Source organism: Burkholderia sp. SIMBA_062, from assembly GCF_046534765.1.
In the GTDB taxonomy this organism is placed as follows: Bacteria; Pseudomonadota; Gammaproteobacteria; order Burkholderiales; family Burkholderiaceae; genus Burkholderia; species Burkholderia ambifaria.
In genome coordinates, this window is the sequence record NZ_JAWRYD010000003.1 from 288,358 (window position 1) to 345,777 (window position 57,420).

Genomic DNA, 57,420 nt, shown 5'->3' on the forward strand with positions numbered 1-57,420 from the left:
CAGTTGCCGGTATCGCGCACCACTGATCCCGCCGACCGACCCCACAGTGGTGTAATGGAAAGCGATTCCGGCCAACAGGAAGGGAGTGACGTTGATCGCATACCGTATCTCCGCATTTTGCAATCTCGCGTTACCACCCTGAGTCGGACTACCAGCAACATGGAAGGCCCCGAGATCATCGAAGCGCGTGTACGAATACGAAGCTCCGATCGTACTCGAGCCGATCGTATAGTTCGCGCCCGCGGCAAATGTCTCTTGCCTGTTCGCTGTCGCGAATCCGCTGATCGCCGGGGAGGCGCTCAATCCGTTCGTGAAGCTCGTGGTTGCCCCCGAAATCGCAGAGCCACCGTAGAAGACTGTATTCGGACTATTCACGTTGAAATAGCCCACTCCGATACTCAGTGGCCCTTTCGTGTAGTCCGCGCCGGCGGTCCAAATGCTGCCGCGCGAGAAAGCCCCGGGAGTGCCTCCGAAACTATAGGCAGCGCCGAAAGACAAACCGTTGAACGTAGGGCTCGAGTACTTGATCGAGTTGTCCATTCGGCGGCTGTTACATAAATTATCGATGTCGCCGGGATGACATGCAAACGCACCACCCCAGATTTCAGAAATCATGCCCAAATAGGCGAGGTGATCCACGACCATGTCGTACTGCCGTCCGAAGGTTAGCTTTCCATACGGATTTGCCAAGCCGACATAGGCCATTCGGCCAAACTCGCGCCCTCCCTGCAATGCTGCGCCACTGGATCCGTCGAAGCCGTTCTCGAGAACAAAGATGGCCTGGGTGCCCCCGCCGAGATCTTCTGCTCCACGCATGCCCCATCTCGACCCGGATAACCATCCGCTCGATGACTGGTAGAGATGCCCTCCATGGACGTTCGTCGCGGCCAGCACGCCTTGGTCAAAGACGCCGTACAAGGTCACTGAGCTCTGCGCATGCGCAGCGCCGATAGTTCCCGCAAGGCACATTGCAAGATTCCATTTACGACCATTCTTCATCTCCGCTCCTGTTCGCGTCGACATCGGACGCCGCAGCGACGCCGCCCGTGCCCGCTGTCAATTCTTTTGATTGATTCACAACCGCAGATTCGACAGAGTTACGTTGTCACCTCAAAAGACAAGGCACGACCTCGCTTACGATATGTCGTCCGTGCATCTGTCGTTTCGGCTTTGTCTGCCGTCAGAATTTCCTTGTATAAGTGAACGCGACGAAGTTGTTCTGACCAAATGAGTTGATTCTGGCACTGAGACCGGTCCCGTTCACTTGTACACGCGGCGAAATTGCGTACGCAAACGACAGTTCCGACTGTTTGCTCACGCGGTAACTCGCACCAACCGTGTAGGTACGCTTGAGTGTCACGGGAACAAGGAACGTGAACGCCGTATTGGCCGGTGTCACGGGCTGGTTCGTGATCTCGAAGCCTCCCCGCAGCGTCAACTTGTCGGTCACGTCGTACTGCACGCCAAAGCGGTAAGCGTTGATATTGGTCAGGCCGAATCCCGCGCCGTTCGCAGCACCGAGCGGAGCAGAGAAAGTGACTGGATTGCCGAGCACGTGCGTGCCGCCATAGTTGAAACGGATCCAGTCGAATCCGAGCAGCCACTTCGGCGTCGGACGAAAGACGATGCCGATACCGTACTGTTCCGGTTCTTCGAACCGTCCTCCGTCGGCGAAGATGTGTTCGTATTTGTGCCAGGGTGTGTACCGGATCTTTGACGCGTAGAACGCCCCCATCGACAGCTGAGATGTGATCTGGCTCATCCAGCCGATCTTGAAGCCGTATCCAGGCGTCCAGTTACGACCCTGGTTCGACTGTCCGGTTTGAGCCTCGATCCCCTCGACGTCGATGGTCGACAGTGCCCCGACCACGGACAGCGCAATTGCATGGTTCCTTTGCGCACCGAAGCGATACGCAACGGTCGGTGCCACGTGCATGAAGATGCCCTGTGCAAACGTGTTCGAATTTCCCGGAATGCCGCGGTACGGTGCTCGATAACTCATCGCCGCGCCCGATGCCCAGGACGCCACCCCGAATACAAGCGACGGAGACAATGACTTCACATAACCGAACTCGGGCATCGGCGTGATGCCGGTCCGCGCCTTGTACGTCGTGCCATTGTCTTGTGCGCCTCCGTGGATGACGAACAGACCACCACCGATTTCCAGCCGATCACTGGTAAACGCAATACCAGCCGGGTTCTCTGCCGGCGCCAGCGCCGACTCTCCGGTTGCGATGCCCACCCCTCCCATCCCTTGCTCACGCGTGCCGTATCCGGTCGAATAGATGCCGGTGCTTGCGACACACACGTTCGCCATGCCGGCTGAAATCACCAAGGCTAGCGAAATGACTCTACGCTGTTCCATCATGTCTCCATTACCTTATTCGCGGCTTGATCCACTTCGCGAAATACCGCGCTTCTGGACTACTTTGTTGTTTTACTTTGTCTAATTCGGATCAATCCGACCATGCCTATAACTATGTAATCCTTATTATTTTATCGGCTCCCTCCTCCTTGCTATTAAGCTGACGCGACGATCAACTATGGTCCTTCTGCCATCCTGCGGCGACGCGGGTTAAAGGTTATTGATCACCACGCCGTCATGCCGCCGTCTACCCGGATGTCAGTTCCAGTAATGAAAGAGCTTTCATCCGACGCGAGAAACAAAGCCGCAGCCGCAACGTCTTCCGGCTGCCCCAATCGTCCCAGCATGATCTTCTCGAGCATTGGCTTGGACAGATCCGGCTCCGACAGGAGCATCCGCGTCTAGTTGGTTTCGATCAGACCCGGCGAGATCGAGTTTGCACGGATACCGTTCAAACGCCCCTCCAGCGCGAGCTGACGTGTCAGCGAGACAACGGCGCCCTTTGCTGCCGTGTGAGCCAGTGCCGGGAGTGTCGGATAGGTTTGGTATGCAGCGCACGACGCCGTGTTGATAATCCATTACTGCCGCCCGTACCAGTGATGACACACACCTTCCCTGCCAACCGGCCCTTACCTACTCCCTGACTCATCATTCACTCCTGCAGTGTTGCTGGTGTGTTGGCAGCGCATCAGCATGCGTTACATAGCGAGGAAGCCACCGTCCACGGCCAATTCAGCCCCAGTAACGAACGACGCTCGATCCGAAAGCAGCCACACTGCGGCCTCCGCAACTTCTTCCGGGGAGCCGAGACGTTTCATTGCATGGCGTGCTTCCAGCCGCGGCAGCAAATCGGCGAACGCCGGGTGCGTGGCGAGCGATTCGACCATCGGTGTCCGAGTAACGCCTGGAAGGACTGCATTCACGCGTATCCCGTGCGTTCCGTAGTCCACAGCAGCGCCCTTCGTCATCGCGAGTACCCCTCCTTTCGAGCCGCAATATTCGGCCGCTCGCGGCACGGCAACGCGCCCCAACGAAGAGGAAACGTTCACGATCGCCCCTCCTCCGGACTGCAGCATGGCGCGAATTTCATGCTTCATGCAGAAGAACACGCCGTCGTAGTTGACGCCCTGAATGCGGCGCCACTGGCCCTCCGTCAGTTCGTGCAGAAGAAGGTTTGTCTGGGAGAGGCCGGCGTTGTTGAAAGCACCGTCGAGCCGCCCAAACGCCTCGATCGCCGACAGCACCATCATTTCGACTTGGCTCTCGTCAGCGACATCCGTCTGAATAAATACCGCATTACCGCCACGCTCGGTAATCGCCGAGACCGTGTCTCGCCCTGCCACGATACTAATATCGGCCACCGCAACCGACGCCCCCTCGGACGCACACTTGATCGCCGCAGCGCGTCCTATTCCGGTTCCGCCGCCAGTAACGATGATCGACTTTCCTTCCAGATCCCGTCGCATTTCGAACCTCCCGTGTATCAGCTCGCGAACAGCGGCGAGACGTCAACGTAGATGAGATACTCGGCAACGAGTTGACCGCGCATACGCCAGACCGTCATAGCAGGAACGGTCAGCTTCGTCTGGTCCTTGCGTGTGTAGGTCACGTTCATTCGCGAGACGATCACGTCGTCGCACTGCCACACTTCGACGAGGTTGTGCTTGATACCCGCGATGAGCGCCATGAAGCCTGCCACGTAAGCCGCAGCCTCATTACGCCCGACAACCGGCTCACTGTTGGCGTAAACGAACCGGCAGTCTTCAGTCAGAAAGCTCGCGAACCGTTGCTCGTCCATCGAATCGCACACCTCATACAGGGATGTTGCGAACTCGAATGCCGTCGTTGCCGTATCGGTAACCATGAATGTCTCCTGGGATTAATGAAATACTGTTGTATCGATGCCGCGGGCCGACCACACGATGTCATCCCGCGACGTCCGTGAAGTTAGGCCTTCGCCGGCTTGCCGATCAGCTCCCGATACTCGTTCGCGGTCGCCGGCGTGCGTCCGAGCATGCCCGCGATATCTTTCGCCATCTGGAACATTTCCAGGTTGTCCTTCAGGCGTTCATCGCTGTTCGGGTACTTCCACGGCGTGTCTTCCGTGCCGACCCGGATGTGCAAGCCCAGCATCGTTGCCAGCGTCGTCATGTACAGACTGGCTCGCCCGGCCGCGCATACGGTGATGACGGAGGTCGGATCGATCTGACGGATCTGATCAACCATCAGGAACATGTGGCGCGTCATGTCTTGCGCGTTGCTGACCCAGGTGCCCGATACCAGCGTGCGACCGACATTGAACGGCAGGCCATAAAGAATCAGCCAGTTGTACGGCTTGGTCAGGATGCCGGTATCGATGAATCGACGCTTTGCGAGTTCGATTTCACCCGAGCTGTGTACCGCGAGCTCCGGCTTCACGCCAGCATCTTCGAGCGCCTGCACTGCCGGCACGGCAAACGCTTCCGGATGACCGGGTGCACACGGCGCTACTTCTGCAAGGCCTTCCCGAGCCGGGCTTACGCAGACGTCGAAACTCGTACCGTTCAGCACGTTGAGATTCGAAACGAACGCATTCCCGAAGCGTGCGCGCAGCGGTTCCAGAACCGCCGAGTAAGCTTCGACCGGCGGAAGATCGCGATCGAGACGCCGCCCCTTATCATCGGTCACCCACGTGAAATCGATGTGGATACCGCACGCGCCAGCTTCGATCACTCGCGATGCTTCGTCGACGTAGTTCTGGATCGACGTAGGCTTACCGTCGTCGAATCGCCCAGCGACGGCGACATTGATCGCGATCTTCGGCGACACGTCCCACTTGGGCTGCGTTTCCGCTTCGGCCACAAAGTGATAGTTTTCCATTTCGCGCTTGGCGGCTTCCCACAGCGGAAGTTTCTCGATCATGGTGATTCTCCTTCTCAAGTTTCAATCCAGCATTGAGGAATGCGAAGTTGCCTCTAGCCTTCATCGTTAAGCCGATCTACGGCGGATCCAATCCAATCGGATACTGTCCGGCGGCGACGGCTTGCGTCGCACCACTACTTATTTGTGTACGCTCGGATGCGGACCGTATTCACCCGTTTCCATCAGTTCCGAAGCCGCGATCGCTTCCGGCGTCCATCGCAACGTTGCGCGAGTTTCCAGCAGCCAGGCGAGGTAGCCTTCCGGAACATTCTCGGACGGCCCATGATGGACGACGCCCTTCGGCACCCACGTGAGCGTTCCGGGTTCGGCGCAACCTCCCCAGGCACCGGGTCCGCGCACGTAGCAAACCATTTCGTCGAAGTCGGCGTTGATATGAACAGGTGGCCGATTCGTGACCCGTGCACTGAGAGTGAACATCAACAGCTCACCGTTTTTAGACGAAAGGAATGCACTAGGCGGCCCGCCATCCGGCAAATAGGTGAGAACCTGGATTTTCGCCAGATTCAGCTTCCAGACGGGGACGTTTGCCGACATCCGGCCACTAACCGCAAGCGGATCATGGGGCAGCGTATACACCGTCTGCTCACCATCCGCGGTCTTCAAAACCAAACGCGTCGCCCCACCCAGCGGAATATCGGCGCTGATCTCGGCATGCTTCACGTCGCGAGCGAAGTTGACCATGCCAAACGGCGCGGGTGGTGTGAGATTCAACGCCGAAGGGCTTTCGATGATCAAGCTGCGCATCGCGGCACCGACCGGGGTGAATCGATAGGCAACGGCGCGCGGGATGCAGACAAAATCGCCCTCTTCCGCCGTCAGGGTGCCAACGTCTGTGTCGAACCTGACCGTTCCCGTCTGAATGAAGTGGATTTCGTCGGCCTCGGCATTGCGAACCACGAACGGCATCGCTTCGCGACGCCCAGAGACCAAGATGCGCACACCGAGCTTCGACGTCGCGACGACAGAAGGTAGCGCATCGACATCATCTCGGTCGCGCGGCGCCATGCGATCCAGTACCGAGCGGCGTGGTGCGTGTACCCCTTCAACCGAAATATAGTCAGGTCCGTATGCCGGACGCGCTACGACCGACAGCGGGCCAGCAAACCCTTCACGCGTCCAGAGTTGCGGAGCAGGCTTACCGACTTTCGTCTCGTTTGTCATTTTTTGTCTCCTTGATCTATTAATTCACGAATTGCTCATTCAGTGATTCGTCTCGCCCGATCGATGTATCGATTCCCATTATGAGTATCTGAATGGTGTGTTGAATCGCTGATGGGTCGATAGTCATCCCCAGTCACATCGGAACGGTTTCGTGTATTTATGTGGCAACGGCGATTCGTAGCCGATCGCGCATGCGCAAAGTCAGGGTCCGCTGCATGGCCGGATCGCTCCAGACAAATATCCGAGGCACGTGCTGCCGGGCCGCCGTGATCGATACGGAGCCGCCCCCGTACGAGAGCCAGCCGAATACTTTGGAAGCGGGAGTGGCAATCGCGTCGGATCTCGAGGTTGCCGTGGATCCATGCGGCAGTTCCTCGTCCGACGTAATCGGGTCAGCGGCACCCCGGCGCGGCAACTGCGCGGTTGCGGGACAGCACTCCCCATTTCGAATTCGTTGAACATGGGCTCTCGCGCCAACGCATGGGCTGTCGCGGCACCTTGAATTCGTGTGTCAATTGATGCGGCTGCCGACGAATGCGGTTGGCGGTGCGCCAAGCATCGCCAACTTTGTCTCCTGTCCATCTTCGCCTCCTGATTGGGCGCATTTACTTGTAAGCCAGTGTGCTCCCGCTCTCTGCGTTGAAGTCACACCGTTGCTTTGGGACCCAGCGGTGTTGCTCGCTGCGAATGTCCACATGACAGAAATCATTTTCTGCAAGAAGACATGAAAGGTCAAGAACTTTGAGAAATGATTTCTTCTATGCAGAAAATACGATCTAAGCTGAGAACGACGGCTGAAGGTGAAACCGGGCGTTGCATCAGCAGAGCCCCGATACGACCCCGATTAGACTAAGTCTACATCTCATTGATTTTATTGGTTTTTTTAATGATATTTCCTGCAAGCGCATCGCCTCGTTGACGAACTAGCTGCTCGACGTATATGTTTCCTGCAACGGGGCACAACGCTCTTCGAACTGGATTCTTCCCTATGTCTGATACCGCAAGCGCCACGCGCAAGCCTCGCAAGACCGACAAGGTTTCCGCCTTGCAGAAAGAGTTGCTCGAACAATCTGCCACTAGTGGCGAACTTACCGATGAAGTAACGTCCCCCACGTCGTCTGCGCCTCGATACATGCTCGAGTCCGTCAACAACGTGCTGCGGCTCCTGCTCATGTTTCGGCGCACCAATCAGATTCGCCTTTCTGATGCCAAGGAAGAACTCGGAGTTGGGCACTCGACAGTGCATCGACTATTGGCAATGCTCGTCTACCACGGGTTTGTGACTCAGGACCCCGTGTCGCGGATCTACAAACCCGGCAACGCGCTTGTCGAGGTTGGCCTCGCAGCAGTCCAGCGGATGGATATTCGAACGATTGCCCGTCCGATACTGGAAGAACTGGCGTCCGAAACCGGAGAAACAGTTCAGTTGGCTCTTCTCGAAGACGGCAACGTACGCTACATCGACGCGATAGAAAGCAATCAAGCGCTTCGTGTGTCGGTGCCGGTCGGAAACATCTTCGCTGCGTACGCATCCAGCGCGGGCAAGGCGATGTTAGCGGAACTGCCCATCGAGGCCGTGCGGACGCTGTATCCTCGCGACCCTCTTCAATCCTTCACGGGCAGCACGATCACCCAACGGCTGGCTCTGGAAGAAGAGCTCGACGAAGTGCGTAAGCGGGGCTATGCGACCAACTTCGAGGAAAGCCAGTCGGGCGTGTGCTCAGTGGCTACCGCAATTCGCCACCCTACTCGCGGTCCCGTTGCGGCATTGGGAATCTCGACGCCAGTTACGCGAATGAATCCGAAACAGGTTCGGCGTTTGTCGGAACTTGTGATGGCCGGAGCGGAACGCATCGCACGCAGCGTGGTGAACTGATGCGCATTGTCCGATTGAACGATTGTTGGGCGCGTCTGCTCCAGCCTCACCACGTCGAACTTGTTCTTGTTCGCGTTCGCCTTCAGATGCGTGCTGTCCTGTACAGCCCCCGACCGTCGACCAGCCCGCGCTTCATTGCTTGCCGCACGAACGCGTCGAAGATCTCCTGATACACCGCCGTGTCCGTGAAGCGCCGCCGGCGATTCTGCGAGAACGTCGAGGCATCCGGCACCTTGTCGGTCAGCCGGAACCGGGCGAACCAGGGATGGCGACATTGACCTGGACCCCGCGCATCAGTGGCCGCTCGCTGCGTACTCCGAACAAGTAGCCGATGAACAACAGTTTGAACATCACCACTGGATCGAGCGCTGGCCGCCCGTTGTCCGCACAGACAGATGCGCCACCGTTGGATGAATTCGAAATCCAACGTCGCGTCGATCTGGCGCAGCAAGTGGTTCTTCGGCACGCGTTCCTCCAGCGTCACCCTCTCGAGTTCGTGCTGCGTGGGCGTCGGCGTTTTCGGCATCATGCGATCAAAAAAAACCCTCGCACTTGGCGAGGGTTTGTCAGCAGTCTGGCCCGGCAAAGCCGGGCCAATGAGTTTGAGACACAAGGAGAATCCCGCCCACCCCAGACCGGGCGGTCACGCCGCGCTACACGACGTTCTTTTCGACGATCGGCCGGTTTTCGAGCACGCGCTCCCAGCCGAGCGACGACAGGTCGAGCGATTCATACCGCCCGGCCAGAATCAGTTCACTCACCCCACGCCCGGTCGCGGGCCCCTGTTGCAGCCCGTGCCCGCTATAGCCGTTCGCGAACACGACGTTATCGAGCTCGGGGTGATACCCGATGATCGCATTGTGATCGAACACGTTGTACTCGTAGTACCCGGACCAGCAGTTCTCCACGCGCAGCGCTTCGAACGCCGGCACGCGATTCGCGAGCGTCGGCCAGATCACCTCGTCGAACAAATCGTGATCGACCTCGTCGAGCGGCAGATCGTCGGGATCGCGATCCGGGCTGGGCGACGTCCCGCAGATATACGTGCGCCCTTCCGGCCGGAAATACACGCCCGTCGGATCGATCAGCAGCGGACAACCGGCGAGCTGCGCCGGCGACGACACGTTGAAGATGCTGCGACGCCGCGCATACACGGGAATGTCGATGCCCATCATCGACGACAGCGTGCGCGTCCACGCGCCCGCCGCGTTGACGAGCGTGTCGCATGCGTAGCGCTCGCCGTCGCTCGTCATCACATGCGTGACCTTGCGACCGTCGCGTACGACGCCGGTCACGTCGGCCGGCACGTAGCGCGCACCCAGTGCCTGCGCCTTCTTGCGCAGCGCCTGCACGAGCCCGTAGCCGTCGAACCACCCTTCGCCGCTTGCGCCATAAGCGCCCGACACGAGATCGTCGACGTTCAGCCACGGAAACTTCGCGCGCAGCGCATCGCGATCCATCAAACGGATATCGGCGCCAAGCTTCGTCTGCAGCGCATGGTTCTCGCGCAGCGTCGCATCGCCTGCCGGCGTCGCGAGGAACAGGTAGCCGCCTTCATGCAGATCGATCGACGGCCGCGTGCCGTCGACTTCGAGCCGCTCGCCGATCGTGCGCAGGAAGTCGATCCCGAACAGCGACATCTCGATCGACAGCGGCGTCGAGAACTGCTGGCGAATCGATGCAGCCGACAGCGCCGACGACGACTTCGCATAGGTAGGATCGCGTTCGATGACGGTCACGGACACCGTCGGATCGGTAGCGCGCAGGAAATAGGCGATCGAGCTGCCGATCACACCACCGCCGACGATGACGACTTGAGAACTCACGACTGACTCCAGTTGCACGTGAAAGGCGCGGCCAGCCGGCCGCGCCCGAAGATTGTTCGTGCCGCGTCGCGCGCGGCGCCGTGCGTGCGGACCGCCCGGCGAATCGCCCCGACATGCGCGACGATCGGATCCGATCGCCGTGGGTATTTCAGCACGTCCGGCGTCGCCGCGAAAGTCCGCGCGCGTTCGGGCATTCAGTCCGCCGTTTGCGTGGTGACGGGCTGCCACGCGGCGTTCTTCACTTCGTACAGCGTCGAACTCGGGTTCTTCAGGTCGCCCGTGTTCGTGAACGCGATCGTGCCGGTGATGCCGTCGTAGCGCGTGCCCTTCAGCGCGCCGTTGAAATCGGCCGGCTTCGTCGAGTTCGCCTTCTGCATCGCGTTGATCGCGATCCACGTCGCGTCATACGCGAACGGCGCATACGCGAGCATGTCGACGCCGTACTTCTGCTTGAATTTCGTTTCGAACTGCTTGCCCTTCGCGAGACGCGCCAGCGGCTGACCGTACTCCCACACGGACGCGCCTTCGGCCGCGTTGCCGGCGAGTTTGATGAAGTTCGCGTTCATCACGCCGCCGCCCGCCAGGAACTGCGCGCGGATGCCGAGCTGGCGCATGCGCTTGACCAGCATCGCGGACTGCGCGTCGAGGCCGCCGAAGAACACCAGGTCGGCGTTCGTGCTCTTGATCTTCGTGAGCTGCGCGCTGAAGTCGACGGCCTTGTCGTTCGTGAATTCGCGCGCGACGATCGTGCCGCCATTCGCCTTCGCGGCCTTCTCGAACTCGTCGGCTTCGCCCTGGCCGAACGCGGTGCGGTCATCGATGATCGCGATGCGCTTCGCCTTGGTCACGCTCGCCGCATAGGCGCCGGCGTTGCCGGCGTTCTGCGCGTCGGTGGCGATCACGCGGTAGACGGTGCCGAGGCCGGCACGCGTGATGTCGGGATTGGTCGCCGACGGTGTGATCATCGGAATGCCGGCCTTCGCGTAGATCTTCGACGCGGGCAGCGTCGTGCCCGAATTGAAGTGGCCAATCACGACGGCCACTTGCGCGTCGGTCAGCTGCTGCGCGGCCTGTACGCCGATGCGCGGATCGCTCTGGTCGTCCTGCGACGCGACGACGAACTTCACCGGCTTGCCGCCGATCGTCGTATGCGCGGCGTTCGCCTCGTCGACGGCCATGCGCACGCCGTTCTCGATGTCCTTGCCGTAGGCAGCGCCACCGCCAGTCAATGGCACGGCCACACCGACCTTGACGACCGTTTCCTGCGCGTGGGCCGCGCCGGTCTGGAACGCGAGGATCGCGGCGGTCAGTGCAATGCCGGAAAGCGAACGAATGCGGAACGTCATCGGCCAATCCTTCTTGTGTGGGTCGGGTGCACCGCGCGACCATCGCGCGGCGGCGACCTCCCGCGTGCCGGTGAATTCTGCTGTCGCCGGGGGCTGCGCGAAACGCGCGTCGCTTGCCGGGCGATCACCGCGGTTCCGTCTCCGAAGAACCCGTCAGCGCGAAAGAGGTGAACCGATTGTGGGTAGCCAATACGTGTGCAGCAAACGAAATATCGGAACTATGTTGTGAGCAATTGTCATCAAGTGCCGTGCGGATCGAAGGCGCCGACCCGCGCGATGGCGGGCCGGGAAGGAGAAGATCGGGCGGGATGCGCGCAAGAGCCGCGGGCTCGAGGCGCCTCGGGGTGATGCCGATGAAGAATCATTGCTACGTCACGCGGCGTCGACGCATCGCGCGATGGGTCAACGGCGCTCAGTGCCGGTCGCTGCCCGTATGACGGCGCACGTCGTCGGCCGCTTCGCCGGCCTTCTCCTGGATCTTGCCGGCCTGCTGTTCCGCCACGCCTTCTGCCTCCGTCTTGCGATCGCCCGTCACCTTGCCGAGTGCTTCCTTGACCGAACCCTTCAGTTGTTTGAGCTTGCCTTCGATGCGATTCCTGTCCATGGTCGTCTCCTGCAATGAATTGGGGAGAGAGCCGACGGCGCCGCAGCTCGCGTCGCACCGCCGAGTGGACAGGATCGCAGCCGCGCGCCGCGCGCGGCAGATGCGGATGCACCAGCCTGCATGATGCATTCGCACCGATGGGGAGACGGCCTGCGCCCGGCGTCAGTCCTTGCCGTTCGCGGCGCCCTTGTCGGCGCCCTTGTCGGCGCCCTTCTCGCCGCGCACGTCTGCCGCGCCGACGATCCCGCGCTCGCGCGCCCACACGATCGCCTCGCCGCGGCTATGCACGTCGAGCTTCGCGTAGATCGTCGCGACATGATTGCGGACAGTGTTCGGCGCGAGCCCGAGGCGGCCGGCGATCTCCTTGTCGGCGAGGCCGTGACACAGCAGGTCGAACACGTCGCGCTCGCGCGCGGTGAGATCCGAGAGCTGCGCGCCCGCGTCCGGCGCATTCTCGCGCCGCACGTTCGCCAGTTTCTCGATCAGCGTGCGACTGAACCACGACGCATCCTGCATCGCGGTCTCGATCGCGTAGACGAGTTCCATCTCGGTACGCTTGCGATCGCTGATGTCGAGCAGCGCGATCAGCAGGCAATCCTGCCCGTGAATCGCGACCGGCTCGGCCGACACCACGCAATCGCGCACGTCGCCGTCGCGCGTGCGGATCTGCACGTCCGCGTTGCGCACGTTGCCGTCGCGCGCAAGCGCGCTGTCGATCTGCTGCCGCGCACCGCGCTCGGCCCACAGCCCGATCTCGTCCGCGGACTTGCCGAGCAGTTCGTCGCGCGCATGGCCGGCCATCCCGACGAATGCGTCGTTCACGTCGAGCAGCTCGAAGCGATCGGCCGTGACGATCGCGGTCGCGACCGGCGCCATCCGGAACGCCTTCGCGAAGCACTCCTCGCTCTGCCGTAGCGCGAGCTCGGCCTGCTTGCGCGGCTCGAGATCCATGAAGGTGAACAGCATGCACGCTTCGCCGTTCATGTCGATCGGCTGCCCGGCGACGACGACCGCCTTCGTGCCGCCGTCCGCGCGCTTGAGCACGGCCTCCATCTGCGGGATCGTCGCGCCCTCGCCGAGCCGCTCGATCGCGAGCTCGCGCCGCTCGGCCTGATCGAGCACATCGACTTCGTAGACGGAGCGGCCGAGCACGTCGTCGCGTGCGTGGCCCGTCATGTCGAGGAAGCCTTGATTGACCTTCACGTAGCGCAGGTCGTCGAGCCGGCAGATCACGGCAGGCGCCGGGTTCGCGTTGAACGTGAGCTCGAAGCGCTCCTCGGCGCTCGCCCATTCGGTCGCGTCGTGCAGCACGAGCGCCAGACAGTCGGGCTCGCCGGCGGCGTTCGTCAGCACGAGGCTGCGGATCCGGTGGACCCAGCTCACGTTCTCGTCGGCGGCCGATTCGACTTCGACCGTCACGTCGCTGAACTCCTCGCCCGCGATCACGCGGTCCATCGGATAGTGGCCGTCGCCCACCGGATTGTTGTTCCGATAGCGCAGCCGGAAGCGCTCGCGATACTCGGTCACGTCGGCGCCGAGCGCGTCGAGCTCGGTGACGCCGTGCATCGCGAGCGCGGCCTCGTTCGCCCACACGATGCGCTGGTCGGGTTCGATGAGGATCACGCCTTCGGTGAGCCCCGCGATGATCTGGTACAGCTGACGCCGGTCGGTATGCGACTTGAGCGTCTGTTCGTTTACTCGATCGTCCATTGAAGGGTCGTCCACGTCGTGTGCATGGGTTGCCGGGTCGGCCGCATCCGCGTCAGGAGCCGCCGACATGCGCCGGCCGGGCGCGTGTCGCGATGGTCGCGTGCCGTCGATGCGCGTTGATGCGTTTGGCAGCCGCGGATGCACCATGCGCAATAGTACATTCGCGTGCCGCCCGCCGCCGTGCGCTATCCCGCCAAGCGGCGCGCATGGCGGCACCCGCGCATGCCGTCGCGGCCTCGCACGTCACTCGGCGCATTTCTCGTTCCCGGCCGCCCGTTCCGTCCCGATGCAAACGCACTAGGCAACCCGGTGAATTTGCGCGATGTGTGCGTGCGTTCACGCCGGTACGCTGGTACTGCATCGGCGCTCACGCGCTGACCTACCGCAGAGGAGGACGACCCGATGAAGCTGCATGAGACACCGGATCCGACGCGGCCCGAACCGGCTCCGGACAATCCGCCCGAACCGTCGCCCGGCACCGACCCACCGGTGCCGCAACCACCCGACGTGCCGCGCCCGGACATGCCGCCGCGCGAGCCCGGCTACGACACCCCGATCGCGCGATGACGCGACAACGCGCGGCGCGATCCGCATTCGCATTCACGCATTCGCATGCATTCACTCACGCCAATCGAAGGAGAACATCAATGAACAAGACCTCGCACCTTTCGACGCTGCTCGCCGTCAGCGCGGCTTTCCTGCTCGCTGCCGCGCCGCTCACGAACGCGCACGCACAGGCGTCGTCTGCCGACAAAGGCATGACTGCCGAATCGGACCAGCCCGTGACCGATACGTGGATCACGACCAAGGTGAAGAGCGAGCTCGCGACCACCAAAGGGGTGAAGAGCACGGACATCAACGTGAAGACGGTGGACGGCGTCGTCACGCTGACGGGCGTGCTGCATTCGAAGCTCGCGGTCAAGAAAGCGGTCGCCGTGACACGCTCGGTGAAGGGCGTGAAGCACGTCGACGCATCCGGCCTGAAGGCGAAGGCCTGAGGTGTCACGCGGCCTCGCGCCGCACTTTTCTCTCTTTACGACAGGAGCACACTATGAACGAAGACAAGATCAAGGGTCAATGGAAGCAGTTGTCCGGCAAGCTGAAGGCCAAGTGGGGCAAGCTGACCGACGATGACCTGGCCGTCGCCGAAGGTAACCGCGACTATGTGGTCGGCAAGATCCAGGAGCGTTACGGGATCGCGCGCGACGAAGCCGAGAAGCAAATGAAGGAGTTCGATCGCGATCTGTAACGCATCAGGCTCCTCACACCGCCGCGACGCGTCCCGCGTCGCGGCCACGCGGAGGACCACGACATGGGCAAGTATCTGATTGCATGGCTGTTGGGCATACCGATCGGCGTGCTGGTGCTGTTCTACCTGGTCACGCATCTGTTCTGATGTTCGAGGCATTCATGCAACGCAAACGGGCCGGCGGCTGTCATCAGCCGCCGGCCCGTTTGTCTTGCGTGCGTCGCGCTTACTTCGCCGCGTTCGCCGTCATCTTGAAGATGCCCTGCGCGTTGCCCGCATCGAAACGCAGGTCCGTCACCCAGCGTCGCGCCGCCTGGTCGAACGTGCGACGGCGCGTGATGAATTCATAGAACGAGCCCGGCACGTTGCGCTTCACCGTGCCGCCGTCGCGCGTGCGGAACTCGCGCTCGACGAGGTCCGCCCGATACGCGGTCTGGAACACGCGGCCCGACCGCGAGCGCTCGACCTCCGGCTTCATCGGCCGGCCCTTCGCCTTCTCGTCGTCGGACAGCTTGAACACGTCGGTCACGCGATCGGTCGCATGATTGAACGCGTTGCCTTCGGTCGCGATCCATGCCATCTCGGCCGATTCGAGCAACAGCGTCTCGTAGTCGAGTTCGTTCGGCAGGTCGTGCTGGCGCGCGAACGCGCCGACGATCTCGGGCAGCAGCGCGTGCGCGGCGTCGAGCGGCAGCCAGCCTTCGCGCTCGATTTCCCACAGCAGCGCGACAGCCGCCGGCGACAGCGGATCGCGCGACGAGCTCACGACGTTCGTCACGGCCTGCTGGAATTCCTTCGAGAAACGTTCCGGATGCAGTTCGCTGACGAAGAACTGCGCGATCTCGTCCGGCGCGTCTTCATGCGCGTACGCGCGGCCGGTCATGCCGAGCTTGTCGAGCGGATAACGGCCGTTCAGGCGGAAGCCGAGCGGACGCAGGATCCGCGTGAACGCGGCTTCGCCCGGCGGCAGCGCGCCCGTGTGCGGCCAGCGCACCGTGCGCAGCGCGCCGTGGTCGAAGTAGACCGACCCGCCGCTTTCGATTGCGTCGGCCGTATACGCGCGACCGTTCGCCGAACGTTCGAGCAGCCCTTCGAACAGCGCCATGTTCATCGCCTGCGCGATTTCCGCGCGCGTGACGACGTCGGTTTCCCATTCGTCGAGGATGGCCGGCATGTTCAGGGTCGCGAACAGGGCGTCGGTCTTCGCCTGTCCCAGCAGCTTCGTCAGCAGGCTGTCGATATTCGGATTGCGCATCAGGATTCTCGTGTCGGGGGACCACCGGCAAACGTGCCGGCATCTCGGTTGGCCCGCGGCCCAAGCGGGCGCGTGGCCTTGCGTGGGATGCATTATTCAAAGGGTTGCAGCGGGACGTAAAGCGAGATTAAATTGACACATGATGAGTTTTTGGAATTATTCGTGGTTCCCGCACTCATTGGCCGGCCCGCCTTGGGCGGGCGCGTTCGTCAGACAAAATCATGCGCAAATTCAAGATCCCCAACATGGGTGCGCTCGTGGCTTTCGAAGCCGCGGCGCGCCACGAGAGCTTCACGCACGCGGCGAAGGAACTGTTCCTGACCGAAAGCGCGGTATCGCGGCAGATCGCGACGCTCGAAGCGAGCCTCGGCGTGCGGCTGTTCGCGCGCGTGAAGCAGCGCGTCGTGCTCACGCGCGCCGGCAAGCTGTACGGCACGCAGGTGCGGCGCGCGCTGGAGGCGCTCGATCGCGACACGCTGTCGATCATCGCGCACGGCAGCGGCGGCGGCTACCTGGAGCTCGCCGTGCTGCCCACCTTCGCGTCGCACTGGCTGATCCCGCGCATCAAGAGCTTCTACGACCGCACGCCGGACGTGCGCGTGAACATGGGCAGCCGCACCGACCTGTTCTCGTTCGAGGATACCCACTTCGAAGCCGCGATCCATTACGGCAAACCGACCTGGCCCGGCACGTCGTCCGACTATCTGTTCGGCGAGGAAGTCGTGCCGATCTGCTCGCCCGCGCTGCTCGACGGGCCGGTCGAACGCGTGGAGGATCTGCTCGCGTATCCGCTGCTGCACTCGACGACGCGCCCCGGCGCATGGGCGCAATGGTTCGAGACGCACGGCGTCGAGGACATCCGCACGATGCAGGGCGTGCGCTACGAACTCCACACGATGCTGATCAGCGCGGCCGCGGCCGGGCTCGGCATCGCGCTCGTGCCGAAGTTCTTCGTCGAGGAACAGTTGCAGCAGCTCGGCCTCGTCGTGCCGTGCGACGCGGCGACGGTCGGCGATTCGGCGTACTACCTCGTGTATCCGACAGAGCTGAGCCACAGCAAGCCACTGGAGTCGTTTCGTGCGTGGTTGCTGGAACAGGCGAGCGCGTATGCGGCGCCGGGGCGGGACGGGGAGGAAGACGATCTCGATGCGGAGGATGACGAAGACGTCGAGTGATCGCGGCGCACCGCGACAGGTCCGGTGCGCGCCGGGCGGGCAAGCCCGACCCGGCGCTCCGGGCAGCCGACCTCGCTTCGGCAGCGCGGCGGCACCTTCTCTCATTTCTTCACTGCGTGTGTTTTCTCTCAGGTTCCGGGGGCAATTTGTTCTTTGCCGCGCGTGGCCATTATCCGCCCAAACCAGCCGTCGTGAAACGTTTGCGCACGCACCGAGCGGCTTATTTCCGGCATTCGGAAACAGTCCTACAGAACGCTTACGGATTGAATGATCGCCTTCGGTAAATGTTGCAATCGGCTCGGCGTTCCTTTTTAATGGAACTGGTTCCAATCGGTGTTTCGGCCAGGCCGTCGCGTGACGCCACGTGACGTCGCGTCGTGCGCGCGTCATCATGCCGATTCAGGATCGAGGATCATTCAGCCCAGGATTCCGCATCGCCCGTCCTTTCCGGACACCTGTCAAACGAGACCGTCATGCCCGATTCCGCTTCCTTGCAGCAGCTGTTTCCCGCCTATCAAGACATCCCCGCCGAGTTCCGGCTCGCCGCCCCGATCCACCAGCGCGTGTCGCTGGTCGACGGCGAGTTGCGCCCGTGGGACGGCACGACCAAAACCGTGCTGTCGCCCGTGTGCGTGCGCCAGCCGGACGGCAGCGTCGCGCAGATGGAGATCGGCAGCTATCCGGTGATGGGCGAAACGGAAAGCGACGCGGCGCTCGACGCCGCGGTGCGCGCGTACGACTCGGGCCGCGGCGAGTGGCCGACGATGAAGGTCGAGCAGCGCATCGCGTGCATGCAGGACTTCATCAAGCGGATGGTCGCGCAGCGCGAGCTGGTCGTGAACCTGATCATGTGGGAGATCGGCAAGAGCCTAGCCGATTCGCAGAAGGAGTTCGATCGCACCGTCACGTACATGACGCAGACGATCGACGCGCTGAAGGAGCTCGACAACGCGAACTCGCGCTTCGTGATCGCGGAAGGCACGATCGGCCAGATCCGCCGCACGCCGCTCGGCGTCGTGCTGTGCATGGGGCCGTACAACTATCCGCTGAACGAAACCTTCGCGACGCTGATCCCCGCGCTGCTGATGGGCAACACCGTGGTGTTCAAGCCGCCTCAATACGGCACGCTGCTGTTCGAGCCGCTGCTCGAGGCGTTCCGCGACGCGTTCCCGAAAGGCGTGATCAACACGATCTACGCGCCGGGCGCGGTGGTCGTGCCGCACATGCTCGCGTCGGGCAAGATCAACGTGCTCGCGCTGATCGGGTCGAGCAAGGTCGCCGATCACCTGAAGAAGCAGCATCCGAAGTCGCACCGGCTGCGCGCGATCCTCGGCCTCGACGCGAAGAACGCGGCGATCGTGCTGCCCGACGCCGATCTCGACCTCACCGTGAAGGAGTGCCTGCTCGGCGCGCTATCGTTCAACGGCCAGCGCTGTACCGCGCTGAAGATGCTGCTCGTGCATCGCTCGATCGTCGACGCGTTCCTGGAGCGCTTCACCGCCGCGCTCGAACAGTTGAAGATCGGCATGCCGTGGGAAAAAGGCGTCAGCATCACGCCGCTGCCGGGCATGCATCGCACCGCGTACATGACCGACGCGATCGACGACGCGAAGGCCAAGGGCGCGCAGGTCGTCAACCATTCGGGCGGTGAGTTCAGCAAGACGCTGTTCTATCCGGCCGTCGTGTATCCGGTGTCCGAAGGCATGAAGCTGTATCGCGAAGAGCAATTCGGGCCGATCATTCCGGTCGCGCCGTTCGACGACGTGGAAACCGCGCTCGACTACGTGACGACGTCGGACCACGGCCAGCAGGTCAGCATCTTCGGTTCGGATCCGGCGCAGATCGGCGCGCTCGTCGATCCGCTCGTGAACCAGGTCTGCCGCGTGAACATCAACTGCCAGTGCCAGCGCGGGCCTGACGTGTTCCCGTTCGCGGGTCGCAAGGACTCGGCGGAAGGCACGCTGTCGGTGACCGATGCGCTGCGCGCGTTCTCGATCCGCTCGATGGTCGCGGCCAAGCAGACCGAGGGCAGCAAGCAACTGCTCGATTCGATCGTGTCGGATCACTATTCGAAGTTCATCAACACCGGCTTCATTTTCTGAAGCGCGGTGCCCGGAACAAGCCGCTGCCCGCTCCGGTGCAGCGGCTTTTTTTCGCGTGTGCGCCACGCGCGGACCGGGAACGCCGACGCGTCGCTGCGCGCGCCGCCGTTTCGCGACGCGCCGCCCTATATGTTCGACGCCAGCAAGCGGACGCCCGCCACGCCGAACACCACCGCGAGACATGCGTCCATCGCGCGCCGGCCGCGCACGTATAGCCGGCGTGCGCCGTCCGTCGAGAACACCAGCGCATAGCCGCCGAACACCACGCATCCGATCGCGATGCAGCCCGGCACGACAGCGCCGTGCGACGCGCCCGCGCCGTTCGACGACAGCGCGACGATCGACACCCACACCAGGATCGCTTTCGGATTCGTCAGGTGCAGCATCGCGCCGCGCGCGTAGAGGCGCGACAGCTTCTGTTCGGGCGCCGCCTTCAGCGTATCGGCCGCCCTGGCCGACCACGCGGTGCGGCCCGACTTGAACGCGAGCCACAGCAGATAGACGCCGCCGAACAGCTTGATCGCGACCAGCAGCTTCGACCATGCGAGCAGCGCCGCCGACACGCCCAGCGCGGCCACCGTCGCCCAGCACATCGATCCCGAGATGACGCCCAGCGCGAACGCGAGCGCCGCCTTGCGGCCATGGTTCGCGGCGACCGACATGATCGCGAGATTGCTCGGGCCGGGGCTGGCCGTGCCGATGAAATAAGCCGTGTAGGCCAGCAGCAGGTTGGCCGAGAAGAAGGCGTGCACGCTCATGTCGAACCTTGCGGGGAGGATGCGGAGATTGTTCGCAAACACGGCGCGGCTGCCCATGGACAGTTGTCCGGTTATTCGCTGGGCCAGTTGGATCGCGCGGGCGAGGTCCGTTGCATCCGCATCCGGATCGCCGCGCGCGAAAACGTCTCGGATATGAAACATCCGGCGCAGGCGTCGCGGCATTCGACCGTGCGGCGGACGTGGTCGCGGCGCGCGACACGCAGCCGCCCGAGGCCACGGGGCGCCGCCGACACACAGGCGTCGCTGCATTCCGGCGATCCGTCCACCGAAACACGCAACCGGTTTCATCGCGGCGTTACGTTACATCGCTGAAGCATTTCATTCGTTCGGGCCCTGACACGCGGTCGATCGTGACCGTGCGCGGCGTATGGACTCCTTTGTCGATTTTCCACGCAAGCCAGCACCGGCGGGACGCGATGACCGCGGCCGCGCCCCGCGTCAACATTGCTCGACAATCGGATCGCGCCGCTGGTACGAAACCTGCATTCGCATTGCAGTGACAGCCGCGTCGCCGGTCGACGCGGACATGAACCGGATCGGAATCCGTCCACCGGATACGCCCGAACGATCCACGCAAGCAACGAGGCTCCCCATGGATGCGCTGCCCAACTCATCCGATACGTCGTTCCAGCTCTTTCTCGCGAAATTGCTCGAACAGCCGCAGCCCGAATGGACCGAAAAACAGCAGATGGAACTCGAGATGGCACGCTCGCTGTCGACCCAGATGGTCCACTTCGCCGAAGGCATGCGCGGCGGCAACGCGGACCTCGCGCGCTGTCTCGTGCTGCTGCGTTACGCGAAGGTGCTCGACTTCATGCTGACGTCGCTCGCCGCGCGCCGCGACATTCATCCGCAGACGCTGCGCACGCTGTTCCGGCTCGCGAACCTGAAGGTCGACGACGCGTATCCGGTCTGAGCCGGCATCAGGCCGCACGGCGCATCGCCCTCACGCCTGACGCGCCGCCCGCCCCGCCATCCACTTGCGATAGCGCCGCGTCTGGCACTGCGCGGCCATCTGCTGCGACACCAGCGCGCGCAGCGGCGACACGCCCGGATGCGTGCGTCGCCCGGCGCTCGTCCACAGATCCAGCCGCTGCGCGCGCGGCACGCGAGCGGCCCGTTTATCCTGATCGACGGCGTGGATGAACGACACCAGGCGACGGACGTCCTGCGCTGACCCACGCCGTGCGCGGCGCTTACTTCGCGTTGCGCTCCATCGGCTCGCCGACGACGAACCCGCCGCCCTGGTAGCGCTGCGCGGGATCGTCGTAGTCGGCGGTTGGCGCCGTCAGCGGGAACATCCCCGCGAACTGCACGGAGCTGTCCTGCGGCCGGAAGCCGAGAAAGCCGGCCTTCGTGTTGTCCCACCACTTCACCGGGTTGTCGGACACGCCGTAGACGATCGCGTGTCCGACGCGGTTCGTCAGCAGCGAGCAGCGCACGAGCTCGATGAAGTCGCGATAGCTGAGGAACGTCACGAGCATGCGCGGGTTCTTCGGCGCCTCGAACGACGAGCCGATCCGCAGGCACACCGTCTCGATCCCGAAGCGATCGAAGTAGTAGCGCGACAGCGACTCGCCGAAGCACTTCGTCACGCCATAGAGACTGTCCGGGCGCAGCGGCGAATCGGCATCGAGCACTTCCGTGACCGGATGGAACCCGATCGCATGGTTCGAGCTCGCGAACACGATCCGCTTCACGCCGTGCTTGCGCGCGGCTTCGTACAGGTTGTACGTGCCGGTGATGTTCGCATCGACGAGATCGTCGAACGGCGCGTCGACCGAAATGCCGCCGAGATGGACGATCGCGTCGACGCCGTCGACAAGTTCCATCACCGCCGGCCGGTCGGCCAGGTCGACGACACGGGTTTCTTCGTGCGGGGCCGCGTCGTCCAGCGCGGCGATGTCGCTCACGCGCACGACGTCGGCCCAGTTCGCCAGCGCGCCGCGCACCTGGCGGCCGAGGTTGCCGGCCGCGCCGGTCAGCAGCAGGCGCCCGAACGGCTTGCGTGCGCCGGTGGATGAGGCGTTCATCGAGTCTCCTTGAATCTGTCCTGAAGGGTGTCCGGGAAGTTGCCGAAATCGGTGGAATCGATCGAAATCAGAAAACGTTTTCCAACTATACGCGGGACAAAAGCCGACCGTCAATGCTTGAACCCGCTCGCAGCCATCCGCACTTTCCCGATATCGGCCGGTGGTCGGGCGCCGGCTTTTTCTGCCACAATCCGGGGCAACGGAACGAAAACGTTACCCTCTTCATGAAAAAAGTTTCCCCGACGATCCGCGACGTGGCGGCGGCAGCCGGCGTGTCGGTCGCGACGGTATCCAAGTACGTGAACGGCACGCAGCGCTTTTCGCCGGCCGTCGAGGCGCGGCTCAAGGAAGCGATCGAGCGGCTCGGCTATCGTTCGAACCCGCTCGCGCGCTCGATGATCACCGGCCGCACGCGCACCATCGGCGTCGTGATTCTCGACATCAGCAACCCGTACTTCACGAACGTCGTCAAAGGCGCGAACCGCGTCGCGCTCCAGCATGACTACACGCTGCTGCTCGTCGATACCGAAGAGAATCAGGCGCGCGAACGCTCGCTGATCGAGGCGCTCGCGCAGCGCGTCGACGGGCTGATCGTCAGCACGCGGATGCCGGACGAGGAAGCCGGCTGGATGCTCGACCTGCACAAGCCGCTGGTGCTGCTGCGGCGCAGCCCCGGCCTGCCGATTCCGAGCGTCGGCATCGACAACCGGCTCGCCACCTACATGCTCGCGCGTCACCTGCTCAATCTCGGCCATACGCGCATCGCGTACCTCGGCTTCGGGCCCGCGCGCGTGAACGACGAGCGGATCCAGGGCGCGCGCGACTGTCTCGCCGAGGCAGGCCTCACGCTCGACGTGCACGACGCGCACGCGCCGACCGCCGAGGCCGGCGAGCGCGCGTGCTCGCGCGTGATGCTCGGGCCGCAGCGTCCGCAGGCCGTGATCTGCTACAACGACCTGATCGCGCTCGGCTTCATGAAGGAAGCCGCGTCGCTCGGGTTCCGGCTGCCGCAAGACGTGTCGGTCGCCGGCGTCGACAATGTGCCGTACGGCGAGTACGCGGCGCCCGCGCTGACCACCATCGACATCCAGAGCGAGAACATGGGCGAGCTCGCGATGCAGAAGCTGATCGACGCGCTCGCCGGGCGCACCGACGCAAGCTATTCGACGTTCGAGCCGCGGCTGATCATGCGCGCATCGACGGCCGCGGTCGGCTGACGCAAGCGCCCTCTGCGACACCCGGCGCTTGCGCGCCCCGCACATGAAAACGCGCCGCCTCCGGGCGGCGCGTTCGTTTGCCAACACAACACAATCACGCGTCGAGCTTCGCGGGCTTCATCTTCGGCGTGAGCACGTGCATGATCGCCAGCGCGAGCAGATAGGCCAGCGCGCCGATCGCGAACAGCACCCAGTAGTGGCCCGTGCGTTGCAGCACCTGGCCGATCACTTCCGAGAACAGCACGCCGCCGATCGAGCCGGCCATCCCGCCGATGCCGACCACCGACGCGACCGCACGGCGCGGGAACAAATCGGACGCCGTCGTGAACAGGTTCGCCGACCAGCCCTGGTGCGCGGCCGCGGCGAGGCCGACGATCAGCACCGCGATCCACAGGCTCTGCACCTGCGACACGAACGCGATCGGCAGCACGCAGCATGCACAGATCAGCATCGCCGTCTTGCGCGCGCCGTTCACGCTCCAGCCCGCGCGCAGCAGGGCCGACGACAGCCAGCCGCCGCCGATGCTGCCGACCGTCGTCAGCGCATAGATGCATACGAGCGGCAGGCCGATATGCTGCATGTCCATCCCGCGCGACTCGTTGAGCCACTTCGGCAGCCAGAACAGATAGAACCACCACACCGGGTCGGTCAGGAACTTGCCGATCAGGAACGCCCACGTCTCGCGCTTGCGGATCAGTTCGCCCCAGCGCGGCGCGCCGGCGTTCACGTTCGCCGCGTCGAGCGCTTCGGCTTCGTCGCGCGGCTCGTCGTAGGCGTCGGCGAGCGCGCGCGTGTCGGCCGTGCGATAGAGCACCAGCCACACCGCGAGCCACACGATGCCGATCGCGCCGACGATCACGAACGCCGCGCGCCACCCGTAGGCCACCGCGATCGCCGGGATGATCGCAGGCGCGAACACCGCGCCGATGTTCGCGCCCGAGTTGAAGATCCCGGTTGCGAGCGCGCGTTCGCGGCGCGGAAACCATTCGGCCGTGGTCTTGATCGCGGCCGGGAAGTTGCCGCCCTCGCCGATCCCGAGCAACGCGCGCACGGCCGCGAAGCCCATCACCGAGCCGACCATCGCGTGCAGCATCGCCGCGATGCTCCACACCAGCATCGCGACCGCATACGAGATGCGCGTGCCGAGCCAGTCGACGATGCGCCCGAAGCAAAGCAAGCCGATCGCATAGAACGCGGAAAACGCCATCACGATGCGGCCGTACTGCACCTGGCTCCAGCCGATGTCGTGCTGGAGCATCGGCGCGAGCAGGCCGAGGATCTGGCGATCCATGTAGTTGATGACGGTCGCGAAGAACAGCAGCGCACAGACGGTCCAGCGGTAGCGGCTGGCGGCGGCGCGCACCGCGCCGACGACGGCAGATTGCATGAGTGTCTCCGATGCGCGGCCGCGCCCGTCGCGCCGCAGATTGTTGCCTGTCCGTGACCGGCGACGGGCGCCGGGATGGGCAGTGGCCGCGCGCTTGCGTGGCGCGGCCGATTGCCGTGGAGTCGTGGAAAACGTTTTTCAAAGAATAGGGCGTGGGCCGGTGCCGTGTCAGTCGGGGATTTCGATGAGTCATCTCGAAATTGGCCGCGCAAAAAGAGATGACTGTTTCGCAGATTGGCATTAACCGTTTTTCCGGAATTTTCCCGGGGCAAAACGGGGCCATGGATGCAAATCCGCGCGCCGATACCCAGTTCGATTCCCGCCAGAATCGGCGGCGGCGATGGTTTACAGTCGTCGCATGCGCATAGTGCATGCGGTATCACATGGCCTATAATCGAGTATCATTTGATACCTTATCGGGAGTCGCCATGTCACTCGTTACCCCTGAAGCGGTGGCCGCCGTCATGGATCTGCAACCCGTCCCGCATACGCTGGCCGAGCTCGAGGCGCTGGTGCGCGACGGCCTGCCGAAGTCTGCGCTGCGCGCCGGCGTCGAACATGCAACGCAAGGTGCCGACGCCCGGCGTGCGCTACTCGCCCGCATCATTCCCGAGGCGACCTATAAGCGCCGCCGCGATCGATTGACGCAAGACGAATCGGAGAAGACCGAGCGCCTGGCCCGGATCGTTGCGACGACCACCTACGTCTGGAATGACGAAGAGGACGCGCGGGAATTCCTGTCGACGCCGCATCCGGAACTCGAGGGGCGCGCGCCGCTCGATGTCGCGCTGACCGAGCTCGGTGCGCGCCGGGTCGAAGAGCTGCTCTGGAAACTGTTCTATGGGCTGCCGGCATGAAGCTGTTCCGCATTGCCGACACGCGACACGCGATCTGGAGCGGTACCGGCGCGATGCTGGTCGGCGGCCGCTTCAATAGTCCGGGCCGCCCGGTCATCTATGCGGCATCGACCTTCGCGGGCGCGATGCTCGAGGTGCTCGTGCACGCGCGCATCGGCAAGGTGCCAAAGACGCACGGATGGGTCGAAGCAACGGTTCCCGACGATGTTCCCGTTGAACGTCATACGGCCGAAACCTTGCCGGCAGGATGGAATGGGGCTGCGCTGCAGGAGGCGCGTCGGTTCGGTGACGCATGGCTGACCGAATCCCGCACCGCGCTCCTGGTCGTGCCTTCCGTTGTCGTCCGAGCGGAGTCCAACGTGCTGGTGAATCCCGCACATCCCGACGCGACGCGAATCGTCGTGAACGAGCCGCAACCCGTCGTGTGGGATGAGCGCCTGTTCATGATGCCGCCGGCCGGACAGTCATAGGAGAAGCTTCGCGATGATTCCCGCTCATCTGATTCCGAGCCCGCTGGGCGACATCGCCATTCGTATCGAGGACGATGCGCTGACGGGCCTGTTCTTCGTCGGCCAGAAATACTATCCGTCGCTGGCAATCGCGCCGGATGTGCACCCGCGCAATGCGTCGCCGCTCGTGCGCAAGGTTGCCGAAGAAGTCGCCGAATATTTCACCGGCACGCGCGAAACCTTCTCGGTGCCGATTCATCTGCGCGGCACCGCGTTTCAGCGCAGCGTGTGGAAGGAGTTGCTCGCGATTCCGTTCGGCGAGCTCGTGTCGTACGGCGACATCACCGACCGCGTCGGGCTGCCGATGAGTGCCGCGCGCGCCGTCGGCGGCGCGGTCGGCCGCAACCCGGTGTCGATCATGGTGCCGTGCCATCGCGTGATCGGCGCATCGGGCAGCCTGACCGGTTATGCGGGCGGGATTGAACGGAAACGCGCGTTGTTGTCGCTCGAAGGCGCCGGGTTCGCGCGCGGCGAGCGGCATCCGGGGCAGCAGACGCTCGCGTTCTGACGCATGCCGCGCGTCACGCGCTCAACACGGGCCGACGCGCTTCACGCTTCGCATACGCGCCGGGCGTCACGCGGAATTTCGCCTGGAACAGCGCGATGAACGACGATGTCGAGTCGTAACCCAGTCGCGCGGCCACCGTGCCGATCGGCTCGCCCGCGTCGAGTAGCGGCAGCGACGCGAGCAGCCGCACGGCCTGCCGCCATTCGGTGAACGACAGCCCCGTGTCCTGCCGGAACAGCCGCGACAGCGTGCGCCGCGTCGCGCCGACCTGATGGCCCCATTCGTCGAGACTGCGCGTATCGCCCGGCGCCGCATGCAATGCGCGCGCGATTTTCAGCAGGCGCGGATCGCGCGGCAGCGGCACCGTGAGCGGCGCGGGCTGCATGCGGGCGATCCGGTCCGCGATCACGCACACGAGCGCACCGTCCGGCCCCGTCTCGTCGTAATTCACCGGCAATTCGCGGGTCGCGATCACCAGCTCGCGCAGCAGCGGCGTCATGCAGAGGATCGTGCAATCGTCGTTCACGTCGCTCCGTGCGATCGCCGCATCGAGATACAGGCTGTGGAACGCGACGCAATCGCGCGTCGATACCGCATGCGGCACGTGCGGCGGAATCCACATCGCATAGTGCGGCGGCAGCAGTTGCCGGCCCGACGGTGTCGACACCTCGAGCACGCCGCTCATCGCATACATCAGCTGGGCCCACGGATGACTGTGCGCATCGACGCTCACGTTGCCGGGCATCCCGAAGGCGCGCACGTACAGCGGCCTCGGCAGGCGCGCCATCGGCGGCACCGCGTATGGGTCGCCGGGTTGTCCCGTCAGCAACATAAGACGTCCTCCGAAGGTCATTGCACGAACGAGCGCGATGCTACCGTGGCGGCTCTTCTTTCACACGGCTTCCGTTCATGAGCGCTCATACCCGCACCACCCGCAAGACCGTCACCGCGATCCGCTCAACCAAAGGGATCGGCAGCCTCGTGTCGCTGACCGCGTATTCCGCGCCAATGGCAAAACTCGTCGACGACGTGGCCGACGTGATCATCGTCGGCGACTCCGTCGGCATGGTGCTGTACGGGATGCCCGATACGCTGCGCGTCACGCTCGACATGATGATTGCACACGGCGCGGCCGTCGTGCGCGGCGCCGCGCAGGCGTGCGTCGTCGTCGACCTGCCGTTCTCCACGTTCCAGGAATCGCCCGCGCAGGCGTACCGCTCCGCCGCGCGGCTGCTCGCCGAAACCGGCGCGCAGGCCGTGAAGCTCGAAGGCGGCTGCGAGATGACCGATACGATCCGCTTCCTGACCGAGCGCGGCATTCCGGTGATGGCGCATGTCGGCCTCATGCCGCAGCAGGCCAACGCGACGGGCGGCTTTCGCGCGCAGGGGATGGACCCGCTTTCGGCCGCCCAGGTGTTCGACGCCGCGTGTGCGGCCGAACGGGCCGGCGCGTTCAGCGTCGTGATCGAAGGCACTGCCGAGGCGCTCGCGCGCCACCTGACCGGAACGCTGACGATCCCGACGATCGGCATCGGCGCATCGCCCGCGTGCGACGGGCAAGTGCTCGTGACCGAGGACATGATCGGCGCGTTCGATGCGTACACGCCGCGCTTCGTGAAGCGTTACGCGGATGCGAATGCGGTGATGCGCGACGCGATCCGCCAGTACGCGCATGACGTGCGGCACCGCGTGTTTCCGGAGCCCGCGCATTGCTTCGGATACGGGAAGCCGCTGCAACTGACCGATGCGGGCGCAACGGTCTGACGTAAGACGAATGACGCGTTCACCTCACGCTATGCGCGCTTGCGCATCGCATGCGCGACCCGCGCGTTCGCCTCGAACTTCGCGCGATGCGTCGAGAAGAACGTCCGCACGTTGCGCACGTTCGATGCGCCGGTAAACAGCCGCCGCGCGAACGCGTCGTATTCGGCGACGTCGGCCAGATCGGCCACCACCACGAAATCCGGCCCCGGCGACACGCGGTAGCACTGCGTGACCGCCGGCTCCGCACACACGTAGGCTTCGAACGCGTCGTAGTCTTCGGCCGTCTGCCGGTCGAGGCTGATCTCGATCAACGCCGTGACCGCCGTGCCGATCGCGACAGGATCGAGCACCGCGACCTGGCGGCGGATCACGCCCGCTTCCGTCAGCCGCCGCACGCGGCGCATGCAGGTCGGCGGCGACGACAGCGCACGCTCGGCCAGTTGCAGGTTCGACACCGATGCGTCGTCCTGCAGGATCGCGAGAATGCGCAGGTCGAGATCGTCGAGCGTGATGCCGGGCATCGGCGGGTCCTTTTGGTGAGGGATTGAAATTTAATTTCAGCATGATAACCGATCGCTTGTATGCTTCACTTTAGGACGTATTTTGAAATTTAATTCCATAGACTCGCCTCTACCATCGCTGTCACGGGTCCAGACAGGACATTTACGGAGCGCGATATGTGTGGAATTGTCGGGGCGGTTGCCCAGCGGGACATCCTGCCGAACCTGGTCGACGGGCTGAAGCGGCTCGAATACCGCGGCTACGATTCGTGCGGCGTCGTGGTCTATCGCGACCGAGCGCTGGCCCGCGCGCGCAGCGTCGACCGCGTCGCCAACCTTCAGCGCGAGATCGCCGCGCAAGCGCTGTCGGGCTATACCGGCATCGCGCATACGCGCTGGGCAACGCACGGCGCGCCCGTCACGCTCAACGCGCATCCGCACTTCTCGCCGAGCGACGACAACGCGCGTATCGCGCTGTCGCACAACGGGATCATCGAGAACTGCGATCAACTGCGCGCGGAGCTGCAGGCGCACGGCTACGTGTTCGCGAGCCAGACCGACAGCGAGGCGATCGCGCACCTGATCGATCACCTGTACGACGGCGACCTGTTCGACGCGGTGCGCCGCGCGGTTGCGCGACTGCGCGGCAGCTACGCGATCGCGGTGATGTGCCGCGACGAGCCGCACCGGATCGTCGGTGCGCGCGACGGGATGCCGCTCGTGGTCGGTGTCGGCGAAGGCGAGAATTTCCTGGCGTCGGATGCGATCGCGTTGTCGGGCATCACCGATCGCATCGCGTATCTGGAGAACGGCGACGTCGCCGATATCCAGCTCCATCGCTACTGGATCGTCGATGCGGCCGGCCAGCGCGTCGAGCGCGCGGTGCAGCGGGTGGCGGCACACAGCGGCGCGGCCGATCTCGGGTCGTATCGCTACTACATGCAGAAGGAAATCTTCGAGCAGCCGCAGGCGGTGGCCGATACGCTGCTCGATGTCGCGTCGATCATGCCGGAGCTGTTCGGCGACGGCGCGTGGCGCGTGTTCAACGACGTCGATTCCGTGTTGCTGCTCGCATGCGGCGGCAGTTATCACGCGGCGCTGACCGCGAAGTACTGGATCGAGAGCATCGCGAAGCTTCCGGCGAGCGTCGAGATCGCGAGCGAGTTTCGTTATCGCGACAGCGTGCCGAATCCGCGCACACTGGTCGTCGCGGTGTCGCAGAGCGGCGAGACGGCCGACGTGCTCGGCGCCGTGCATGTCGCGAAGCAGCGCGGGATGATGCATACGCTCGCGATCTGCAACGTCGCGACGAGTGCGCTGATGCGCGAATGCGCGCTGCAGTTCGTCACGCGTGCGGGGATCGAGATCGGCGTGGCGTCGACGAAGGCGTTCACGACGCAGCTCGTCGCGTTGTTCCTGCTCACGCTGGCGCTTGCGCAGGTGCGCGGGCGGTTGAGTGACGACGAGGAGAAGGCGCATCTGCGTGCGTTGCGGCATCTGCCCGATGCGATGTCGAAGGTGCTCGCGCTGGAGCCGCAGATCATGGGCTGGTCGGAGCTGCTCGCGCGACGCGACAACATGCTGTTTCTCGGACGCGGGATGCATTATCCGATCGCGCTCGAAGGCGCGCTGAAGATGAAGGAGATTTCGTATATCCACGCGGAGGCTTATCCCGCCGGGGAGTTGAAGCACGGGCCGCTGGCGTTGGTCAGTAATGAAATGCCGGTTATTGCGGTGGCGCCGAATGATGCGCTGCTCGAGAAGCTTCGGTCGAACATGCATGAAGTCAGTGCGCGCAATGGCAGGCTTTTTGTGTTCGCGGATGTGGACTGCGGGTTGGTGCCGAGTGAGGGGATCGAGGTGATTCGGCTCAACGAGTACTACGGGCCGCTGTCGCCGATTCTGCATACGGTGCCGATGCAATTGCTGGCTTATCACGCTGCGTTGGCGCGGGGGACGGATATTGATAAGCCGAGGAATTTGGCGAAGTCGGTGACGGTGGAGTGAGGGGGGCTGGTGGTTGTGCTCGCTTGCTGAGGTCGAACCTCTTACGGAGGTCCAAAAAATTTCGCATACGGGACCTCCTGACCGGCGGACGCCACTACCGGCAAGGCGTACACGAATGTATCCGGCGTCGGCATCTGCTAGCGAATTTAGTGCTGTTTGTTTGCAAACAGCAGCCTGTCTTCTTGGACGGTCTTCGTCAGCAACATAGTTCTTCGGGCGTCTCGACGCTCGCCCTCCCGCCAGCTTGGCGGGGCGGGCGCTTGATATCGCTGGAAAAGAAAGCTGCTGACTGGAGCCGTCTGGGCCGGAATGTGTCGCATGCTGCCCGCTTTCTACGTTCGACTCCGCAACCAGCGGTGCCACCACGTTCGCCCGGCACATCCCTTGTTGATTCTCAAGCGCCGTGAGCGCTGCCTAGCACTGTTCGGTGCGAGCGCTGCCAGTCGACGTCGCTGTGAGCAAGCGTGTGAGCGTCGTAACGACGGGGACTTGAACTCGCAAGACCTTTCCAATACGTTACGCAACGAACATAGACCGACCGGTGAAGCGCACCCTCATTTACCTAGCTTTCGAGGTGAGATACAGTAACGGCACAAAAACACTTGCAAGAGAGCCGAGGGATAAGTGGGGAACAAACTTCAGCTGTTTTTTGAGAGGTTGTCGGAACGACATCCAATAGATTCAGCGCAACTCGACACTTGCTCTAATGCGGCACGAGTGAGACTGGATGCTCATCACTCTTCACCTGCGGAGTTCCAGCTGGAATCGCGGGGCGAAGCCCAATCCGTCGACCTTCGATGGACCCCCAGTGATAATGTCCTTCGGCGCTCGTATCTCAATGACGAAGACGCAAAGCGCGATGGCGCCTACGCTGTTGCACTCGCCGCGGTGGAGCAACTGGAGAACATGGTGGGCGTCGCTCGTTCGGAAAAGCTGACAGGCGCTGACTATTATGTGATGCCGCTTGGGAGCGACCCGGACAACTATCTTGAAGAGGCGCACCGGCTAGAGGTGTCTGGCACGGACGGCGTGGAAAGAGAAGTCCGGTATCGGCTGAAGCAGAAGCAACAACAGGCCCGGGACGGTAAGAGTAGCCTTCCGGCATTCGCGGCGATTGTCGGTTTTCGCGCCAAGCTCATCCTTGTCGAGCCAGCAGCATGACGTGGCTGACCCATCATCGTCAAAGCGAATCAGCCGCACTATCGGCGCATGAACTGTTGCGTTCGGGGGACGTCGAAAGCGCCCGCCGCGCGTTCTTAGACGCTGCTGAACTGGAGCTTCTGGCTCTTTCCGAACTTGAATTTTCAAAAATCAAGACCCGTAGTATCACTGCCGTTAGCGCTGCGGCCTTGCTCTACAAAGCCGATCAGTTCGAAAGAGCCTGTCAGTTGGCGTACAGCCAGTTGGGCGCTGGCGGACTCGAAGAATTTGCGCGATATCAGCTAGAGGAAATCGTCCAGGCCGTATACACAGAGCGGGAAAGGCAAAAGTATGATGTTAGTTTCCTGCCTGGCGTGGTTAATGTGGCCGTGCGTGGCGGTGATGTCTTGCGGGGCGCTGCGCCGCTCGACCTTGTTGTCGACCGAGTCAAAGCGATTCAGGCGATGTTCTATCGGGTAATTGAATGGAACACCGGACGTCCACATCGTAAGGGACCTCCCACGAAGGATGTCACTAGTCTCTTCGAGCCGTGGCTGTTGCAGGAGGTGCCGGGCAGCTTCCAATTCTCTGTGGCCATTAAGACAAACACGCAATTGGAACTGTTCGAAAAGGAGAATCCTGGGGCTGCCGACATTGCCCGCAAGTTTCTCAATGTTGTCCACACGATTTCGACCGATGAGTCCGGGCGGGAAACGAGCGCTCTTGTGCCCGAAGAAGAGTACCGAAATACATTCCGGAAACTGGTGCGCAATTTGGCTCCGTCAGGCAAGGATTTCGAAAGTCTGGAATTCCACTCCGAAGGTATAGCCGAAATGCCGCGTATCGATTCCAACGCACGCTCAAAAATCGGGAGGGTCATCAAGGCTGAACTACCGCGCCCGGAAGTTGATGAACAGCCTGTCGAACTCGCAGGCAGCTTGCGCGCGGTCGACCTCAACGAGGATTGGCTAAAGATTCACGTCCCCGACGCGGGCGACCAAAAGGTGACAGGCGTATCGCAGCAGGTAGACGATGTTATTGGTCCAATGGTAAACCGGCAGGTGCTGGTGCATGCTGTGAAGACGAAGAGCGGTGGCTTGCGATTTGTCGATATTGAGCTTTCGGCTGTTGACCGTTGATAACGCCTCGCCGGCATGGTGGCGCACGGGATGTTCGGCCGTTACTGGTCAGGTCATGGCGCGGCGAGTGCTTGGCCTGTACAGCGGAATAAAACTCCGTGCTGCGCGCTCAACCACATTTCGCGTAAATTGACGCGCGCGACTACGCCGAGCTTAGGGGTTGCTTGCCACTCGTAGACTGACCGTGCACTAAATCACTGTTGCGATGAACGAACCGACGTTCGGCCTCGGGCCAATTGAGCTCGCAATAAAGCAAGATACTGGAAGGATGCCACGAAGTTGAAGTCTCCCGCCTTTAACAATGGATAATTCCCTTAACCAGCGACCAAGAAAATGCGGATACACTCATACATCAGCAGAGGAGAAAAAAACTGTACGTTTTTACTGTCCGACTCTGATAATGATGGCGAAAATTTCTTTAGCATACTTGTCGGAGAAAATGGCGTCGGGAAAAGTCGATTTCTGAGAGACGTTTTTAACACCACCTTCAATAGCATGCTAAAGGAGTCATTATTCGATGAGTTGGGCGCCGTAGAAGACTCCTTTGGCAAGCTCACACTCATTCCAAAACATGACGATGGCTTTAGTTGGCCACCATCCCAAATAATCGCACTTTCAGGTGTGGCCACCGACAAATTCCCGAATAAGCGGTCATTGGCATCACGCAATGGCTCTAAGTTCGACTCATCAAAGTACCTATATTGTGGGCCGAAATCAGAAAACGGGATGGTCAGCCGAAATCTATCAGAGCGGCAGTTGTATGTCGAAATACTAAAAAATCTCGAAAAAGATGAGCGACGTGATACGGCGGTCAGCGCAGCATTTGATTTCTTTCCACAAGCGAGTGGCGCGGTATTCAGGATTGGCGAGAGGGAGAAGAGCGTCCCTCCCCTTCCTTCGAACACGGTTCAGCTTCGCAAGCACATAGAAAATTTTTTTTCTAATCGAGTTTTCGAGAAGAGTCAATTCGCGACAGGAGACCGGACCTTTGCCGACGAATTGGAGGTGCTGGCTCAAAATCCAGAATTCCTCGAGACATCCGTTCACATATTAAGAAATCCATCAGAATTTGGCTGGAATTTATCGAATCAAGGCGGTGTCGACTATACCTTCTCCAGCAATGAGCGAACAGCACTCAGGATTCTTCTCACGATGAGGCTGATACGGATACAAGGTGCACTACTGATGCCGAATAGCAAAGAACTGGCATTTGAAATGCTTAGCTCCGGACAATGGCAGGTGTTCTCATCGATATTGCTAGTAGCCTTCGCAGCGGAAGACGACGCCCTCATTTTAGTCGACGAACCTGAGAACAGTTTGCATCCCGCATGGCAGCAAAAATATCTCCCAACACTCAAAAATGCACTTAACGGAATAATCGGCGCGCACGTGATGGTCGCTACTCATTCACCGCTCGTCGCTTCGTCAGTACAGCCCGATATTGGAACCGTGTGTGCGGTAAAGAGAAAGAAAAATGGAGGGTTAGAGGCCAAAGTGCTTTCGCGAGCGACTTATGGCTGGTCGGCCGACGATATATTACAGGAAGTGTTTGAGCTTCCGTCAAGTCGCAGCATTGGATTTCGGCGCGATTTAGACGATGCATTAAGATTAATTGGCGAAGGAAAAATAGATGATAAAAGGCTCGGAATAATTTTAGAAAGACTCAATGCTGCGACTGCGACGTTACCGAATGCGGATGCAATACGCGAGGTTGTTGCAACGATGAATGCATTGGCGGGAGGGTACCGATAAAATGCAAAGAATCTCCGTTGGATTTGAGCGCCTACCCAGCTTAATTTTAAGTAAATCGGAGAAGATTCGGCTAAAGGGGACTTTGGCGAAACGGGCCTCAGCTGTGTGGGGTCACGCTGGAAACGAGTGGTTCCGCCATAAGGTCAGAGATGCACTTCTTGGCGTTCAAGGCAATCGATGCTGCTATTGCCGTCGCCCGCTTAGTACCAACCGAGGAATGGTTGAAATAGACCATATTATCCACAAAGGACAAAAAACAGGTCACCCAATATTTGCCTTTCTACCAATAAATTTAGCGTTATCATGCAAGGACTGCAATAACGTCAAGGGAAGAAAGCCTGTACTTTCGAATCCGGGACGAAAGTACGTTCGATACCCCACGTCGTCGTCCGCCTATGTGTGGGTGCACCCTTATATTCACGAATATTCTAAACACATTGAAATTTATGAAGGGTGGGTTTACAAGCCTGTCGTTTCGGATGCGGGAGTGAGTGAAAACGGCAAGGCCGTAATACGGAGCTGCGGACTCGATAAAATCTCGTCAATTGAGAAGGCTAACCGCATTTCGAGGTATGAGCAGGCACACGACACAGGGGCGCTTATCCGCGAGGCACTTGCACAAACGAATCATGCTGGTCTTGAAGAGGTTGCCAAGGAAATCGCCCCGATGTTAAGTAAGGCAGCACGAGCGAATGAAGGCGAATTTTTGGCGCTATTCAAAAGAATGTACGAACTCACGCAGAAAATTGCTGACGCCCCAGCAATTCCGCCCGGCCTCGATGCCATAGCCCGATAGGTGGGTCAGCGGTGCGTGTTCTCGCTATCAATGCTTGGAAGGTAGGTGACGCAACGGCCTTGCACGCGTCTTCGGTGGTTGCAAGAATGATAGCGTGCTCGACTCGCGGGGAAGCCCCTTCCGGAATATCGCTCGTGCCCATTACGCTAGCATATTGCGAACGGTCAGCAAGTTTGCTCCGCAACTGCCCGCCTCGGCGCAGCGGTGCTGGGCCGGAGCGGCGCGGTGGGATAGTGTCGTCTTCGGAGGCTGCACGCTCGGTCGCATCTCGCGTAAACGGAACTGTTGAATACTGCGTCACCATCATCTCATCCTACGCTTTGCAAAGCGCGGGGCTCGGTCGCGCAGCGGAGCACCACTGTAAATCCTTGGTTTCTCGACGAAAGCTATCATGTGAGCGCAACTTTCCGGCTCGTAAGTGGAATTAATCGATATCAGTACGCACATCTGCGATCATGCGATTAACCGCCTTGGCGAGCTTGCGCTCCGAGCCGTCGCCGATCAATTGAGCTGCGGCACATGACGATCAAGAGATCAGCCGTTGGCTCCCAACGAGAAAGACGAGCCCCGTATGGATCTGCATAGAACACTGATAGTGGGGAATTCGGGCTCCGGAAAAAGCTGGCTCGCCGAACGAATCGCGAATCGCTTGGCGGCGCCCTGTGTAGACCTGGATTCGATTCATTGGCTTCCGGGCGGATACAGCGTTGCTCGGGAGCGCAACGATGCCGTTCAATTACTGCGAGATGCCGCGAAAGCTGATCGGTGGGTCATCGAAGGTATTTACGGTTCGCTCGTCAATGAGATCCGCGATGACTCCACCGCGCTGATCTGGTTGTGCCTCGACGAAGCGGAATGCGTTGAGAATATTCGTCACCGCGGTATTCGTCGAGGAGGAGACGCGGCGTCATTCGCCGCGCTGTTGGATTGGGCCTCGACGTATCGAAGTCGTCAAGGATCGAGTTCGTACGTTGGCCACCAGAAATTGTTTGAGGAATACCGAGCCGACAAACGGATTCTTCGATCACGCGATGACGTAATGGCCTTCCTCCATCGTTGGGACGCGCAGTCTTCCTAGACTCCGCGGTGCGTCAATCGGCGACGCCAACTCACCGCGACGAGTCAGGACGGCGTCGGATATCGCGCGTGAAATGCACTTGATCGCAATACCACTACTTCGACAAACTCAACTTCTTCAACACCACCGCCCCACTCGCCGGACTCACCAGCGAAATCGATTCAACATCCAGATACAACCGGGAAGTCCGCGTCGTAATGTCGGTCGGCTCGTCGTTGCTCGGCTCCGCGTGTTCGACGTGCTCCATCAGATACGGCCGGGCCAGCCGCCCGGAAATAGCGAACGCGAACTGGCCATGCGTTTGCGCATACGCGGCAGGTGACAGGTTCACACGCCCGCGAACGGTCGACTTCCCGCCTTTTCCGGGATCGAGCTCGATGATGTCGATCTGCTGGATATAGCCTTTTGCCTTCGCCTCGGCCGCGATCACGAGCCCGCGCCCGCGCTTGCCGGTGATGCTCTTTTTGAGCAGGATGCCTGTGCGGCCTTCGCCGTCGCTGTCGACCAGGTCGACGTTCACCTTCAACACATGCTTCTTCGACTGATACAGCAGCCCGTACGACACCGGCACCAGGAACGTCACTTCACGATCCAGATCCACCGCGGCCAGGTCGGCGTTCCGGCCATGCTGGTCGGCCCCGCCGGGAACCAGGCGGCGGACGCGATCGCTCAGGGACGGCGCCGCGCTTTTGATGTGCTGCTTCTGCAAGGCGTCCCGAATCGCAACCGGATCGTCGCCGACAATCGGCCTCGTGGGCGACGTATCGGGCGACACGGCGGACGCAGTGCTCGCCGTGTCGCCAACATTGGCGGCCTCTGCACGCGCCGCGACTTGCGCCAGCATGATCGCCATGACGGCAACGCACACGACATTCCGACGACCCAACATGGATTTCCGGTAAAACACGACAGACTCCTGATTATCTGACTGACCGGCCGACCACACGATCGGCAGGATGCAATTGATGGGCAGTGCGCCAACCGTTCGAGTTCACCGGTCGCCCACGCGACACATCGTAGGTTCAATCGCGGCTCGACGGCAGGCCATCTCGTCACACTATCGTATTGCCCGAACTACAACAATCCAACAATCCACGACCGGCGAACAGCGGCGCGACGTGCGGTCGGCAATGACATTCGGTTGCCCGTCACGAAGCCGCACCCGCCGCCTCACTGCTGTCGATCTTCCCGCCGATACTCCGCCGGCGCCTTCCCCACCAGCTTGCGGAAATCGCGCGTGAAATGCGCCTGATCGAAATACCCGAGCGCATGGGCCAGCTCCGCGAGATCGACCGGCGCGCCGCCCGCGAGTTTGTCGGCGGCCTCGTGCAACCGGTATCGGCAAATCACCCACTTCGGCGTGACCCCCACATGGCTGGCAAAAAGCTGCTGCAGCGTGCGCTCGCTCAACCCCGCACGCTCGGCCAGATCGCGCACCTGCGTCAGCGCGAGGTCCTGCTGCAGGATCTGCAAAATGGCATGAATGCGCTCGACCTGTGGATCCGGCGGCGGCAGCACGCGCGACAGCAGCGCCTCGGCCGCCGCCACCATCGCGGCATCATCCTCGCCGCCGAGCACGGCGTTTTCGGCTTCCGCATCGCCGCAATCGAGCAGCGTCGACACCGGCACCACCTTGTCGGTCAGCAGATGCACGGGTTTGCCGAGGAACGCGCGAAACGCTCCGGGCCGAAACCGCAGGCCGATCACCTTCCCCGCCCCGGCCAGCGTCGTCTCGAACGCGCCCGACACCACACCGAAGATCCCCGTGCGTCGCCGGTCGAACACCAGATTCACGCACGGATACGGCAGCGTGCGCTGCACGTACGGCGGCTGGTCGCGCAGATCCCATTCGACGATCCAGTGGTGATCGAGCACCCCGGCCAGTTCGGCACACGGGTAGTAGCGATTCAGGCGGAAGCGCTGGTTGAACGCTTTCGGGCCGACGACGCCCTTGGGCGCGTCGGTCACGTTACGCAAGTCGGCCATGGTGACGAACGGGTGGAAGGATTGCGTAATGATGCACCGCCACAGCGGATTTTTCCAAGACGGCGGCCCGGAACCCACCTACATTGGAAACCTTGTCCCGATCGCACACCGGAGCCCGCCATGCCGCAAGACCGTCACCTGACCCTGTTCCATTCCCCGCGCAGCCGATCGGCGGGCGCCCGCATGCTGCTCGAGGAATTGGGCGCGGACTATGAACTGCACGCGTTCGATCTGTCGACCGGCAAGCATCACGAAGCCGATTACCTCGCGATCAATCCGCTGGGCAAGGTTCCCGCGCTGCGTCACGGCGACGTGATCGTCACCGAGCAGCCCGCCGTCTACCTGTACGCGGCCGAACTGTATCCGGAAGCCGGCCTGTCGCCTGCGCCGGGCGACGCGCTGCGCGGGCCGTACCTGCGCTGGATGACGTTCTACGGTTCGTGCTTCGAGCCGGCCATCGTCGATCGCTCGATGAATCGTCCGCCCGCCGCCTATTCGATGTCGCCCTACGGCGATTTCGATGCCGTCGTCAACGCGCTCGACGCGCAACTGGCAAAAGGGCCGTACCTGTTGGGCGAGCGCTTCACGGCGGCCGACGTGCTGTGGGGCTCGGCGCTGAACTGGACCACGATGTTCAAGCTGATACCCGAGACGCCGCGCATTCGCGCGTACATCGATCGCATCCTGGCACGCCCGGCCATCCAGCGCGCACAGGCGGCGGATGCGGCGCTGGCGGAGCAGGACAAAGCCAAAGAGAGCGCCGCGACGGCGAGGTAGCCCGCAACCGGGCGGAGCTTGACGCAAGCTCCGCCCCGACACCTGCCGACCCGCGCGCCGCCGCTGCGGCCGCGTCCGTCAAAACATCGTATGCAACCCGATCCGCACAACTGCCTGGGTCGCTGAACTAGATGCCCCGTTCGGGTCGAGCACGCCATTGATCTGCGCGTTCGCGCCGCTGTTCGCGCGTTGATAGTCTCCGGACACATACACCATCGTCCGCTTCGACAGCAGGTATTGAAGCGCGACGCTGACCTGATGCGCGTGGTTGTCGTTCACGGCTTCGTTGCCCTTCATGTACATGTACTTCGCGCCGAGAAACACGTCCGGCCTGATGCGCCACATGCCACCGGCTTCAGCCATCCACACACCGGCGTCGTTGAACGAATTGTGGACGGTGGTCAGCAACGCCTTCGCGGTCACCGCGCCGAAGTCATAGTGCATCCCGACGCCCCAGTTGCGCACGCTGGTCGACGGGGTACCGGGCGCCGGACCGTACTTCTCGTTCGTATAGGCCGCGCCGATACCGAACGCCCCGACCTCGTAGTTCAACCCGGCGCTCACGGCGTTGTCCGCGCCGATGGAACCGGCCACGCCGCCGAACGCATACATCACGCCACCGGAGAAACCCGCAATCGTCGGCGAACTGTATTTGACCGAACTCGCCACCGGCTTGCTGCCCGCCGTTCGGTCCCAATCGAATGCGCCGGTCGGATTGTTCGGCAGCGCAAGACGCTGGAACGGCCCATTCCTGAACCCGTACAGCCCGCTGATATCCATCGAAATCGCATTCCCCTTCGCAAACAGGGCATCGACCATGAAGTCGTACTGGTTGCCGAACGTGATGTTGCCGAAGCGGTCGCTCTCGATCCCGACGTACGCATTGCGGCCGAAAATCCCGGTACCGATGATGCTGCCGTTCGCCATCGAGAACTGGTTCACGAGCGCGAACGTCGCGCGATATCCGCCGCCGAGATCTTCCGTGCCGCGCAAGCCGAACAGGTTCGGCGTGAAGATGCCGTCGTCGAACTTGACGTTCTTTCCGCCGCCCTCGTTGCTGACATACGAGATGCCGCTGTCGATCAGACCGAACAAGGTCACGCTGCTTTGCGCGTACGCGCCCTGCGCGATGACAAGCATCGCGGCTGCTCCAAACATGAGTTTCATGGTGTCTCCGTCTTTTTTGTGTCAATGCGAACGGCCGCCTGCTGTCTCGCGGGCACTCGACCGATGTTTCGTGAAACAACGACTTCCCCATCCCGGTTTCTCTTTCATCCGGGTCAGAAAATTACTTAGTTTTACTGATTGGAAAGAGTGAATGAAATCCCGCTCATGCCCGATTTCATCCATCTCGATGCGATTGCCCGATCACCCGAACACGGTTGGGCAGCCCCACCTTCCGACTCAAGCGCCGCGACAGATCACCCACGCCGCCGAATCCACTTCGACCGCCACGGCTTCCAGCCCAGCGCCCGAGCACGGTCCATCGATGCACACACCATCGTCGAACCGGAACAGCGCACTGTGATGCGCGCACATCAGCACCTGCGACCGGTAACAGGAAACGTTGCCCGGCACGAAATCGAGCGGAACCGAGAAATGCGGACAACGGTTCACGTACGCCCACACCTGCTCCCCACGCCGCACGACGATGACGGCTCGCCCGATGCCCGCCTCATCGACGACCCGCGCACCGCCGTCAGGCACCTCGGAGAACCGACAGAGTTGCATGCCGCCCATGGCTCACACTCTCCGCTCGGGATTGCCGAGGCTCCAGTCCCACGGACGCACCTCGACCCGCGAGAACAGCCCTTCCTTCACGTACGGATCGTTGCCGACGAACTGCATCACCGCGTCGATGTCGTCCGCCTCGATGACGAGCAGCGTGCCATTCATCGCATCGCCCTGCGGATCAAGCGTCGGGCCGCCGAGCCGCACATACACGCCGTGCTGCGCGGCGGAACGCAGATAGGTCCGATGCGTGGCGCGCACGCGGTCGCGCACGTCGCGCATCCCGGGCTGGTCGGTCGCAAACACCGCGAAAAATCGAGCCATGTCGGTCAGCTCCGGTCGAGCACGAAGTCATACGTCGCTTCGCGGTACGCGCCTTTCAACCCGAACCGGCGCGCAAGTTCATCGTCCGCCGCACGCGGCCGATAGGCGACCATCAGCGACGGCTTCACGCCGAACACGGCATCGGACTCCAGATACGCGTCCTCCTCGTCGAACAGATGCGTGACGAGCTTGCGGTAGCCCGGCGCATCGATCATGAAGTGCAGGTGCGCGGGCCGCCACGGATGGCGTCCGGTGGCATCGAGCATCTTGCCGACCGGGCCGTCGGTCGGAATCGGATAGCTGACCGGCAGGATCGTCGTGATCGCATAACGGCCTTCGGCATCGGTCCGGTAGCGGCCGCGCAGATTGCCGTGCGGCTGTTCCTTGTCCTGTCCGGAATACATGCCGTTGTCGGCGGTCTGCCACACGTCGAGCACGGCGCCCGGCACCGGCGCACCATCGGTGGCGAGCACGCGACCATGCACGACGGCCGGCGTGCCGGGCGTACGCGCCATGTTCTCGCCATACGCACGCTCAGGCATGCCCTCGATGTAGAACGGGCCGAACACGGTCGTTTCCGTCGCGCCGGTGGCGAAACGATGATTGATCGCATCGACCAGCATCGACACGCCCAGCGTGTCCGACAACAGGATGAATTCCTGGCGCACGACGTCGTCGCACATCTGCCCGGTTTCGGTCAGGAAGCGGATCGCGGTCATCCACTCGGCCTCGGTCAGCTCCGTTTCGCGGACAAACGCATGCAGGTGCCGCACGAGGCTCTGCATCAGCACGCGCAAGCGCGGGTTCGGCGTACCGTCGAAGCTGGCGACGACCTGCTCGGTCAGCCGGGTGTCGCCGTCATGATGTTCGTTCGTCACGTTCGTCTCCTTGGATGCGGCCGGCCGCTCACCGCGGCGCGTGCCCTTGCCACGCACGCTGAAGCAATTCGCGAATCGGCGCGCGTTCGATCGGCCGCGGATTCGCGTAGGGGTTCCGGCAGGCGAGGTCGGCGGCTTCGTCGAGGCCCGCTTCCGGCATCCCGATATCGGCAAGCGCCGCCGACAGGCCGAGCTGCCGATTCAGCCGGAACAACAGCGGGCCGGCGTCGGCCGCGTCGGTGCCGCCCAGCGCCCGCGCGACCCGGCGCAGCGCGTCGGGCGCCGCGGCATGGTTGTAGTGGGCGGTATGCGGCAACATCGCGGCGTGGGTCTGCGCGTGCGGCAGGTTGAAAGTGCCGCCGAGCGTATGACAGAGCTTGTGGTGCAGCGCCATGCCGACCGCGCCGAGACACGTGCCGGCAAGCCATGCGCCATACAACGCGCGGCTGCGCATCTCGCGGTCGCCGGGCGCGCGCACGATGGCCGGCAACGCTTCGCCGAGCGCACGAATCGACTCCTCGGCCATCAGGCTGATCACCGGGTTCGCATCTTCCGCATAGAGCGCTTCGACCGCGTGCGCCATCGCGTTGACGCCGGACGCCGCGGAAATCCCCGGCGGCAGCGACAACGTCAGCGACGGGTCGTAGAGCACCGTACGCGGCAGCACACGCGCATCGCGCCCGGTGCGCTTCAGCCGGCCTTCCGTGAGCCCGTAGATCGGCGTCATCTCCGAGCCCGCGTAGGTCGTCGGCACGGCGAGGATCGGCAGCGACGATTCGAGCGCAATCGCCTTGCCGAGCCCGATCGTCGAGCCGCCGCCGATCGCGATGCAGCAGTCCGCGCCCAGCTCGGCCGCCATCGCGCGCGCGGCACGGGCCACCTCGATCGGCACGTGCATCACGGCCTGCGCGCATACGCCGGCCGCCCGCTCGCCGAGCACGCCGCCGACCCGTTCGGCGAGCGGCTGCTGCTCGGGCGTCGACAGAATCAGCGCGCGGTGCGCGCCAAGCGCGGACAGCTCGTCGGGCAGCCGCTCGAGCGCATCCCATTCGAACACGACGCGCGACGGCGTTCCCTGATAGACGAAGCGCTCCATCTCGGCCTCAGCGCTTGAAGTGCGGCGGCACGTTGCCGTCGACGTTGACCCACACCGAGCGCGCTTCCGTGTAGTCGTGCATTGCCTCGAAACCCATCTCGCGGCCGTAGCCCGACCGGCCGACGCCGCCGAACGGGCTGCCCGGATTGACGCGCTTGTAGCAGTTGATCCAGCACATGCCCGCATCGATCCGCGCTGCCATCCTGTGCGCGCGGGACAGATCGTTGGTCCACAGGCCGCTGCCGAGCCCGTATTCGGTCGCGTTGGCGATCGACAGCGCTTCGTCGTCGCTGCCGAAGCGCAGCACGGTGACGAACGGGCCGAACACTTCCTCCTGCGCGACGCGATCGGCCGCGCTCTTGGCTTCGATGACCGTCGGACGCACGTAGTAGCCGTTGGCGAGCGCCGCATCCTGCGGCACACTGCCGCCCGCGAGCACACGGCCGCCCTGCTCGCGCGCGACGTCGACGAACGACAGCACGCGGTCGAGATGCTGCTTCGACGTGAGCGGCCCCATCTCGGTGTCCGGGTCCAGCGGATTGCCGACGCGGATCGACGACGCCAGCGACACGAAGCGCTCGAGGAATGCGTCGGCGATGCGTTCGTGCAGCACGAGACGCGAACCCGCGATACACGCCTGCCCCTGGTTGTGGAAGATCGCCCACGCGGCGCCGTTGATGGCGGCGTCGAGGTTTGCATCGTCGAACACGATGTTCGCACCCTTGCCGCCCAGCTCCAGCTGCACGCGCTTCAGGTTGCCCTGCGATGCCTCGACGATCCGGCGGCCGGTCGCCGTCGAACCGGTGAACGCGATCTTCCCGACACCCGGATGTTCGGCAAGCCGCTGGCCCGCCGTATGCCCGTAACCGGGGACGATGTTGACGACACCGGCCGGGAACCCGACCTCGGCCATCAGTTCGACGATACGCAGCGTCGACAGCGGCGTGATCTCCGACGGCTTGAGCACCACCGTGTTGCCCGCCGCCAGCGCCGGGCCCATCTTCCAGCTCGTGAACATCAGCGGGAAATTCCACGGCACGATCTGGCCGACGACGCCGATCGGCGCGCGCTGCACGTAGTTCAGGAAGCCGGTTTCGACCGGAATCACCGAGCCCTGCAGCTTGTCGGCCATCCCGCCGAAGTAGCGGAAGCATCCTGCCGTGCGCGGCACGTCGAGCGCGCGCGAATCGCGGATCGGGTGGCCGGTGTCCAGCGATTCGAGCTGCGCGAGTTCCTCCGCGTTGGCTTCGATCGCGTCGGCCAGGCGCAGCAGCAGCCGGCCGCGTTCGGCCGCCGGCATGGCCGACCACTTCGGGAACGCGCGGGTGGCGGCTGCGACGGCCAAGTCAACGTCCGCCGCGGTGGCGGCGGCGATTTTCGTGATCAGCGAGCCGTCGTGCGGATTGAGCACGTCGATCGTGCCGCGCTCGACGGCGTCAACGAAGCGGCCGTCGATGAAGAGTTGGGTTTGCATGAATCGTCCTCGGTATCGCGCGCATGCGCTGCTTAGAATTCGATCGGATACGGCGCAAGCTCGCCGCTCTCGTATCGCTGCGGAAGGTCCGGCGTCGCGTTTTCCCAGACCAGCAGCATGGAACGCTTCGTCGAGTAGCCCTGGTGCCGGATGTCGGCGGGCATCGCGCAGATGTCGCCGGCGCGCATCGTGATGCGCGCGCGCGGCGCGCCGGTGTTCTTGTCGCCGATGTCCCACACGATTTCGTCGGACAGTTGCAGGAACCATTCGACGCGGTCGTTGCCATGGAACACCGGCAGGATGAATTCCTCGGTGGTCGGGCAGAACAGGCTGCGCCCGCACACGGAGGTGACCGACGGATTCCACGTCACGTCCGAACGCGACAGGTACTTGAACAGGTTGAACGCGTGCAGCTCGCCTTCGAAGCCGGGCTTCACATGCACCTCCGGCTCGTCCTGGCCGACGTCGCGGAACGCGCGGTTGACCGGCAGTTCGTCGCGCAGCGGCGAGTCGCCTTCGAGGCCCGGCATGCGGCGCGTCGCGATGCGCGTGCGCTCGATCGCCGCGCCGTTCTCGCCGTGCTTGCGGCCGAATGCCGTGCCGGTTTCCTCGGGCGCCGCGAACGGGTCGAAGCCTTCGTTGGTCCAGTCGTGCAGCATCGCCTTGAAGGTCGCCATGATCGTCGGCGTTTCGAAGGTCTCGGTGTAGTCGACGCCGGCTTCCTTCAGGATTCCGTTGAATGTGCCGGCATAGACGTCCACCTTCCCGTAGTGATTGCGCGTGCCGAACACGTGATCGAAATTCACCCAGCCGTAGAAGAAGCCCCACGCCACGTCGCGCATCATCGCGCGCAGAAACGCGTCCGCGGGGATCGCATGGGTGCGCGTGCTGCCCTTCGCCGGCCAGCTGATTTTCACGAAGTATTCGTCGCGCTGGAACGCGAACGCGCCGAGCTGGAAGCGGCGGTAGCCGGTGACGGCATCGGCTTCGGTGGCTTGCACCAGATCGGCGGCAAAGCCTGCGGAAAAATCGAGGGTCTCGAGGGTGGCCATCACGTGTCTCCTGGAATAGTCGAATGGGGGGCGGTCGGATCGGTCAGTGCAGGCAGATGTCGGCCCACTTCTCGACGGACAGTTCGCCGAGCACGGTCTGCACGAGCGCGACGCCCGGCTTGACGGCGGAGAACCGATACGCGCAGCCGGCCGGCAGCAGAGCCTGGTGCCCCTTGCGCAGCACGACGTAGCCCATCTCGCGGCCCGCCGGCTGCGTGCCGGCGCTCACGGTGCCGCGGCTGCTGGTCGGCGGGTTGTCGAGCTTGATGAATTCGATGCGGACTTCGCCGTCCATCTGAATCGCGAACTCGTCGTGCGTGCATGCAAACCACGGCGACTGGCCGTCGGTGCGCAGCACTTCGATCACGTATTCGAGGTTCTTGCCGGCGACCACCTTCTCGTAGGGGGCCGATTTCGATGCCACCTCGAACACGTTCGAAAAGGCGTAGTGCTGCGCGCTGCCGCTGGTGATTTCGATCTCGCCCTTGGTGTAGCTGTCGAGCGAGCCAAAGATGGTGTGGAATGCCGTGTCGGTCATTGCTGTCTCCTGAGTTGTACCGCTTGTTGGATTCAACTCTAGGGGCAAGGGCGCCCGTCAACAAGGCAACGGAGCGCGACTACGGCATTTGCGTTTCGCGAATAATCGCCCGGCTCAGCGGACCCAGCCGCGCTCCAGCAGCGGGCGGTCCCACGGCGATTCGTCGCCGATGTATTCGGCGAGGAATTCGACCAGCGCTTTCACCTTCAACGCCTGTCGCTGCGTGGCGGGATAGACGGCGGCGAAGCTCAGCGGCGCGATCTGGAAGTCGGTGAGGATCGGCACCAGCCGGCCCGCGACGAGCGCCTCGCTCGCGACCAGCGTGGGCAGGCACACGACGCCGCCGCCCGTCAGCGCGTACTCGCGCAGCAAATGCACGGAGTTCGAGCGGATCATGCCGGGCAATTCCATTTCGACGACCTCGTCGCCGCGCGTCATCGTCCAGCGGTTGCGCGAGGGATAACCCGAATACAGCGCCGTCGTGTGCTGCAGCAATTCGCGCGGATGTTGTGGCGCACCATGCGCTTCGAGATACGCGGGCGACGCGCAGAACAGGCGTCGGACCACGAACAGGCGCCGCTCGATCAGCGATTCTGAAATCGGCGGGAAGATCTGGAACGCGATGTCGAACCCTTCTTCGACAGGGTCCACCACACGGTCGTTGACGATGATGTCGAGCTGGATGCCCGGGTAGCGCCGATTGAATTCGGCGAGCGGCACGCCGAAGTGATCGAGCGCGAAACCGGGCAGCATCTGGATGCGCAGCCGCCCGGTCGGTGTCGCGCGCAACTCGCGCATCTGGTCGGTGAGCTCGTTGACGCGACCGACCACCTCGGCGCATTCGCGGTAGAAGGTCTCGCCCACGTCGGACAGCCGCACGTGGCGCGTGCTGCGATGGAACAGCGGCGCGTTGACGAACTTCTCCAGTTGCTGGATGCGGTTCGTCACGACCGAGCTGGTGACCCCAAGCTGTCGCGCCGCTTCCGCAAAACTGCTCGCCTCCGCGACCCTGACGAATGCCTCGATGCTCAGAAAGCGGTCCATGCGGCGCCTTTTCCGGAAAGCGAAACCGCCAGTCTAACCGCACCTGCCGGCCGGTTGGAGCATGCGCAAAGCGTCACACTGTCACCCGACAGGTGTCAATCTCGCAAGCCGGCCGGCGCGGGTGCAGGTGCAGGTGCGACCACGCGACATGTTACGGCTGCTTGCCCGCCGTCAGCGCCGGCTGCACGCCCACGCGGCGCTGCAGCACGGCGGGCGCGGTTTCCCGCAGCAGCAGACTGACCACGATGCCGAGCAGCACCGCAACCATCGGCAGCCACAGAATGTTCTGGATCCCGAAGTGCGCGGCGACGTAGCCGCCCAGCGCCGGCGCGATGCCGCCGCCGAAGATCTCGCCGCAGCCGACCACCACGCCGATCGACGTCGACACGAGGCCGACGGGCGCGGCTTCGGTCGCGACCGGGCCCGACAGCAGCGACACCAACCCGAGCGTGAAGAACGACGCGACGAACAGGACGACGAACAACACGACCGGCTGCGGGCCGAGCCCGCGGAAAATGTAGAGCATCACCGCCGTGCCGGCGAAGCCGACGATGCTCGCGAGGCGACGCCCCACCAGGTCGGACAGGCCCGGCAGCCCGAACTGCCCGAGAAAGCCGCCGAAGCCGATCGCCGACACCACGAGGCCCATCTTCTGCATGCCGAGCGACAGGTAGTCCGTCAGGTACAGCGGCAGCAGCGCGCCGAGCACGAACACGCCGGTCATCGCGCAACAGAGCGCGGCCATCGCGACGAGGATGTTGCGGCTCTTGAGCACATGGCCGAGCGAGGCCGGCGCGTGTTCCGACACGACCTCCGTGGTGCGCTTCGGTTCGCGAATCACGAAGAACATGATCGCGCCGAGGAGCAGCCCGGGAAGGGCCACGAGCGCGAACACCCAGCGCCACGACACGACGTTGAGCAACTGGGTCGCGATGATCGGCGACAGCGCCAGCCCGAACAGCGCGAAGCCGCTTTGCTGCAGCCCGAGGTTCAGGCCGCGCCGGCGCGGGTGCGACGCGTCGGCGGTCGCCGCGAAGCTGGTCGGGCAGAACGACCCCTCGGCAACCCCCATCAGCCCGCGGATCGCGATCAGGCCGAGCAGCCCGCCGGCGAGCCCCGAGAAGCCGGACAGCAGCGAGAACGCGACGATGGCCGGGATCAGGACCTTGCGGCGGCCGATCTTGTCGGAGATGCCGCCCATCAGCGCCGCGAAAATGCCCCACGACAGCCCGAGCACGCCGATGCAGTTGCCGACGTCCTGCGCGGTGAGGTTCAGGTCCTTCATGATCGACGGGAACAGCGGCGCGATGAGCCAGCGGTCGAGGCCGACCAGCCCGAAACCGAGCGCCAGCAGCGTCACCGCCTTCCACTCATAGGAGGTATCCCACTCGTTTGCTTTCATGTCTGTCTCCGTGGATTGGTCCGCGTGCACGCGCCGGAGCGTGGGTGCATGAAGCCAGGTCCGTTGTCTTGGTGTGCGACGCGACGTGAGTCGCGAGAAAGTGGCGGCCGCCTTTCCGGTTGCAGGCGTCGAATTCAATCAGCCGACGCCCGAACGATAGGTGCGCGACCGCCGATCGGGTATGGAACAACCCGCGAACGCGCCATTCGCGAAACGCAAATAATCGGCGGCGGGAGGGGGGAAGCGCGGCGGAAAAGCGCCGGGCGAAGGGCCACGGGTGTCGACGTGACGCTCACCGGCGTGTTACGGGGGAATCCCTCATAGACATCATGCGTCCCCCGCGCACTGCCCGCGCAGGCACGAGTGCGATCCCGTTCTCATCTTTTCTGATACTGCAAACATGCGGCCGTCAGCTTTCATGTCTGACAAATCGAGTTTTAAAAAATCCGTACCTGCGTTAATCGGACAAAAGAAACTGACTGCGCCCTCGCAGTTCACCGAACAATTGTCGAGACATCATCAATCCCATCCCGACATAAGATTTTTAAAAAACCAATAGATCGCAACAAACGCAAAATACTGTTTCTTAAAGACAAATCGCGCAATCTCAAAATAAAAATACATTTTCCGATCCGAAAAAACTTGCTAATCTCCGCCGCGCTATTTAGCGGACTACCGCTCGTAACCGCACCGAGATTCAATTTCAGATAAATCAGAATTCGGAACAAAGCAATGAGATTAGCGTGATGTCGATAGCAAAAACGCTCCGTAATTTTGCGTCCGGTCTGATTGACGGGAGCCCGCGGCCAGTCGATCTCCATTTCGGGCGCGCGCAACGCGCGGTCGGCCATCTGCTGGCGCTCCATCACGCCGATATCCACGAAGGGGTGATGTTCGGAATCGAAGGGCAGTTGACCTGCGTGTCCACCCACGACCATCTGTCGCCTGCGCTGTTTCTCGGGCTGCCCGTGTCGGTTCGTGTGACGACCGATCGGGGCGGCGTACGAGCGATCAATGCGATCGTGCGCGAAGTGCGGACCGGTCAATCCGACGGCGAGCTGACCGTCTATCAATTGCACGTGTGTGACGCGCTGTCGTTGATGGAGGGTCGCACGAACGCCCGCGTGTTCCGCTCGCGCGGCGTGACGGAAATCCTCGCGACGCTGATGAGCGAATGGAGACAGCGCAGCCACGCACTCGCGCGCGCGTTCGATTTCGACCTGTCCGGGCTGCAGGCCGAACGCTATCCGGTGCGCGAGCTCACGCGGCAGGTCAACGAATCGGACGCGCGCTTCATCCGGCGCCTGCTGCGCCGGGACGGCATCACGGTCTTCGCGAAGGCCGAGCCGGTCGGACGCGTGCACGGCATGACCGACGAGCAGCCGGTTCATACGCTCGTATTTTGCGACGATCCGCATTGCCTGGAGGAGGCCCCGGCCGGTGCGCTGCGCCTTCACCCTCGCGACGCCGGGGCTGCGCAGCGCGACACGGTGACGCTCTTCGCGCACCGTCAGAGCCTGTCGTCCGGCAAGGTCAGCCGTCCGTCGTGGGACTACAAGACGGCGCGTATCGACGATTCGATGGCCGTCACCAGTCTCCCTCAAGGTGAATCGGGAAACGATCTGGCACACCTGCTGACCGACGTCGCGATCGACATCCCTCACGTCGGCGATTCGTGGAGCGACCACGATCGCATCACGCGCGACCGGATACTGGCTCACCAGTTCGAAGCCGAGCGATACGACGGGATCAGCAGCGTGCGCGATTTGCCGGTCGGCCACTGGTTCACGCTGACGGGCGACCCGGAGCTGGACATGAAGCCGATCGAGCATCGTCGGTTTGTCGTCACGTCGGTTCGACACGATATCCGGAACAACCTGCCGACGCAGCTTGCGAGTCGGGCGCAGGGACTCTTCGCGGCGAGCCGTAACCTGACGCAAACCGCTCCGCCGACACCCGCCGATCCGTCGGAGCAATCCGACACGCGCTACGAGAACCGCTTCACGTGCGTGCGGCGCGGCGTGCCGCTCAAGCCCGCCTACGATCCGAAGATCGATGTGCCGCCGGCTCACCTGCTGACCGGCACGATCGTCGGCACGCAGGGAGAGGAAGTGTTTTGCGACGACGCCGGCCGCGTGCGCGTGCGGATTCACGGTTACGACCCGGCCGATCATGCGCACGCGCAAGGCGCCGGAACCAACGGCCGGGTCGGTGACAGTGCACCCATTCGCGTCGGGGCAAACCTGGCGGGCGGCAACTTCGGGACGCTCTTCCTGCCCCGCGTCGGTATGGAAGTCCTGCTGGGATGTCTTGCAGGCGACCCGGACCGGCTGGTCATCATCGGTGTCCTGAGCAATGGCGCGAACCCGCCTGCGACCTTCAGCCATACCGGTGCGCTTCCCGGCAACCGGTTCCTCTCCGGCATCAAGACCAAGGAAATCAACGGCAGGCGTTATAACCAGCTTCGTCTGGACGATACGCCGTCGCAAATCTCGGCGCAGTTGGCGAGCGAACATGCGCATACCGAATTGAATCTCGGGTATCTGACGCAGCCGCGAGAAAACGGACATGGGGAGGCGCGCGGCGAAGGCGCGGAGCTGCGCACCGATGCCGCCGCCGCGTTGCGCGCCGCGCGCGGCATTCTGCTGTCGACCTATGCACGCACACGGGCCACCGGTGGTCAGCTCGATCGCGATGAACTGGTTCGCCTGCTCGATCAGTGCACCGAACTCTTCAAATCGCTTGGCGATTATGCCGGCCAGCACGGCGGGCAGTCTGCCGACACCAGCGGTCAGGAAAACGTTGCCAGTGCATTCCGCAACTGGACGCCCGGCCGCGCGCAAGCCGGGGCGGCCGACGATGCGTCCGCGCTGCTCGCATTCGGTGCGCAGTCCGGGGCGCTCCACGTCACGCCGAAAACGCACGTCATCCATGCGGGCGAGAACATCGATCAGGTCGCGCAGCAACATGTGCAAGTCACGAGCGGCGAGCGCATCAATCTGCATGCAGGTCGCGGCGTCGCGATGTTTGCGCACGGCGACGGCGTGTCGGCGATCGCGAATCAGGGGAAGGTCACGATCCAGTCGCAGAACGACGATACGCGCGTCGACTCGGCGAAGAACATTCAATTGACCGCGGCGGGAGGAAAGCTCGTTGGCACCGCGAGTGATGAAGTCGTGCTCGTTACGTCCGGTGGCGCGTATCTCAGGCTGCGCGGCGGCGATATCGAGCTGGGATGCCCCGGCACTTTCACGGTGAAGTCGGCCGGTCATGCTTGGGATGGTCCGGCGAGTATGAGCGCGGACATGCCGACATTCGCTCAAGACACGCTTGGCCGGGTGCCGAAGCTGGTCCGCTCGACGGACGGCCACGCGGCCGCGGGATTCGAAGGCGAGGTTCAAAAACCGTCCGGACCGATATCGAACGTATCGAGCGACGTGGCCGGCCTGCTGCCCGCCGTCGATGCCGACCAGTTCGAGAGACTGGCAGTTCGGTTCATCAAGAAAAACGTATAGGAATGCGCAGGAGTTTGAATGACCGATTCATTTCTTGATCCGCCGACGGTAGCCGCTCCTGGCGGCCAACCCGCGACGAAAGCCGATGCTCCCGACGTTCCTGCGCCGCGGCCGGCGCCGCCGCAGATTGTCGTCGGCCGCGGCGAGGGTGTGACGATGTTTGCAAAGAACACGCTGCTGATCTGCATCAAGCAATTGCCGTTGCCCGGCGTCGTGATCTTCGTGCATGGCGTCAACTCCGAGGGTGAATGGTTCGATGCAACGGAGCAAGGGCTGTGCAATGGTCTGAATCGCAGGCTCGGGCGACTGGACGATCAGATGATGTATCACGGCGTCGATGCCGGGCAGTTGATGCCCGCGAAGTACACGGAAAGCGTGACGCCGGATGGGTTCCTCGATCCCGATTTTCTGCCAGACAATTACATCAAGCTGGATCCGTCGTTTTCGCCGGTGATTCATTTCCGATGGGGCTATCGGGCGACTGCGGCCGAACTGAAGGAATACGGCGACAAGATCTTTCTGAACGAAAAGGACTATTGGGGCGGTGGTCCGTTCACGAACGGCTGTGCAAGCCTGCCCGATCTCTGGCACGGGGGTCTGGACGATCGAACGATGGGGTGGATGACTGTACAAGGCATCAATCCAACCAATCGACCGCTGTACCGCGCGCCGCCTCGCGCGTACGGCGTGCTCGCGGCGTTGCGACTGGCCAGGCTGATCGAGTCGATTCGCCGCATGCAGGCCGACGTACCGATTACGGTCGTGTGCCATAGCCAAGGCAACATCGTCGGCCTGACAGCAGCGTTCTTCGGTGACGCCTTCCCCGATGTCGAAGACCCGTGGGGACGCACCGGACATTGCGTCGCAGATGCCTACGTACTGGCGAATGCGCCGTATAGCCTTGCGAATGCGGACGGCCCGTACAAATCGGATACGTTCATGGATACATGGTCGCAACGCGCGACGAAGGACGCGAGCGGCCAGCGCGGACGGCAGACCTACGCTGCGCGCACGAAGACCTTCGGCAAGTTTCTATCGATCATCGGCGCTCGCACAGCATGCGAACTTCCCGCGGACAAGATCGATGAAGACATGGAAAACAAGCGGGTGTCGCCGACGAGCAACCGGTCTTATGCAGCGCAAGAGGACCGCGCGCGGCACGGCTTGAATGCATCGACGTATGGCCGCGTCACCGCGTATTGCTGTCCACACGATCAGGTGATTTCGGCGGTGACGGTTCAAGGCATCGGCTGGCGCGGAATCAGCAAGCACGAACTCGAGGATATCGGTGCGGCAGGCATCCTGACGCAGCGGGTGTTCGCATCCGGCTTCCGTGTTGGCATTCAGAAACCCTACCGATATTGGGAAGACGATTGGCGGCATGGCAAACAAGGAACGAAACCGGGCTTCTGGTATCCGCCATCGCCGCCCGCCAAATTCAATCTGATCGGCGCGATCAAGGGTAATGAGTCTGTCTTCGGTGTGGCCGCCACGCTCGTAACAGCGCCCCTGATGTTCGTCGTGACCGGAATCAGTTCAGCGTTGAACATGCTCCGTGTGAATGCCGATCCGCCGAAAGGGTGGACCGTGGTGGCGGATGCGCCGGCACTTGATGATCCGTTTTCGCCGAAGGCGCTGCGATTCGGCAAGCCCGTTGAAACGAAGGATGGCGACGCGACAAGCGACTTCAACGAAGGCAACGATCCACCAGCCGCATGGCGCGACGCGGGCAAGACCGATGCGGACAAGCGGGCCGACGATCCGTACGACCAGTACAACGCAAAGAACGCGGATAGCGTCGCGCAAGGTACGGCGGAAACGGAAGCCGCACAGCGCTATGAAGATCGCGCGTTGATGCGGATGGAAGCGCGCCGAACGCTGAATACGGAATGGATCGATCGCGAGGGCCACGTGATCGGCGAGGACGGCAAAAGCGCGATGCCGGAGGGCTACAAGGAATGGCGCGACAAGCAGATCGTCGACTGGCTCGATCGCGGAGCGACCAATAGCCCAACCAACCACTCCACGACGGTGACCAATCCCAAGCATGCCAAGAACGCGCTTGCCTATGACGTTGCTGTAGGGCTGTGCTACCTGACGCCCGATCAACTTTACGGCTTGCGGATCGAGGCCGATTGGCGGATGGGGGACGGCATTCCCGATTCCAATCCGAACAAGCCGTACGCCGACTACTTTAAATACGGAACGCTTGATCGAATGTCGATGCACGAATGGGCACATGCCACGAATAGCGAAGGAAAGATACCCGAGGCGATCACGGACGAACGTGAAGGCGAGTTTTATCTGAAGGCCGGGGGTTTCGTATGAAGCCCCTGATCGCCACGCGGCCGCGACGCGTCGCCATCGCTGTTTCGACATGGCTGATCGCCACCATGCTCATGGCGTCTCTGATGGCGCATGTCGAACAACCCGACCCCTCACATTTGGAAATAGGAGACTGGATGAAACGATTCTTTGTCGTACCTGGCCTGGCCGCGCTGATGGTGTTTCTGTTCACCACGGCCATCATGCGTCCAGCACAAGCCACCTCTGTTCGAGAGTCCACGGGGATTGCAGCGCCAGCAGCCGAGGTGCCCGCTAAGCCGTTCGTCGCACAGGTTGTCGGCCTGATGTGGTTGAATCCTTTGCAACGCATGGACTATCCAATCGAATGGCAATTGTTGTGGACGCAAGGGTTTGCAACACCGAACAAAAACGATGACATGGTGCGCACTGATCCGCAGTCGTTTGCGACACTTAAGTCAATCGGAGCGTTGGTGTACGGCAATCGTGGCACGGAAACATTCAAGGGTTTCTATCACAAGTACGTAAGCAAGTTTCTCGTGTTGATGCGTTCGCGCTACTTCTCGAACGCGAGCTATTTCTACACCGTGAAATCCGACAATCCCAAAGATTGGCGCGAGCTTGCCGGAATACATATCGAGCTCGCGCTGCCTCCAAGGCTCGATCCGATCGAAGCGAAGACGTACTTTATCAATGAGTTTCTCCAATGCTTCGAAATTGGTCCGCCGTCACCCAAGACGCTTTGGAGCCGCGACACGCCCCCTGATGTCCAGATCACGCAAGGCGGCGCGAACGCCGGCTTTACATCGCTGAACAAGGCGCTGGACTACCTGCAGGCCAATCCCGACAAGACCGCGTGGGCAATGAACTGGGACGCCCCGAACTTCCCGCCCACGGATGCGCAGATCAACGAAAACCTCGTCGTGCTGTTCCTCGCCGGCCCGAACTTCAACACAGAGCGCGAACCGCTCGCATGGATCGGCAAGGCCGCGGCCGGCGACACGAAAGCGTTCTCGCCGAAAGTCGGCACGACGCGCGCCGTACAGGCGTGGAAGGCGACGATCGCCGAAGCGGCACGCAATGCCGGCGTCGCGGTCACCGACCTGAATTACATCGTTCACGATGCTGGCAACGGCAGCGATGCAGCGTCATCCCGCCTCGTCGCGCTCACGCAAACCTTGACCGAAACGCTTCCGGAATACGACCACAAGAAGCAGACGTTCAACACCGCCGCCCTGCTCGGCGACATGGGAACAGGCAGCGCATTGACCGACGTCGCGCTCGCGATCGGCCGGATCAACCACTTCGGCGGCAATGCACTCGTCGCCGGCACGACCGACCCCGAACACCCCGTCGCCGTCGTCGTCATGCCGCCATCGAATCTCACGCAGATCGACCCGACCAAGGACTGGTTTCGCGCGCGCGGCGGAAACAACGCCTACCTGCCGTGGTGGGGACGCCGACACGATGTCGATTACGGCATGCAGGGCTATTCGTGGTGATGCAAACCGGCGCTGAGACGCATGACCGACGATCACGGACGAACGTGAAGGCGAGTTTTATCTGAAGGCCGGGAGTTTTGTATGAAGCCCCTGATCGCCACGCGGCCGCGGCGCGTCGCCATCGCTGTTTCGACATGGCTGATCGCCATCGTGCTCATGGCGTCTCTGATGGCGTATGTCGAACAACCCGACCCCGCACATTTGGAAATAGGAGATTGGATGAAACGATTTTTTGTCGTACCTGGCTTGGCCGCGCTGACGGTGTTTCTGTTCACCACGGCCATCATGCGTCCAGCACAAGCCGCCCCTGTTCTAGAGTCCACGGGGATTGCAGCGCCAGCAGCCGAAGAGCCGGCCAAGCCGTTCGTCGCGCAGGTTGTCGGCCTGATGTGGTTGAATCCGTTGCAACGCATGGACTATCCAACCGAATGGCAATTATTGTGGACGCAAGGACTTTCCACACCGAACAAGAATGACGACATGGTGCGCACCAAACCCGAAAAATTTTCGTCGCTTCGATCAATCGGAGCGTTGGTGTACGGCAATCGTGGCACGGAAACATTCAAGGGTTTCTATCACAAGTACGTAAGCAAGTTTCTCGTGTTGATGCGTTCGCGCTACTTCTCGAACGCGAGCTATTTCTACACCGTGAAATCCGACAATCCCAAAGATTGGCGCGAGCTTGCCGGAATACATATCGAGCTCGCGCTGCCTCCAAGGCTCGATCCGATCGAAGCGAA

General features: G+C 62.6%; 53 protein-coding genes and 3 pseudogenes (2 of these 56 cut by a window edge). 25 read left to right on the top strand and 31 right to left on the bottom strand.

The window, feature by feature from the left end; translation table 11 throughout:
• From SB786_RS04665 to SB786_RS04695, 7 genes and pseudogenes are all read right to left on the bottom strand, one after another.
• On the bottom strand, positions 1-999 hold the 5' portion of the coding sequence (locus SB786_RS04665) for a porin (RefSeq protein ID WP_410726407.1). It extends 180 nt beyond the left edge of the window; 999 of the gene's 1,179 nt are visible here — the first part of the coding sequence; its start codon is at positions 997-999; its stop codon lies beyond the left edge, outside the window.
• Between the two features lie 181 nt (positions 1,000-1,180).
• Complete coding sequence (locus tag SB786_RS04670; protein ID WP_410726408.1) at positions 1,181-2,368, bottom strand: OmpP1/FadL family transporter; 1,188 nt, start codon at positions 2,366-2,368, stop codon at positions 1,181-1,183.
• A 221-nt stretch (positions 2,369-2,589) separates the two neighbouring features.
• Positions 2,590-2,940: pseudogene (locus tag SB786_RS04675) on the bottom strand (SDR family NAD(P)-dependent oxidoreductase).
• 123 nt (positions 2,941-3,063) lie between these two features.
• Positions 3,064-3,831, bottom strand: a complete 768-nt coding sequence (locus SB786_RS04680) for an SDR family NAD(P)-dependent oxidoreductase (RefSeq protein WP_410726409.1) — start codon at positions 3,829-3,831, stop codon at positions 3,064-3,066.
• 17 nt (positions 3,832-3,848) lie between these two features.
• Complete coding sequence (locus SB786_RS04685; protein ID WP_410726410.1) at positions 3,849-4,229, bottom strand: nuclear transport factor 2 family protein; 381 nt, start codon at positions 4,227-4,229, stop codon at positions 3,849-3,851.
• An 83-nt stretch (positions 4,230-4,312) separates the two neighbouring features.
• The gene (locus SB786_RS04690) at positions 4,313-5,266 is read right to left on the bottom strand and encodes a 3-keto-5-aminohexanoate cleavage protein (protein WP_410726411.1); all 954 of its coding nucleotides are present in this window, start codon (positions 5,264-5,266) and stop codon (positions 4,313-4,315) included.
• A gap of 138 nt (positions 5,267-5,404) precedes the next feature.
• Positions 5,405-6,448 carry a homogentisate 1,2-dioxygenase gene (locus SB786_RS04695; protein WP_410726412.1) on the bottom strand — a complete coding sequence of 348 codons (1,044 nt, stop codon included), beginning with the start codon at positions 6,446-6,448 and terminating at the stop codon, positions 5,405-5,407.
• Between the two features lie 988 nt (positions 6,449-7,436).
• Between SB786_RS04695 and SB786_RS04700 the strand changes: the two genes are divergently transcribed.
• On the top strand, positions 7,437-8,324 hold the full coding sequence (locus SB786_RS04700; protein ID WP_410726413.1) for an IclR family transcriptional regulator: 888 nt from the start codon (positions 7,437-7,439) through the stop codon (positions 8,322-8,324).
• 29 nt (positions 8,325-8,353) lie between these two features.
• On the opposite strand, the pseudogene SB786_RS04705 reads toward SB786_RS04700, so the two are convergent.
• From SB786_RS04705 to SB786_RS04730, 6 genes and pseudogenes are all read right to left on the bottom strand, one after another.
• A pseudogene (locus SB786_RS04705) lies at positions 8,354-8,850 on the bottom strand (transposase); the annotation flags it as partial.
• Between the two features lie 127 nt (positions 8,851-8,977).
• Positions 8,978-10,150 (bottom strand): NAD(P)/FAD-dependent oxidoreductase, encoded by a 1,173-nt coding sequence (locus SB786_RS04710; RefSeq protein WP_410726414.1) that lies wholly within the window; start codon positions 10,148-10,150, stop codon positions 8,978-8,980.
• Positions 10,147-10,344, bottom strand: a complete 198-nt coding sequence (locus SB786_RS04715) for a hypothetical protein (protein ID WP_410726415.1) — start codon at positions 10,342-10,344, stop codon at positions 10,147-10,149. Before SB786_RS04715 ends, SB786_RS04710 begins: the two co-directional genes overlap by 4 nt.
• Entirely contained in the window at positions 10,345-11,496 is a 1,152-nt protein-coding gene (locus SB786_RS04720; RefSeq protein ID WP_410726416.1) for a branched-chain amino acid ABC transporter substrate-binding protein, read from the bottom strand.
• 412 nt (positions 11,497-11,908) lie between these two features.
• On the bottom strand, positions 11,909-12,100 hold the full coding sequence (locus SB786_RS04725; RefSeq protein ID WP_006756983.1) for a CsbD family protein: 192 nt from the start codon (positions 12,098-12,100) through the stop codon (positions 11,909-11,911).
• Positions 12,101-12,262: 162 nt separating this feature from the next.
• Positions 12,263-13,810: a PAS domain S-box protein gene (locus tag SB786_RS04730; protein WP_410726417.1), complete on the bottom strand. Its 1,548-nt coding sequence runs from the start codon at positions 13,808-13,810 to the stop codon at positions 12,263-12,265.
• A 402-nt stretch (positions 13,811-14,212) separates the two neighbouring features.
• On the opposite strand from SB786_RS04730, the gene SB786_RS04735 reads away from it, so the two are divergent.
• The 3 genes from SB786_RS04735 (at position 14,213) to SB786_RS04745 (ending at position 15,059) form a co-directional block, all read left to right on the top strand.
• The gene (locus SB786_RS04735; RefSeq protein ID WP_006756980.1) at positions 14,213-14,377 is read left to right on the top strand and encodes a hypothetical protein; all 165 of its coding nucleotides are present in this window, start codon (positions 14,213-14,215) and stop codon (positions 14,375-14,377) included.
• Between the two features lie 80 nt (positions 14,378-14,457).
• Complete coding sequence (locus tag SB786_RS04740; protein ID WP_006756979.1) at positions 14,458-14,808, top strand: BON domain-containing protein; 351 nt, start codon at positions 14,458-14,460, stop codon at positions 14,806-14,808.
• A 53-nt stretch (positions 14,809-14,861) separates the two neighbouring features.
• A complete protein-coding gene (locus SB786_RS04745; RefSeq protein ID WP_006756978.1) occupies positions 14,862-15,059 on the top strand; it encodes a CsbD family protein in 198 nt (65 codons plus the stop codon).
• A 226-nt stretch (positions 15,060-15,285) separates the two neighbouring features.
• Here the strand turns inward: SB786_RS04745 and SB786_RS04750 are convergent, their stop codons facing one another.
• On the bottom strand, positions 15,286-16,314 hold the full coding sequence (locus SB786_RS04750; protein WP_410726418.1) for a DUF1338 domain-containing protein: 1,029 nt from the start codon (positions 16,312-16,314) through the stop codon (positions 15,286-15,288).
• A gap of 221 nt (positions 16,315-16,535) precedes the next feature.
• Here SB786_RS04750 and SB786_RS04755 point away from each other — a divergent pair, with 221 nt between their 5' ends.
• Together SB786_RS04755 and SB786_RS04760 are read left to right on the top strand one after the other, a co-directional pair.
• Positions 16,536-17,489, top strand: coding sequence for a LysR family transcriptional regulator (locus tag SB786_RS04755; RefSeq protein ID WP_006749569.1), 954 nt, complete (start codon positions 16,536-16,538; stop codon positions 17,487-17,489).
• Between the two features lie 473 nt (positions 17,490-17,962).
• The gene (locus SB786_RS04760; protein WP_006756975.1) at positions 17,963-19,591 is read left to right on the top strand and encodes an NADP-dependent glyceraldehyde-3-phosphate dehydrogenase; all 1,629 of its coding nucleotides are present in this window, start codon (positions 17,963-17,965) and stop codon (positions 19,589-19,591) included.
• Between the two features lie 125 nt (positions 19,592-19,716).
• Here SB786_RS04760 and SB786_RS04765 read toward each other — a convergent pair whose 3' ends face one another.
• The gene (locus SB786_RS04765; protein WP_410726419.1) at positions 19,717-20,349 is read right to left on the bottom strand and encodes a LysE family translocator; all 633 of its coding nucleotides are present in this window, start codon (positions 20,347-20,349) and stop codon (positions 19,717-19,719) included.
• On the opposite strand from SB786_RS04765, the gene SB786_RS04770 reads away from it, so the two are divergent.
• The 3 genes and pseudogenes from SB786_RS04770 to SB786_RS04780 form a co-directional block, all read left to right on the top strand.
• Positions 20,338-20,682 (top strand): hypothetical protein, encoded by a 345-nt coding sequence (locus SB786_RS04770; protein ID WP_410726420.1) that lies wholly within the window; start codon positions 20,338-20,340, stop codon positions 20,680-20,682. The genes SB786_RS04765 and SB786_RS04770 overlap by 12 nt on opposite strands.
• A gap of 280 nt (positions 20,683-20,962) precedes the next feature.
• On the top strand, positions 20,963-21,286 hold the full coding sequence (locus SB786_RS04775; RefSeq protein ID WP_006756972.1) for a hypothetical protein: 324 nt from the start codon (positions 20,963-20,965) through the stop codon (positions 21,284-21,286).
• 165 nt (positions 21,287-21,451) lie between these two features.
• Positions 21,452-21,547, top strand: a pseudogene (locus tag SB786_RS04780) (DUF1330 domain-containing protein); the annotation flags it as partial.
• A 19-nt stretch (positions 21,548-21,566) separates the two neighbouring features.
• On the opposite strand, the gene SB786_RS04785 reads toward SB786_RS04780, so the two are convergent.
• On the bottom strand, positions 21,567-22,403 hold the full coding sequence (locus SB786_RS04785) for an NAD-dependent epimerase/dehydratase family protein (RefSeq protein ID WP_410726421.1): 837 nt from the start codon (positions 22,401-22,403) through the stop codon (positions 21,567-21,569).
• 113 nt (positions 22,404-22,516) lie between these two features.
• Between SB786_RS04785 and SB786_RS04790 the strand changes: the two genes are divergently transcribed.
• Complete coding sequence (locus tag SB786_RS04790; RefSeq protein ID WP_410726422.1) at positions 22,517-23,620, top strand: LacI family DNA-binding transcriptional regulator; 1,104 nt, start codon at positions 22,517-22,519, stop codon at positions 23,618-23,620.
• A gap of 94 nt (positions 23,621-23,714) precedes the next feature.
• On the opposite strand, the gene SB786_RS04795 is transcribed toward SB786_RS04790, so the two are convergent.
• On the bottom strand, positions 23,715-25,007 hold the full coding sequence (locus tag SB786_RS04795; protein ID WP_410726423.1) for an MFS transporter: 1,293 nt from the start codon (positions 25,005-25,007) through the stop codon (positions 23,715-23,717).
• 428 nt (positions 25,008-25,435) lie between these two features.
• On the opposite strand from SB786_RS04795, the gene SB786_RS04800 reads away from it, so the two are divergent.
• From SB786_RS04800 to SB786_RS04810, 3 genes are read left to right on the top strand one after another with little or no spacing between them, the layout of a single operon-like run.
• On the top strand, positions 25,436-25,864 hold the full coding sequence (locus tag SB786_RS04800) for an antitoxin Xre/MbcA/ParS toxin-binding domain-containing protein (RefSeq protein ID WP_165752433.1): 429 nt from the start codon (positions 25,436-25,438) through the stop codon (positions 25,862-25,864).
• A complete protein-coding gene (locus SB786_RS04805) occupies positions 25,861-26,334 on the top strand; it encodes an RES family NAD+ phosphorylase (RefSeq protein WP_410726424.1) in 474 nt (157 codons plus the stop codon). Before SB786_RS04800 ends, SB786_RS04805 begins: the two co-directional genes overlap by 4 nt.
• Positions 26,335-26,347: 13 nt before the next feature.
• Entirely contained in the window at positions 26,348-26,881 is a 534-nt protein-coding gene (locus SB786_RS04810) for a methylated-DNA--[protein]-cysteine S-methyltransferase (RefSeq protein ID WP_410726425.1), read from the top strand.
• A gap of 13 nt (positions 26,882-26,894) precedes the next feature.
• On the opposite strand, the gene SB786_RS04815 is transcribed toward SB786_RS04810, so the two are convergent.
• Positions 26,895-27,713: an AraC family transcriptional regulator gene (locus SB786_RS04815; RefSeq protein ID WP_410726426.1), complete on the bottom strand. Its 819-nt coding sequence runs from the start codon at positions 27,711-27,713 to the stop codon at positions 26,895-26,897.
• Positions 27,714-27,790: 77 nt separating this feature from the next.
• Between SB786_RS04815 and panB the strand changes: the two genes are divergently transcribed.
• The gene (panB, locus tag SB786_RS04820) at positions 27,791-28,645 is read left to right on the top strand and encodes a 3-methyl-2-oxobutanoate hydroxymethyltransferase (RefSeq protein WP_410726427.1); all 855 of its coding nucleotides are present in this window, start codon (positions 27,791-27,793) and stop codon (positions 28,643-28,645) included.
• 29 nt (positions 28,646-28,674) lie between these two features.
• On the opposite strand, the gene SB786_RS04825 is transcribed toward panB, so the two are convergent.
• Positions 28,675-29,166: an Lrp/AsnC family transcriptional regulator gene (locus tag SB786_RS04825; protein ID WP_410726428.1), complete on the bottom strand. Its 492-nt coding sequence runs from the start codon at positions 29,164-29,166 to the stop codon at positions 28,675-28,677.
• Positions 29,167-29,322: 156 nt separating this feature from the next.
• On the opposite strand from SB786_RS04825, the gene glmS reads away from it, so the two are divergent.
• The 6 genes from glmS (at position 29,323) to SB786_RS04855 (ending at position 37,057) form a co-directional block, all read left to right on the top strand.
• A complete protein-coding gene (gene glmS, locus SB786_RS04830) occupies positions 29,323-31,152 on the top strand; it encodes a glutamine--fructose-6-phosphate transaminase (isomerizing) (protein WP_410726429.1) in 1,830 nt (609 codons plus the stop codon).
• A 624-nt stretch (positions 31,153-31,776) separates the two neighbouring features.
• Positions 31,777-32,313: a hypothetical protein gene (locus SB786_RS04835; RefSeq protein WP_410726430.1), complete on the top strand. Its 537-nt coding sequence runs from the start codon at positions 31,777-31,779 to the stop codon at positions 32,311-32,313.
• Positions 32,310-33,431 (top strand): hypothetical protein, encoded by a 1,122-nt coding sequence (locus SB786_RS04840; protein WP_410726431.1) that lies wholly within the window; start codon positions 32,310-32,312, stop codon positions 33,429-33,431. The genes SB786_RS04835 and SB786_RS04840 overlap by 4 nt, the downstream gene beginning before the upstream one ends.
• A 495-nt stretch (positions 33,432-33,926) precedes the next feature.
• Complete coding sequence (locus SB786_RS04845; protein WP_410726432.1) at positions 33,927-35,183, top strand: AAA family ATPase; 1,257 nt, start codon at positions 33,927-33,929, stop codon at positions 35,181-35,183.
• Position 35,184: 1 nt separating this feature from the next.
• Complete coding sequence (locus SB786_RS04850; RefSeq protein WP_410726433.1) at positions 35,185-35,979, top strand: HNH endonuclease; 795 nt, start codon at positions 35,185-35,187, stop codon at positions 35,977-35,979.
• A 571-nt stretch (positions 35,980-36,550) separates the two neighbouring features.
• Positions 36,551-37,057 carry an adenylate kinase gene (locus SB786_RS04855; protein ID WP_410726434.1) on the top strand — a complete coding sequence of 169 codons (507 nt, stop codon included), beginning with the start codon at positions 36,551-36,553 and terminating at the stop codon, positions 37,055-37,057.
• Between the two features lie 94 nt (positions 37,058-37,151).
• Here the strand turns inward: SB786_RS04855 and SB786_RS04860 are convergent, their stop codons facing one another.
• A complete protein-coding gene (locus SB786_RS04860) occupies positions 37,152-37,964 on the bottom strand; it encodes a hypothetical protein (RefSeq protein WP_410726435.1) in 813 nt (270 codons plus the stop codon).
• Between the two features lie 263 nt (positions 37,965-38,227).
• Positions 38,228-39,043, bottom strand: coding sequence for a DUF6597 domain-containing transcriptional factor (locus tag SB786_RS04865; protein ID WP_410726436.1), 816 nt, complete (start codon positions 39,041-39,043; stop codon positions 38,228-38,230).
• 120 nt (positions 39,044-39,163) lie between these two features.
• Here SB786_RS04865 and SB786_RS04870 point away from each other — a divergent pair, with 120 nt between their 5' ends.
• Positions 39,164-39,820: a glutathione S-transferase family protein gene (locus SB786_RS04870; RefSeq protein WP_410726437.1), complete on the top strand. Its 657-nt coding sequence runs from the start codon at positions 39,164-39,166 to the stop codon at positions 39,818-39,820.
• A gap of 78 nt (positions 39,821-39,898) precedes the next feature.
• On the opposite strand, the gene SB786_RS04875 is transcribed toward SB786_RS04870, so the two are convergent.
• The 10 genes from SB786_RS04875 to SB786_RS04920 form a co-directional block, all read right to left on the bottom strand.
• Positions 39,899-40,987 (bottom strand): porin, encoded by a 1,089-nt coding sequence (locus SB786_RS04875; protein ID WP_410726438.1) that lies wholly within the window; start codon positions 40,985-40,987, stop codon positions 39,899-39,901.
• 237 nt (positions 40,988-41,224) lie between these two features.
• Positions 41,225-41,560, bottom strand: coding sequence for a Rieske (2Fe-2S) protein (locus tag SB786_RS04880; protein ID WP_410726439.1), 336 nt, complete (start codon positions 41,558-41,560; stop codon positions 41,225-41,227).
• A 3-nt stretch (positions 41,561-41,563) separates the two neighbouring features.
• Positions 41,564-41,875 (bottom strand): YciI family protein, encoded by a 312-nt coding sequence (locus tag SB786_RS04885; protein WP_012365279.1) that lies wholly within the window; start codon positions 41,873-41,875, stop codon positions 41,564-41,566.
• Positions 41,876-41,880: 5 nt separating this feature from the next.
• Positions 41,881-42,753, bottom strand: coding sequence for an intradiol ring-cleavage dioxygenase (locus tag SB786_RS04890; protein ID WP_410726440.1), 873 nt, complete (start codon positions 42,751-42,753; stop codon positions 41,881-41,883).
• A 28-nt stretch (positions 42,754-42,781) separates the two neighbouring features.
• Positions 42,782-43,849, bottom strand: a complete 1,068-nt coding sequence (locus SB786_RS04895) for a maleylacetate reductase (RefSeq protein WP_410726441.1) — start codon at positions 43,847-43,849, stop codon at positions 42,782-42,784.
• 7 nt (positions 43,850-43,856) lie between these two features.
• Positions 43,857-45,323, bottom strand: a complete 1,467-nt coding sequence (locus SB786_RS04900) for an aldehyde dehydrogenase family protein (protein ID WP_410726442.1) — start codon at positions 45,321-45,323, stop codon at positions 43,857-43,859.
• A gap of 32 nt (positions 45,324-45,355) precedes the next feature.
• Positions 45,356-46,375: a hydroxyquinol 1,2-dioxygenase gene (locus SB786_RS04905; protein WP_410726443.1), complete on the bottom strand. Its 1,020-nt coding sequence runs from the start codon at positions 46,373-46,375 to the stop codon at positions 45,356-45,358.
• Positions 46,376-46,418: 43 nt separating this feature from the next.
• Positions 46,419-46,913: a hydroxyquinol 1,2-dioxygenase gene (locus SB786_RS04910; RefSeq protein WP_410726444.1), complete on the bottom strand. Its 495-nt coding sequence runs from the start codon at positions 46,911-46,913 to the stop codon at positions 46,419-46,421.
• A 114-nt stretch (positions 46,914-47,027) separates the two neighbouring features.
• Complete coding sequence (locus tag SB786_RS04915; protein ID WP_166721636.1) at positions 47,028-47,957, bottom strand: LysR family transcriptional regulator; 930 nt, start codon at positions 47,955-47,957, stop codon at positions 47,028-47,030.
• A gap of 151 nt (positions 47,958-48,108) precedes the next feature.
• A complete protein-coding gene (locus SB786_RS04920) occupies positions 48,109-49,359 on the bottom strand; it encodes an MFS transporter (RefSeq protein ID WP_410726445.1) in 1,251 nt (416 codons plus the stop codon).
• Positions 49,360-50,105: 746 nt separating this feature from the next.
• On the opposite strand from SB786_RS04920, the gene SB786_RS04925 reads away from it, so the two are divergent.
• The 4 genes from SB786_RS04925 to SB786_RS04940 form a co-directional block, all read left to right on the top strand.
• Positions 50,106-52,874: a type VI secretion system Vgr family protein gene (locus SB786_RS04925; protein ID WP_410726446.1), complete on the top strand. Its 2,769-nt coding sequence runs from the start codon at positions 50,106-50,108 to the stop codon at positions 52,872-52,874.
• A gap of 18 nt (positions 52,875-52,892) precedes the next feature.
• Positions 52,893-55,202: a hypothetical protein gene (locus SB786_RS04930; protein WP_410726447.1), complete on the top strand. Its 2,310-nt coding sequence runs from the start codon at positions 52,893-52,895 to the stop codon at positions 55,200-55,202.
• Positions 55,199-56,680 (top strand): virulence factor, encoded by a 1,482-nt coding sequence (locus tag SB786_RS04935; RefSeq protein WP_410726448.1) that lies wholly within the window; start codon positions 55,199-55,201, stop codon positions 56,678-56,680. Before SB786_RS04930 ends, SB786_RS04935 begins: the two co-directional genes overlap by 4 nt.
• Before the next feature lie 81 nt (positions 56,681-56,761).
• A protein-coding gene (locus SB786_RS04940; RefSeq protein WP_410726449.1) for a virulence factor crosses the window boundary here: on the top strand, positions 56,762-57,420 show its 5' end (the start). Its footprint extends 823 nt past the window's final position; only the first 659 of its 1,482 coding nucleotides appear in the window; its start codon is at positions 56,762-56,764; its stop codon lies off the right edge, out of view.

Coding starts and splice junctions, on each gene's coding strand:
- SB786_RS04845 (WP_410726432.1), top strand. CDS start 33,927: ATGCTAAAGGAGTCATTATTCGATGAGTTGGGCGCCGTAGAAGACTCC.
- SB786_RS04790 (WP_410726422.1), top strand. CDS start 22,517: ATGCTTGAACCCGCTCGCAGCCATCCGCACTTTCCCGATATCGGCCGG.
- SB786_RS04895 (WP_410726441.1), bottom strand. CDS start 43,849: ATGGAGCGCTTCGTCTATCAGGGAACGCCGTCGCGCGTCGTGTTCGAA.
- SB786_RS04810 (WP_410726425.1), top strand. CDS start 26,348: ATGATTCCCGCTCATCTGATTCCGAGCCCGCTGGGCGACATCGCCATT.
- SB786_RS04855 (WP_410726434.1), top strand. CDS start 36,551: ATGGATCTGCATAGAACACTGATAGTGGGGAATTCGGGCTCCGGAAAA.
- SB786_RS04885 (WP_012365279.1), bottom strand. CDS start 41,875: ATGGCTCGATTTTTCGCGGTGTTTGCGACCGACCAGCCCGGGATGCGC.
- SB786_RS04695 (WP_410726412.1), bottom strand. CDS start 6,448: ATGACAAACGAGACGAAAGTCGGTAAGCCTGCTCCGCAACTCTGGACG.
- SB786_RS04870 (WP_410726437.1), top strand. CDS start 39,164: ATGCCGCAAGACCGTCACCTGACCCTGTTCCATTCCCCGCGCAGCCGA.
- SB786_RS04900 (WP_410726442.1), bottom strand. CDS start 45,323: ATGCAAACCCAACTCTTCATCGACGGCCGCTTCGTTGACGCCGTCGAG.
- SB786_RS04755 (WP_006749569.1), top strand. CDS start 16,536: ATGCGCAAATTCAAGATCCCCAACATGGGTGCGCTCGTGGCTTTCGAA.
- SB786_RS04795 (WP_410726423.1), bottom strand. CDS start 25,007: ATGCAATCTGCCGTCGTCGGCGCGGTGCGCGCCGCCGCCAGCCGCTAC.
- SB786_RS04935 (WP_410726448.1), top strand. CDS start 55,199: ATGAAGCCCCTGATCGCCACGCGGCCGCGACGCGTCGCCATCGCTGTT.
- SB786_RS04850 (WP_410726433.1), top strand. CDS start 35,185: ATGCAAAGAATCTCCGTTGGATTTGAGCGCCTACCCAGCTTAATTTTA.
- SB786_RS04785 (WP_410726421.1), bottom strand. CDS start 22,403: ATGAACGCCTCATCCACCGGCGCACGCAAGCCGTTCGGGCGCCTGCTG.
- SB786_RS04905 (WP_410726443.1), bottom strand. CDS start 46,375: ATGGCCACCCTCGAGACCCTCGATTTTTCCGCAGGCTTTGCCGCCGAT.
- SB786_RS04865 (WP_410726436.1), bottom strand. CDS start 39,043: ATGGCCGACTTGCGTAACGTGACCGACGCGCCCAAGGGCGTCGTCGGC.
- SB786_RS04765 (WP_410726419.1), bottom strand. CDS start 20,349: ATGAGCGTGCACGCCTTCTTCTCGGCCAACCTGCTGCTGGCCTACACG.
- SB786_RS04800 (WP_165752433.1), top strand. CDS start 25,436: ATGTCACTCGTTACCCCTGAAGCGGTGGCCGCCGTCATGGATCTGCAA.
- SB786_RS04725 (WP_006756983.1), bottom strand. CDS start 12,100: ATGGACAGGAATCGCATCGAAGGCAAGCTCAAACAACTGAAGGGTTCG.
- SB786_RS04750 (WP_410726418.1), bottom strand. CDS start 16,314: ATGCGCAATCCGAATATCGACAGCCTGCTGACGAAGCTGCTGGGACAG.
- SB786_RS04925 (WP_410726446.1), top strand. CDS start 50,106: ATGTCGATAGCAAAAACGCTCCGTAATTTTGCGTCCGGTCTGATTGAC.
- SB786_RS04740 (WP_006756979.1), top strand. CDS start 14,458: ATGAACAAGACCTCGCACCTTTCGACGCTGCTCGCCGTCAGCGCGGCT.
- SB786_RS04690 (WP_410726411.1), bottom strand. CDS start 5,266: ATGATCGAGAAACTTCCGCTGTGGGAAGCCGCCAAGCGCGAAATGGAA.
- SB786_RS04670 (WP_410726408.1), bottom strand. CDS start 2,368: ATGATGGAACAGCGTAGAGTCATTTCGCTAGCCTTGGTGATTTCAGCC.
- glmS (WP_410726429.1), top strand. CDS start 29,323: ATGTGTGGAATTGTCGGGGCGGTTGCCCAGCGGGACATCCTGCCGAAC.
- SB786_RS04840 (WP_410726431.1), top strand. CDS start 32,310: ATGACGTGGCTGACCCATCATCGTCAAAGCGAATCAGCCGCACTATCG.
- SB786_RS04920 (WP_410726445.1), bottom strand. CDS start 49,359: ATGAAAGCAAACGAGTGGGATACCTCCTATGAGTGGAAGGCGGTGACG.
- SB786_RS04775 (WP_006756972.1), top strand. CDS start 20,963: ATGGATGCGCTGCCCAACTCATCCGATACGTCGTTCCAGCTCTTTCTC.
- SB786_RS04815 (WP_410726426.1), bottom strand. CDS start 27,713: ATGTTGCTGACGGGACAACCCGGCGACCCATACGCGGTGCCGCCGATG.
- SB786_RS04715 (WP_410726415.1), bottom strand. CDS start 10,344: ATGCCCGAACGCGCGCGGACTTTCGCGGCGACGCCGGACGTGCTGAAA.
- SB786_RS04700 (WP_410726413.1), top strand. CDS start 7,437: ATGTCTGATACCGCAAGCGCCACGCGCAAGCCTCGCAAGACCGACAAG.
- SB786_RS04910 (WP_410726444.1), bottom strand. CDS start 46,913: ATGACCGACACGGCATTCCACACCATCTTTGGCTCGCTCGACAGCTAC.
- SB786_RS04880 (WP_410726439.1), bottom strand. CDS start 41,560: ATGGGCGGCATGCAACTCTGTCGGTTCTCCGAGGTGCCTGACGGCGGT.
- SB786_RS04760 (WP_006756975.1), top strand. CDS start 17,963: ATGCCCGATTCCGCTTCCTTGCAGCAGCTGTTTCCCGCCTATCAAGAC.
- SB786_RS04730 (WP_410726417.1), bottom strand. CDS start 13,810: ATGGACGATCGAGTAAACGAACAGACGCTCAAGTCGCATACCGACCGG.
- SB786_RS04825 (WP_410726428.1), bottom strand. CDS start 29,166: ATGCCCGGCATCACGCTCGACGATCTCGACCTGCGCATTCTCGCGATC.
- SB786_RS04875 (WP_410726438.1), bottom strand. CDS start 40,987: ATGAAACTCATGTTTGGAGCAGCCGCGATGCTTGTCATCGCGCAGGGC.
- SB786_RS04680 (WP_410726409.1), bottom strand. CDS start 3,831: ATGCGACGGGATCTGGAAGGAAAGTCGATCATCGTTACTGGCGGCGGA.
- SB786_RS04685 (WP_410726410.1), bottom strand. CDS start 4,229: ATGGTTACCGATACGGCAACGACGGCATTCGAGTTCGCAACATCCCTG.
- panB (WP_410726427.1), top strand. CDS start 27,791: ATGAGCGCTCATACCCGCACCACCCGCAAGACCGTCACCGCGATCCGC.
- SB786_RS04720 (WP_410726416.1), bottom strand. CDS start 11,496: ATGACGTTCCGCATTCGTTCGCTTTCCGGCATTGCACTGACCGCCGCG.
- SB786_RS04735 (WP_006756980.1), top strand. CDS start 14,213: ATGAAGCTGCATGAGACACCGGATCCGACGCGGCCCGAACCGGCTCCG.
- SB786_RS04805 (WP_410726424.1), top strand. CDS start 25,861: ATGAAGCTGTTCCGCATTGCCGACACGCGACACGCGATCTGGAGCGGT.
- SB786_RS04930 (WP_410726447.1), top strand. CDS start 52,893: ATGACCGATTCATTTCTTGATCCGCCGACGGTAGCCGCTCCTGGCGGC.
- SB786_RS04915 (WP_166721636.1), bottom strand. CDS start 47,957: ATGGACCGCTTTCTGAGCATCGAGGCATTCGTCAGGGTCGCGGAGGCG.
- SB786_RS04745 (WP_006756978.1), top strand. CDS start 14,862: ATGAACGAAGACAAGATCAAGGGTCAATGGAAGCAGTTGTCCGGCAAG.